This window comes from Streptomyces caeruleatus, from assembly GCF_001514235.1.
Taxonomy (GTDB): Bacteria; Actinomycetota; Actinomycetes; order Streptomycetales; family Streptomycetaceae; genus Streptomyces; species Streptomyces caeruleatus.
This window is the reverse complement of record NZ_KQ948937.1, coordinates 131,733-187,607: the sequence shown is the minus strand read 5'-3', so window position 1 is coordinate 187,607 and position 55,875 is coordinate 131,733. Positions and strand designations below refer to the sequence as shown.

Sequence of the window (55,875 nt, the reverse complement as noted above, 5' to 3'; positions counted from 1 at the left end):
AGCAGGTCGAGGCCGCCAACACCGCCTTCTACGAGGCACTGGAGCGCGGCGACTTCGAAGAGCTCTCCTCGCTCTGGCTCACCCCGGCCGACCTGGGCATCGACGAGACGTACCACGACCCGGCCGACGCCGGCGTGATCTCCTGTGTGCACCCCGGCTGGCCGGTGCTCACCGGCCGCGGCGAGGTCCTCAGGTCGTACGCGCTGATCATGGCGAACACCGACTACATCCAGTTCTTCCTCACCGACGTACACGTCTCCGTCACCGGCGACACCGCCCTGGTGAACTGCACCGAGAACATCCTCAGCGGCGGCCCCGCACCCGACGGCGACGGGGAGCTCGGACCGCTCGTCGGCCAGCTCGTGGTCGCCACGAACGTGTTCCGGCGCACGCCCGACGGCTGGAAGCTCTGGTCGCACCACGCCTCACCGGTTCTGGCCGAAAACGACGAGGCCGAGGACGACGACACCCCGTCCTGAATGGGTAGGCGACGGACAGGGACGACGCGGGGGCCGACGCGCGGGAGCCACCCGCAAGGGCCCCCGCGGGACCCCGCCGGGACCAAGGAGTGGTTGGAATCACGCCTTCGCGGGTAGGCGCGGCTACCAACCCATGAGGGCGCCGGGTTCCCCAGGGGAAACACGCGATGAATCCTCCGGCCCGGCCCGGACCCACGCCCCCGTGGCCCGGCCCTGTCAGTGCCCGCAGGTAGATTCGTTCGAGGCCGGTGTGCCGCCCGCACACGGCATCGACCGGCCGTCACCGACGATTGCAGGAGTGATTCGCGTGGATCGTGTCGCGCTGAGCGGCCTGAAGGCCCGCGGGTACCACGGCGTGTTCCCCGAGGAGCGCGAGGAGGGCCAGACCTTCGTCGTGGACCTCGTCCTGGGCCTGGACACCCGACCGGCCGCCGCCGACGACGACCTGACGAAGACCGTGCACTACGGCGTCGTGGCGGAGGAGGTCGTGGCCGTCGTCGAGGGCGAACCGGTCAACCTCATCGAGACGCTCGCCGAGCGCATCGCCCAGGCCTGTCTGAAGCACGAAGGGGTCCAGGAGGTCGAGGTCCGCGTCCACAAGCCGAACGCGCCGATCACGGTCCCCTTCGACGACGTGACCGTCACCATCACCCGGAGCCGAGTATGACTGCACCCTTCATCAAGGGCCCCAGCGACCCGACCGTACAGCCGGTACCCGTCTCCGTCGTCGAGCAGGTCGACGCCGCCGACACCACCCTCCACAACCCGAAACGGGCCGTGATCTCCCTCGGCGCCAACCTCGGCAACCGCCTGGAGACCCTGCAGGGCGCCATCGACGCCCTGGAGGACACCCCCGGCGTGCGCGTCAAAGGCGTCTCCCCCGTGTACGAGACGGAGCCCTGGGGCGTGGAGCCTGGCACCCAGCCCGCCTACTTCAACGCGATCGTGGTCCTCAAGACCACCCTCCCCCCGTCCTCGCTCCTGGAGCGGGCGCACGCGGTCGAGGAGGCCTTCCACCGCGTACGGGACGAGCGCTGGGGCGCGCGCACCCTCGACGTCGACATCGTCGCGTACGCCGACGTCGTCTCCGACGACCCCACCCTGACGCTCCCCCACCCCCGCGCCCACGAACGGGCCTTCGTCCTCGCCCCCTGGCACGACCTGGAGCCCGAGGCCCAGCTGCCCGGCGTCGGCACGGTCGCCGACCTGCTCGCCGGCGTCACCCGGGACGGCGTCACCCCGCGCAAGGACCTGGAACTCCAGCTCCCCGAGTAGTCGTTAAGGTCAGGACGGCCCCACACGCCGTGGGGACCCGGGGGAGCTGAAGGGACACCGTGAGAGAGCTGCGCATCAGGATGCTGGCCGGCGTGTTCGTCGTCGCCGGCGTCCTGTCCTGGGCGGGCGCCCGCCTGTGGAACTCCGTCGGGACCCTGCCCAGCGTCCCCCTGGCCGCCCCCATCGTCCTGGCGGTCATCGCCGTGGTGCTGCTGGCCACGGCCCTGTCGATCCGCGCCCGCCTCAAGGCCCAGCGCGAACGCCGCCCCGAGGCCAAGGGCGTCGACCCCCTGATGGCCGCCCGCGCGGTCGTCTTCGGCCACGCCAGCGCCCTGGTCGCCGCCCTCGTCGCCGGCATGTACGGCGGCACCGGCGTCTTCCTCCTGGAGTCCCTCGACATCCCGGCCCGCCGCGACCAGGCCATCTACGCCGGCTTCTCCGTCCTGGCGGGCATCGGCGTGATAGCGGCGGCGGTCTTCCTGGAGCGCGTGTGCAAGCTCCCGGAGGACGATGAGCACAATGGGGCGGGGGCGGCGCCGACGGTCTGAAGCGGCTGAAGGGCCTGGGAACCGGCCCGGGGCGAGGGCGGTTCACCGCCCCGCGCCCGCCGTGATCAGCGGGCCATGATCAGGCTCATCGCCTCGTTGCGCGTCGCCGCGTCCCGCAGCTGGCCGCGCACCGCCGACGTTATGGTCTTCGCGCCCGGCTTGCGGATGCCCCGCATCGACATGCACATGTGCTCGCACTCCACGACCACGATCACGCCACGCGGCTCCAGGATCTCCATCAGGGAGTCCGCGATCTGCGTGGTGAGACGCTCCTGCACCTGCGGCCGACGGGCATAGACATCCACCAGCCGGGCCAGCTTGGACAGCCCGGTGATCTTGCCGGACGTGGCCGGAATGTATCCGACGTGAGCGACGCCCCGGAACGGCACCAGATGATGCTCACAGGTCGAGTACACCTCGATATCCTTCACGAGCACCATCTCGTCGTGCCCGATGTCGAACGTCGTGGTCAGCACGTCCTCCGGCTTCTGCCACAGCCCCGCGAAGATCTCCTTGTACGCCCGCGCCACCCGCCCCGGCGTCTCCCGCAGCCCCTCGCGATCCGGGTCCTCTCCGACCGCGATCAACAGCTCACGCACAGCGTTCTCGGCGCGCTTCTCGTCGAACTCGCCGATGCGGCCCTCGCCGTCCAGCGTCACGGGGTCGGTCATGTGGTGCCTCGTTCCTCTGCGGGTCGCGCGCGTGTGGGCCACGTGCGCGTCTGAACTGCGGGCATACGAAAATGCCGCGCCCCCCAGGCTAAAACCTGGGGGGCGCGGCATCCATTCCGGGCCTGGTAGGGGCACCAGGGCCTGGGTGTCAGCTCTCGGGACGGTCCTCGGGGGCCGGCTCGGCCGCCGGGGCGGGGTCCGTGAGCGTCGACTTGGCGGTGGAGATCGCCGGGGTCGCGCCGTTGGCGCCGTTCGTCAGTGCGAGCTCCTTCGGGGAGAGCACCGGCGGACGGGTGGACGGCGTGCGGCGGGAGGAGCCGGTCCAGGCGGGACGCGGCGGACGCTTGACGATCGGGGCGAAGATCTCGGCGATCTCCTCCTTGCCCAGCGTCTCCCTCTCCAGCAGCTGCAGGACGAGGTTGTCGAGGACGTCGCGGTTCTCGACCAGGATCTCCCAGGCCTCGTTGTGCGCGTTCTCGATGAGCTTCTTGACTTCCTCGTCCACCAGCGCGGCGACCTCTTCCGAGTAGTCGCGCTGGTGAGCCATCTCACGTCCGAGGAACGGCTCGGTGTTGTCGCCGCCGAACTTGATAGCACCGAGGCGCTCGGTCATGCCGTACTGCGTGACCATCGCGCGGGCCGTGGTGGTGGCCTTCTCGATGTCGTTCGCAGCGCCCGTGGTGGGGTCGTGGAAGACGAGCTCCTCGGCCGCGCGGCCGCCCAGCATGTAGGCCAGCTGGTCCAGCATCTCGTTGCGGGTCGTGGAGTACTTGTCCTCGTCCGGCAGGACCATCGTGTAGCCGAGGGCTCGGCCTCTGGACAGGATCGTGATCTTGTGGACCGGGTCGGAGTTCGGGGAGGCCGCCGCGACCAGGGCGTGTCCGCCCTCGTGGTACGCGGTGATCTTCTTTTCCTTGTCCGACATGATCCGGGTCCGCTTCTGCGGGCCCGCCACGACGCGGTCGATGGCCTCGTCCAGCATCTGGTTGTCGATGAGCTTCTTGTCGGAGCGGGCCGTGAGCAGCGCGGCCTCGTTGAGGACGTTGCTCAGGTCGGCGCCGGTGAAGCCCGGCGTGCGGCGGGCGACCGCCGACAGGTCGACGTCCGGGGCGACCGGCTTGCCCTTCTGGTGGACCTTGAGGATCTCCAGACGGCCCTGCATGTCCGGGCGGTCGACCGCGATCTGGCGGTCGAAGCGGCCGGGGCGCAGGAGGGCCGGGTCGAGGATGTCGGGGCGGTTCGTGGCGGCGATGAGGATCACGCCGCCCTTCACGTCGAAGCCGTCCATCTCGACGAGCAGCTGGTTCAGGGTCTGCTCGCGCTCGTCGTGACCGCCGCCGAGGCCGGCGCCGCGGTGGCGGCCGACCGCGTCGATCTCGTCGACGAAGACGATCGCCGGGGCGTTCGCCTTGGCCTGCTCGAACAGGTCTCGGACTCGGGAGGCACCGACACCGACGAACATCTCGACGAAGTCGGAACCGGAGATCGAGTAGAAGGGGACGCCGGCCTCGCCGGCGACGGCGCGCGCGAGGAGCGTCTTACCGGTGCCAGGAGGCCCGTAGAGCAGTACGCCCTTGGGGATCTTGGCGCCGACTGCCTGGAACTTCGCCGGTTCCTGGAGGAACTCCTTGATCTCCTGGAGCTCCTCGACGGCCTCGTCCGAGCCTGCGACGTCCGAGAACGTCGTCTTCGGGGTGTCCTTGGTGATGAGCTTCGCCTTGGACTTCCCGAAGTTCATGACCCGGGAGCCGCCGCCCTGCATCTGGTTCATCAGGAACAGGAACACGACCACGATGAGAACGAACGGCAGCAGGGAGAGCAGGATGCCGACGAACGGGTTCTGCTTCGACGGCGAGACCGTGTAGCCGTCGGGGATCTGCTTCTGCTGGTACTTGTTCTGCAGCGTGTTGGCGATGTCGACGCCCTGGTCGCCGATGTAGCTCGCCTGGATCTTAGTGGCGCCCTCGACCTTTTGGCCGTCCTTGAGCTGCGCCTTGACGATCTGTTCGTCGCCGGTGGTCAGCTTGACCGACTCGACCTTGTTCTCATTGATCGCCTGAACGACCTGGCCGGTGTCCACCGTCTTGTAGCCGCCGGACGAGCCGACGACCTGCATCAACACGACCACGGCAAGGACGGCCAGCACGATCCACATGACCGGCCCACGGAAGTATCGCTTCACGTCCATCCATACGGAGCGGTGTCGCCCCGTCCCTCCTGCCATAGTGAGTTTGATAAGACAGTTCTTCTGACGGTACCCCAGCTTCGGCGACCGTAGCCGCACGGGAGGGCTGGCAAGCCCGTCTGCATGCTCCAACGGCGCGAGGCCCGCCGGGGTTCCCGATCTTCGTACGTGCTTGGGCCCTTCGGGTCCGGTTGCCCGGACCGGCGGGCTCAGCCTCCGTAGACGTGGGGCGCGAGCGTACCGACGAACGGGAGGTTGCGGTACTTCTCGGCGTAGTCGAGGCCGTAGCCGACGACGAACTCGTTGGGGATGTCGAAGCCGACCCACTCCACGTCGATGGCGACCTTCGCGGCGTCCGGCTTGCGCAGCAGCGTGCACACCTTCAGCGAGGCGGGCTCGCGGGAGCCGAGGTTGTTGATCAGCCAGGACAGGGTCAGTCCGGAGTCGATGATGTCCTCGACGATCAGGACGTGCCGGCCCTTGATGTCGGTGTCGAGGTCCTTGAGGATCCGCACGACCCCGGAGGACTGGGTGCCGGCGCCGTACGACGACACCGCCATCCAGTCCATGGTGACGGGGGTGGACAGCGCCCGGGCGAGGTCCGCCATGACCATCACCGCGCCCTTGAGGACGCCGACGATGAGCAGGTCCTTGCCCGCGTACTCCGCGTCGATCTTCGCGGCCAGCTCGACCAGCTTGGCGTCGATCTCTTCCTTGGTGATGAGTACCTCCTGGAGGTCGGCACCCATGTCTTTCGCGTCCACCCGCATCACTTTCGGTCGTCCCACCGGCCGGTCCGGCCGCTCACGCGACCCCGCTGGAGGGGGCCGGTGGGAGGTCCGGTTTCAGCCTTGCCGAATCACCAGTCTGCCACCCTGGCGCTGGGCGACGACTTTGCCGGGGAGATTGATGGCTCCCTGGCCGCGCCAGCCGGTGATGAGGCGGTCGACTTCCTCGATGTGGCGGGCGAACAGCGCACCGGCGGGTGCTCCGGCCTCGATGGCGGCGCGGCGCAGGATCCGGCGGCGTACGGCGGGCGGCAGCGCGTAGAGCTTGGCGCACTCCAGCAGGCCGGCCGAGTCGCGTACGGCGGCCTCGGCCTGGCGGGCCCAGGAGTCGAGGGCGTCGGCGTCGTCGCGGGAGAGCTGGGCAGTCCGGGCGAGGGCCTCGACGACGCCCTTGCCGAGTGCCTTCTCCAGGGCGGGCAGGCCCTCCTGGCGCAGTCGCGAGCGGGTGTACGCGGGGTCGGCGTTGTGCGGGTCGTCCCAGACCGGCAGGGACTGGACCATGCAGGCCTTGCGGGCGGTCTGCCGGTCGAGTCCGAGGAAGGGGCGGCGGTAACGGCCGTCGGCCCCCGAGACCGCGGCCATTCCGGACAGGGAGCGGATGCCGGAGCCGCGGGCGAGGCCGAGCAGGACGGTCTCGGCCTGGTCGTCGCGGGTGTGGCCGAGCAGGACGGCGGTGGCGCCGTGGCGGACGGCGGCGTCGTCGAGGGCGGCGTAGCGGGCGTCGCGGGCGGCTGCCTCGGGTCCGCCCGCGCGGCCGACGGTGACGGCGACGGACTCGGCCGGTTCGAGGCCGAGTTCGCGCATGCGCAGGACGACTTCCTCGGCGCGCAGGTCGGAGCCGGGCTGAAGACCGTGGTCGATGGTGATGCCGCCGGCGCGGATGCCGAGTTTGCGGGCCTCGAAGGCGAGGGCGGAGGCGAGGGCCATGGAGTCGGCGCCGCCGGAGCACGCCACGAGCACGAGCGGGGAGGGGGGTCGCTCGTGCGGGGTGGTGTGCGGGGGTTCCTGCGGGGTGGCGCCGGGGAGCTCGTACGGCGGTGCGAGCGCCGTGTCGTGCGCGGCGGGTGCGGCGCCGGTCGATGGCGCGGGCAGCACCGCGGGCGGCGTCGCGTGCGCGAGCTCGTACGAGGTCGCACGCGGGCGGCCGGGCGCGGAGGCGTCGGCGGTGCGGCTGTGTTCGGTGAGGATGTCGTGGAGGACGCGGCGGACCGCCAGGCGTATCGCCGCGACCGCAGGATGGGGACCCATGTCCGGTTCCCTTCATGAAATTGTCGGGGGGCGAGCCCGAGCTCGGTCACTCAGAGTGTGTAGATGGTGACAGAACCGGGCCGTTCCCCGAGCATCGCACGCCTACCCATGGCTCACGGTCCCTCGGACGGGTGATTGGAGGGGCGTTCGCCTGCCGTCGGCCGGATTCGGTTCACGACGTTCGTATGAGATGCACGCCACGGCGCGTGATTCACGACTCCGCCTTGCGGTGCACCCGCGCGATCCAGTCCGCGGGTTTGGCGATCTCCGCCTTGGTCGGGAGGGTGTTGGGGGAGGTCCACACGCGGTTGAAGCCGTCCATGCCGACCTGGTCGTGGACGGCGCGTACGAAGCGTTCGCCGTCGCGGTACTGCCGGAGTTTGGCGTCGAGGCCGAGCAGTTTGCGCAGGGCCATGTCCAGCCTTGAGGCGCCCTTGGCGCGTCGCTGCTGGAACTTCTCGCGGATCTCGGCGACGGTCGGGACGACCTGGGGGCCGACGCCGTCCATCACGAAGTCCGCGTGGCCCTCCAGGAGGGACATCACGGCGGTGAGGCGGCCGAGGATCTCCCGCTGGGCCGGGGTCTGCACCAGTTCGACGAAAGAACGTCCGCCGTCGTCCTCTTCGGCCTCGGGGCGGCCGCCCGAGAGGGACTGCGCGGCCTCGCGGATTCGTTCGAGGACGGTCATGGGGTCGACGTCGGTCTCCCCCAAGAAAGACTGGATTTCGCCCTCCAGGTGGTCCCGCAGCCACGGAACGGCGCTGAACTGCGTGCGGTGCGTCTCCTCGTGCAGGCACACCCAGAGGCGGAAGTCGTGGGGCTGTACGTCGAGTTCGCGCTCCACGTGCACGATGTTCGGGGCGACGAGCAGGAGTCGGCCGCCGCCGTTCTCGCCGGCCGGGAGTTCGCGGGTGGCCGGGGCGAAGGTCTCGTACTGGCCGAGGACGCGGGAGGCCAGGAAGGACAGCAGCATGCCGAGTTCGACGCCGGTGACCTTGCCGCCGACGGCGCCGAGGACCGCGCCGCCGGTGCTGGTGCTGCGGCGCTCCTGCATCTTCTCGAGCAGGGGCTTGAGGATCTGGCGGAACCCGGCGACGTTCGCCCGTACCCAGCCAGGGCGGTCGACGACGAGGACGGGGGTGTCGTGGGTGTCCTCCGTGCCCATACGAGTGAAGCCCCGGACGTGTTCCTCCGAGGCCTTGGCATGTCGGCGCAGCTCGGCGACGACGGCCCGGGCCTCGTCGCGGCTCACCTCGGGGCCCGGCCGCACGAGCCGGGTCGCGGTCGCCACCGCGAGATTCCAGTCGACCATCTCGGCACCACCGATGCTCGTCATGTGTCAACCGTACGTGAGCGTTACCACTTGGGGCAGGCCGTGGGGGTTGGTGGGGCCACGGGGTGTTTGGCGGGGCAGGCGGGACTTTGCGGACACGGCCTAGGCACAGCCGCACGACGCCAGTGCCGTCGCCGTTCGGTCCAGGGCCGCTCGGGCCGCTTCCGTGTTGGCGCCGGTGGACAGGAAGGCGAAGGCGAGGAGGTGGCCGTCCTGGTCGACGACGGTGCCGGCCAGCGAGTTCACGCCGTTCAGGGTGCCGGTCTTCGCTCGGACGACGCCGGCCGCGCCGTCGGTGTAGCGGGTGGTCAGGGTGCCGGTGAAGCCGGCCACGGGGAGGCCGGTCAGGACCGGGCGGAGTTCGGGGTGGGTGGGGTCGGCGGCCTTGGCCAGGAGGGCGGTGAGGAGGTCGGCGGTGATTTTGTCGTCGCGGTCGAGGCCGCTGCCGTCCTTGAAGTCGGCGCCCGTCACGGGCAGCCCGAGCTTCCTCAGCCGGTCCCCGATCGCCTTGCCCGCGCCGTCGAAGTCGGCGCGCGCGCCGCTCGCCACGGCGGTCTGGCGGGCGAGGTGCTCGGCGATGTCGTTGTCGCTGTTGGTGAGCATCCGCTCGACCAGGGAGGACATCGGCGGTGAGGTGACCTCGGCCAGCGGCTCGGCCCGGTTCGTGGCCTTCGACGGGCCCGGGGCCGTGGTCTTGACGCCGCGGTCCGCGAGGAGCGCCGCGAACTGGGTCGCCGCATCCTTCGCCGGATCCTCGACCCGCCTCACCGGCCCGCTGGTGGAGTCGTCCGTGCGGGCCTCGTCGACCGTGAGGGCGCTGACCGGGGCCAGGTTGCCGTTGACGCCGATGGGGTGCAGTTCGGGGCCGGCGTAGAGCGTCTTGTCGTACGAAAGGGTGACCTCGCGTACGTTCCGCTTCTTCAGGGACTTGGCCGTGCGGTCGGCGAGGTCGCGCAGGCTGGCCCAGCCGTCGGCGTCCTTGCGGGCCGTCAGCGTGGGGTCGCCGCCGCCGACCAGGACGAGTTCCCTGGTGTCCGGTTCCAGGACCGCGCGGGTGGTGAGCCGGTGGTCGGGGCCGAGCGCGGTGAGGACGGCCACGGCGGTGGCGATCTTCGTCGTGGAGGCGGGGGTGAGGGGCTCGTCGGCGGCCTCGCCGTAGAGCTGCTTGCCGGTCGCCACGTCGACGACCGCGGCCGTCCTGCGGGCACCGAGCTCCGGGGCGTCCAGGAGGGGGCCCAGGAGGCCGGCGAGGGCCTTGGTGCTCGGGGCGGCGTGCGCGGTGCCGACGCCGCCGCCCAGACCGGGCAGGACGGAGGCCGCGCTGGGCGCGGGACGGGGCATGCCGGCGGCCGTATCGGACGTATCGGAACTACGGCCGTGATCTGCGCCACCCGTGCGCTCCTGGACGGCCGCCCGGTCCCGCTCGGCCGTACGCTGACCGGTGGAGTCCCAGGGGCCGGCGGCGGTCACCACTCCGGCGGCCAGCGCCAGTCCGGCGGTGGCGGCGCCCGCGGTGTACTGCCAGGTCTTCGGCCTCGTCATCCGCGCGGCCTGTGGGGAGACGGCTCGCGCGAGCCGTGCGACCCGCGGCTTAGCGGCGGTCGCGGCGCGTGCGAGACGTGGCCGTACGGCGTCCGCAGCCCGTGCCAGACGGGGTCGTACGGCGCCCGCGACCCGCGTCACATGCGGTTTCGCGGCTCGCCACGGCCTCAGCTCTGGCACGACCACCAGCCCCTTTCGCGATCACACACCTGCGTGAGGGACACTTAACCACCAGAACTATGTGCTGATCATGGAGGAGCCACCGGTGGAGTTCGACGTCACGATCGAGATTCCGAAGGGTTCGCGGAACAAGTACGAGGTGGACCACGAGACCGGTCGGATCCGCCTGGACCGTCGACTCTTCACCTCGACCGCCTACCCGACCGACTACGGCTTCGTCGAGAACACCCTCGGCGAGGACGGCGACCCGCTGGACGCGCTGGTCATCCTGGACGAGCCCACCTTCCCGGGCTGCCTCATCAAGTGCCGTGCGATCGGCATGTTCCGGATGACGGACGAGGCCGGCGGCGACGACAAGCTGCTGTGCGTGCCGGCGACGGACCCGCGCCAGGAGCACCTGCGTGACATCCACCACGTCTCCGAGTTCGACCGCCTGGAGATCCAGCACTTCTTCGAGGTCTACAAGGACCTGGAGCCCGGCAAGTCCGTCGAGGGCGCCAACTGGGTGGGCCGTCAGGACGCCGAGATCGAGATCGAGCGGTCCTACAAGCGCTTCAAGGAGCAGGGCGGCCACTGAGCCGTGCTCTCGGCCACGGTCTGAGTGACCGTCGGCTCTCAGCCATGTGAACAGGCTGCACGCGTGCGCGTGCAGCCTGTTCGCGTGTGTGTGCGCATACTGAGTGCGGCAGGAGGTGTCGTACAGGGAGTGCTACGCACGTGACGGACGCGGAGGACCGCAAACCGCAGTCGGACGAGGCGAGGATGGCGTTCACCCCGCCCGCCGGTGTGGAGGTGGGGGACAGCGAGTCGGAGACCACGTCCGAGTTCGCCCTCCCCCAGGGCCTGGACGTGCCACAGCCGCCGGTCCAGGAGCCCGAGGGGTCGGCGTTCAGCACGCCGAGCGGCTACAGCGTCGAGGACGCCTCGCCGGCGTTCACGCCCGCCGGTGGCATACCTCGGATCAGCCTGACCAAGGACCTGCCCTGGCAGGACCGGATGCGCACCATGCTGCGCATGCCGGTGGCCGAGCGGCCCGCGCCGGAGCGGATGCCGAGGGCGGAGGAGGAGGGTCCGGCCGTCCCGCGCGTACTCGACCTGACCCTGCGTATCGGCGAGCTGCTGCTGGCGGGCGGCGAGGGCGCGGAGGACGTCGAGGCGGCGATGTTCGCGGTCTGCCGGTCCTACGGCCTGGACCGCTGCGAGCCGAACGTCACCTTCACGCTGCTGTCGATCTCGTACCAGCCGTCGCTGGTCGACGACCCGGTGACGGCGTCCCGTACGGTGCGGCGGCGCGGCACCGACTACACGCGTCTGGCCGCCGTGTACCAGCTCGTCGACGACCTCAGCGACCCGGAGAGCCACATCTCCCTGGAGGAGGCCTACGGCCGGCTCGCGGAGATCCGCCGCAACCGGCACCCGTACCCGACCTGGGTGCTGACCTCGGCGAGCGGGCTGCTCGCGGGCGCGGCCTCCGTGCTGGTCGGCGGTGATCTGGTCGTGTTCGTCGCGGCCGCGCTGGGCGCGATGCTCGGCGACCGGCTGGCGTGGCTGTGCGCGGGGCGCGGGCTGCCGGAGTTCTACCAGTTCACGGTGGCCGCGATGCCGCCGGCGGCGATCGGGGTCGCGCTGGCCCTGGCGCACGTCGACGTGAAGGCGTCCGCGGTGATCACCGGTGGGCTGTTCGCGCTGCTGCCCGGGCGGGCGCTGGTGGCGGGTGTGCAGGACGGGCTGACCGGCTTCTACATCACCGCGGCCGCGCGCCTGCTGGAGGTCACGTACTTTTTCGTCGGCATCGTCGTCGGTGTGCTGGTGATCCTGTACTTCAGCGTCAACCTCGGCGCCAAGCTCACCCCGGACGAGGCGCTGGGGGCCTCCGACCGGCCGTACTGGCAGATCGCCGCGTCGATGCTGCTGTCGCTGACCTTCGCGGTGCTGCTCCAGCAGGATCGATCCACCGTGACCGCGGTGACCCTCAACGGAGGTGTCGCGTGGGTGGTGTACGGCGCGATGTACTACGCCGGTGAGTTCTCGCCGGTCGCCTCGACGGCCGTCGCGGCGGGGCTGGTGGGGTTGTTCGGGCAGCTGATGGCCCGGTATCGGTTCGCTTCGGCGTTGCCGTACACCACCGCGGCGATCGGGCCGCTGCTGCCGGGGTCGGCGACGTATTTCGGGCTGTTGGCGATTGCGCAGAACGATGTGAACAAGGGGTTGGTGTCGCTGGCCACGGCGGCTTCGTTGGCCATGGCCATCGCTATCGGGGTGAACCTCGGGGCGGAGATCTCGCGGATGTTCTTGCGGATCGGGTCGCCTGAGAAGCGGCGGGCCGCCAAGAGGACGCGGGGGTTCTGACGCCGGGTGCGGTGTCTTCCAGCGCTGGGTGCCTACGAGCTCGGTGCGTTCCGATCCGTGGCGGCTGCGGGTTCGTTGTGGTTGATCGCGCCCACGCGGCGGAGCCGCATATCGATGCAGCCCCGCGCCCCTATAGGGCGTTTCAGTACCCCTGGTTGGGCGGGTACTGCTGGTTGCCGTACTGCTGTTGCTGGCCGTAGCCCTGGGGGTACTGCTGGGCGTACGGCTGCTGCTGGGGCTGCTGGTCGTAGTACTGCTGGTCGTAGCCGTACTGCTGCTGGCCGCCCTGCTGGCCCTGGTTGCCGTACTGCTGCTGGGGCTGGGGCCGGTCGTCGGAGGGGATGGCGCGGAGCTGGGTCGTCGCGTCGTCCATCATCATGTGCTGCTGGTGGGCCGGGGTCGGGGCGGCCGGGGTCTCGGTCGCCGCGCGCTTCTTCTTGGCGCGCTCGCGGAGGTACTCGATGATGATCGGGACGACGGAGACGAAGACGATCAGGACGAGGATCGCCTCGACGTTCTTGTTGATGAACTTGATCTGGCCGAGCCAGTAGCCCGCGAGGGTGACGCCGGTGCCCCAGGCGATGCCGCCGATGACGTTGTACGTGAGGAACGTGGCGTACCTCATGCGGCCGGCGCCCGCCACGATGGGGGCGAAGGTGCGCACGATCGGCACGAAGCGGGCGAGGACGATCGCCTTCGGGCCGTACTTCTCCATGAACTCGTGGGCCTTGTCCAGGTTCTCCTGTTTGAAGAGCTTGGAGTTCGGGCGGTTGAAGAGCTTGGGGCCGAAGAACTTGCCGATCATGTAACCCACCTGGTCGCCGATGACGGCGGCCAGCACGATCAGGGTGCACACCAGCCACAGAGGCTGGCTGATGTACTGCCCCTGGGCCACGAACAGACCCGCCGTGAACAGCAGGGAGTCCCCGGGCAGGAAGGCGAAGAGACCGGACTCGGCGAAGACGATCAGCAGGATGCCAGGGAGGCTGAACGTCTCGATCAGATAGTCCGGGCTGAGCCACTCGGGGCCGAGCGCAAGCGTGGTCACGGGATTGTGGCTCCTGCGGGGAGGGGGCGGGGGCTGAAGCTGGCTGCTCAAATTATCAACGCTGCACCGGCCGCCCAGGTTCCATGGACCCCCTCAGGATGCACTGTGCCTCTGCTGGGTCAAAGCTGTGATTCATGGGCATCGAAGAGTTCGGCGGCGGACAGGGACCGCGACCCGAGGTTCTGGTGGTGACCACGAACGACGTTCCCGGGCACCGCGTCACAGAGGTCATCGGCGAGGTGTTCGGGCTGACCGTGCGCTCCCGGCACGTCGGCAGTCAGATCGGCGCCGGACTGAAGTCGCTGGTCGGCGGTGAGCTCAAGGGGCTCACCAAGACCCTCGTGGAGACCCGCAACGAGGCCATGGACCGGCTCGTGGAGCAAGCACGCGCGCGGGGCGCGAACGGTGTGCTGGCGTTTCGCTTCGACGTGGCCCAGGCGGCCGACGTGGGCACCGAGGTGTGTGCCTACGGGACGGCGGTGGTCCTGGCCCGGGAGTGACCCGTACGGGGTCCCGGGCCAGGCGCTACGCGGCGTGCCGGGCCGCGTTCGCGAGGATGGCCTCCCTGAGGTGCTCCGCGAGACCCTCGTGCATCGAGTCGTAGTACGCCTTGAAACGCTCGTCGGAGACGTACATCTCGGCGAGACCCTTGTGCATCTCGTACGGGCACTCGAAGTACCACGTGCCGATGTGCGCACGGTGTTCCTCGGCCATGTCCATGGCCCGCTCGCCGGTGGGCGACTCGCCGGCGGCCACCAGCGCCGTGTATCGCTCGCCCCACTCGTTGACCTCTGCCTGGATGCGCTTCCAGTCCTCCTTGGTGTAGCGGGCGGCCCGGCGCTGTGACTCGGCGTACGCCTCGGTCCCGCCCCAGCGCTGCTCCGCCTCCTCGGCGTACTGCTCGGGGTCCTTGTCCCCGAACACCTCGAACTTCTCCTCCGGCGTCAGATTGATCCCCATCTTGCGTGCCTCCATGGCGTGCTCCACGGCCTCCGCCATCTTCTGCAGCTTCTCGATCCGGGCGGTCAGCAGTTCGTGCTGGCGGCGCAGGTGTGCGCGCGGGTCCGCGTCCGGGTCGTCGAGCAGGGCGGCGACCTCCTCGAGCGGGAAGCCGAGCTCGCGGTAGAACAGGATCTGCTGCAGCCGGTCGAGGTCGGCGTCGCTGTAGCGCCGGTGGCCCGCGTGGCTGCGCTCGCTGGGTACGAGCAGGCCGATGTCGTCGTAGTGGTGCAGGGTGCGCACCGTCACCGCGGCGAAACCGGCGACCTGTCCCACGGAGTAGCTCACTTCCGCTCCCTTCTGTCCGACGCGCTCCACAGTGGGTCCTCACGTGGCGTGAGGTGCAAGCCCGGCGGTCCGGACCTACCGTCGTATGCATGCCACTGCATCCTGGGAACAGCGAAGCACCGGACGACAAGGGCGGCGGGCGCAGGCTCGCGGTCAACCCGTTCTACGGCGAGACGAACCCGGTCAGCGGCATGACCGAGGCCCCGCCCACGCATCGGCTGCCGGACGCGCCCCTGTCACCGTCGACGGCATACCAGCTGGTCCACGACGAGCTGATGCTGGACGGCAACTCCCGGCTCAATCTGGCCACTTTCGTCACCACATGGATGGAGCCGCAGGCCGGGGTGCTGATGGCGGAGTGCCGGGACAAGAACATGATCGACAAGGACGAGTACCCGCGCACCGCCGAGCTGGAACGGCGCTGTGTGGCGATGCTCGCCGACCTGTGGAACGCGCCGGACCCGGCGGCGGCCGTGGGCTGTTCGACGACCGGGTCGAGCGAGGCGTGCATGCTCGCCGGGATGGCGCTGAAGCGGCGCTGGGCCACGCGCAACGCCGACCGGTACCCGGGTGCCCGCCCGAACCTGGTGATGGGGGTCAACGTCCAGGTCTGCTGGGAGAAGTTCTGCAACTTCTGGGAGGTCGAGCCCCGCCTGGTCCCGATGGAGGGCGAGCGGTTCCATCTCGATCCGGGGGCGGCGGCCGAGCTGTGCGACGAGAACACCATCGGGGTCGTCGGGATCCTGGGCTCGACCTTCGACGGTTCGTACGAGCCGGTGGCGGACCTGTGCGCGGCTCTGGACGCCCTCCAGGAGCGCACCGGGCTGGACGTCCCGGTGCATGTCGACGGCGCGTCCGGCGCGATGGTGGCGCCCTTCCTCGACGAGGACCTGGTGTGGGACTTCCGGCTGCCGAGGGTCGCCTCGATCAACACCTCGGGGCACAAGTACGGGCTGGTCTACCCGGGGGTCGGCTGGGCGCTGTGGCGGGACCGGGCGGCGCTGCCGGAGGAGCTCGTCTTCCGCGTCAACTACCTGGGCGGCGACATGCCGACCTTCGCGCTGAACTTCTCCCGGCCGGGTGCCCAGGTCGTGGCGCAGTACTACTCGTTCCTGCGGCTGGGCCAGGAGGGGTACCGGGCGGTGCAGCAGGCCTCGCGGGACGTGGCGCGAAGGGTCGCCGACGCCGTGGCGAAGCTGGGTGACTTCCGCCTGCTGACCAGGGGTGACGAGCTGCCGGTGTTCGCCTTCACGACGGCCCCGGACGTGCGGGCGTACGACGTCTTCGACGTCTCGCGGCGGCTGCGGGAGAAGGGCTGGCTGGTCCCGGCGTACACCTTCCCGCCGAACCGGGAGGATCTGTCGGTGCTGCGGGTCGTCTGCCGCAACGGCTTCTCCGAGGACCTCGGCGAGCTGTTCCTGGAGGACCTGGGCCGGGTGCTGCCGGAGCTGCGCCGGCAGCCGCGCCCCTTCACCGAGGACAAGGGGGCGGCCACCGGCTTCCATCACTAGGCGGCGGCCGGGCGGTGGCTAGCGGCTGAGGCGGGCGAACCGCCGTACCGCGAGCGGGAAGAACACCGCGAGCAGTACCAGCGGCCAGATGATCGCCGCCCCGACGGTGTCGGCGGCCGTGCCGCCGAACAGGTCCCGTAGGGCCGTCGCCGTCTGGGACATCGGGTTCGACTCGACGACCGTGCCCAGCCAGCCGGGCATGGAGCCGGGCAGGGCCAGGGCGTTGGAGAGGAAGCCGACCGGCCAGACCAGGATCTGCACCGCCTGGACCATCTCCGGCTTCCCGGCCACCAGCGCCAGGTAGATGCCGACCCTCAGCATGGCGAAGCGGAAGAGCAGGAGCAGTCCCACGGCGCCCAGGAAGGCCCCCGGGCCGCCGTCGGGGCGCCAGCCCAGTGCGTACCCGACGCCCATGAGGACGAAAACGGCCAGCGCCGACTGGAGCATGTCGACCGCCGAACGGCCCACCAGCACCGCCCCGTTGGCCATCGGCATGGACCGGAAGCGGTCCACGACGCCCTTGTTGAGGTCCTGGGTGCCGCGATCATCGTGCCCTCCAGGCCGAAGGCCATGGTGAGCGCGAGCATGCCGGGCAGGAGGTAGTCGATGTAGGAGCCCTCGAACCCCGGCCGCCGCCGACGAGGTAGCCGAACATCAGCAGCAGCATCACGGGGAAGACCAGGTTGACCACGACCTGCACGGGCTGCCGTGCCCAGTGGGCGAGTTCGCGGCGGGTCATGGTCCAGGAGTCGGTCAGGGCGTGGGCGCTCATGCTCATGCGGGCTCCTTCACTCGGTGCTCGTCCCCCGTGAGGTGCAGGAACACCTCGTCGAGCGTCGGCCGGCGCAGCGCGACGTCCTCCGCCTCGATTCCGGCGGCCTCCAGGGCCCGTACGACGCCGGAGAGCGCCGCCATCCGGTCGGTGACCGAGGCGCTGAGCAGGCGCCGGTCGGGGTCGACGGAGATGACGTCCTTCGGTACGGGCAGCAGGGCGACGGCCGCGCCGAGCTGTCCGGCGTCCCGCAGGACGACGTCGATGCGGGAGCCGCCGGTCAGCGCCTTGAGCTGGTCCGCCGTGCCGTCGGCGATCACGCGGCCGGCGTCGACGACCGAGATGCGGTCGGCGAGCTGGTCGGCCTCCTCCAGGTACTGGGTGGTGAGCAGGACCGTGGTGCCGCCGCCGACCAGGAGCGGACCGCGGACCAGACCTCGGTGCGGCCTGGGGGTCCCCCCGCTCGAGCGGAGTTCGAGAGTGGGGGAGGGTCGAGGCGGTGGTGGGTTCGTCCAGGAAGAGCACCTCCGGGTCGGTGATGAGGGACGCCGCCAGATCCAGCCGACGGCGCATGCCGCCGCTGTACTGCCTGACCGGCTTGCGGCCGGTGTCGGCGAGCCCGAAGCGCTCCAGCAGTTCGTCGGCGCGCACGCGCGCGTGGCGGGCGCCGAGGTGGTGGAGGCGGCCGAACATCTCCAGGTTCTGCCGGCCGCCCAACTCCTCGTCCACGGCCGCGTGCTGGCCGAGCAGACCGATGCGCAGGCGCACCTCGTACGCCTGGCGCACCACGTCGTGTCCGGCCACCTCGACCCGGCCGCTGTCCGGCCGCAGCAGGGTGGACAGGATCCGGACCAGGGTTGTCTTGCCCGCGCCGCTCGGGCCGAGCACTGCGTGCACGGTGCCGCGCGCGACCGTGAGGTCGAGCCCGTCCAGTGCGTTCTTTCCGGCCTTGCCGCCGTACTTCTTGCGTGCCCTTTCGACGGTGATCGCCGCGTCGGCCACTGAGACCCCCTCGCTAGTCAAACTTGACTACAAACTCAAAGTAGACCAGCGCCTGGGATTGGTCAAAGTTGATTAGAGGGCATCCCCGGGATGGGACTCCCCCGTCGCGTACGGGTTCTCCTCGTCCTCGGCCAGCACGCCGACGAACGGATCCCCCTCGTCGGCGAAGGTGTAGGCGCCCCCTTGGAGCCGCTCGATCAGCCCGCTGGTCCAGTCCCGCTCGGAGTCCGCCGTGTGGACCCACATGTTCATGATCTCGCCGATGTGACCGAGCTGCCCGGGCCCGTCCTCGGGCACGTAGTGGGCCACGACGGAGGCCCGCCACTCCTCGATCCGCCGGGTCCGCTCCTTCAGCAGCGTCACGGCCTCGGCCCTCGGCAGGTCGACCATGAAGCCGAGGGCGGCCGTCTTCACGTCTCCGCGCTGGTCGTAGGTGACCAGCGCGTCACGCAGCAGCGTGAAGTACTCCTCGGTGCCCGCGTCCGTGAGTTCGTACTCCGTGCGCGGGGGGCCGCCGGCCGTGGACGGCGCGATCTCGTGCGCGTGCAGCAGGCCCTGCTTCGCCATCTGCTTGAGCGCGTGGTAGATCGAGCCGGGCTTGGCGTTGGACCAGTCGTGCGCACCCCAGTACTCCAGGTCGTTGCGCACCTGGTAGCCGTGGGCGCGGCCGTGCATACGGACCGCGCCGAGCACGAGGAGACGGATCGCTGACATGCGGTCCAGGTTATGACCTGGGTCCGCGGCGGGAGCGGCCAGGAAGCCTCAGAACGGGAACCCGCTCCGGCCGTGCTGCACCGAGATCCACTTGATCGTCGTGAACGAGTCCAGCATCGTCTCGCCGTTCAGGCGGCCGAGGCCGGAGTGCTTCTCGCCGCCGAAGGGGACGATCGGCTCGTCGTGGACCGTGCCGTCGTTCACATGGAACATGCCGGTGTCGATCTGCTTGGCGAAGTTCACGCCGCGCTCGACGTTCGCCGTGTGGACGGCGCCGCTCAGGCCGTACGGGGTGTCGTTGACGAGGCGTACGGCCTCCTCCTCGCCGTCGAACGAGATGAGGAAGGCGACCGGGCCGAAGACCTCCTGCCGCAGCAGGGGGGAGCCGGCGGGCACTCCGGTGAGGACCGAGGGCTCGACGAGGTTGTCCGTCGTCGTGCCGTGCACCAGGGCCGTCGCGCCCTCGGCGATGGCCTGCTCCACCGTGGCCGAAAGGGCGTCCGCCTGCGAGGAGTTGATCACCGGGCCGATGACGGTCTCGGGGTCGCGCGGGTCGCCCGCCTTGAGGGTCCGCACCTTGGCGACGAACTTCTCGGTGAACTCGTCCGCCACCGAGCGGTCCACCAGGACCCGGTTGGCGGCCATGCAGACCTGGCCCTGGTGGACGTAGCGGCTGAAGACCGCCGCGTCGACCGCGTAGTCGATGTCGGCGTCGTCGAGGACCACGAGCGCGCTGTTGCCGCCGAGTTCGAGGACCGAGCGCTTGAAGAGGGAGGCGCAGACGGTGGCGACATGGCGGCCGACCTTGTCGGAGCCGGTGAAGGAGATGACCTTCGGGACCGGGTGCTCGATGAAGGCGTCGCCGATCTCCGCGATGTCCGTGACGACGACGTTCAGCAGGCCGGCCGGGAGGCCCGCGTCCTCGAAGATCTTCGCGACCAGGGTGCCGCCGCAGACCGGGGTGTTCTGGTGCGGCTTGAGGACCACGGCGTTGCCGAGCGCGAGGGCCGGGGCGACCGACTTGATCGAGAGGAGGAAGGGGAAGTTGAAGGGGCTGATCACGCCCACGACGCCGACCGGGACCCGGTAGACGCGGTTCTCCTTGCCGTCCGTCGGGGACGGGATGATCTTGCCCTCGGGGCGCAGCGCCAGGTGGACCGCCTCGCGCAGGAACTCCTTGGCGAGGTGGAGCTCGAAGGCCGCCTTCAGCCGGGTGCCGCCGAGCTCGGCGATGATCGCCTCGGTGATCTCCTGCTCGCGGTCCTCTATCAGGCGCAGCGCCTTCTCGAAGACGGCACGGCGGGCGTACGGGTTGGTGGCGCCCCACTGCTTCTGCGCGCGGGCGGCCGCCTGGTAGGCGTCGTCGACCTCGTCGACCGTGGCTATGGTGATCGACGCCAGCTTCTCGCCGTCGTACGGGTTGAAGTCGATGATGTCCCAGGAGCCTGAGCCCGGGCGCCACTCACCGTCGATGTACTGCTGAGCCAGGTCGGTGAAGTAGGACGACATGTGATCCCTCGCTCGGCGTTGATCGTCTTCACGGTCTGATCACACGTCATCGTACTTGTGTTTCAAGAGAGTTGGAGGAGACCCCTGAGAAGATCCCGGCTCTCGTCCGGTCCCGGGCTGTCCTGCTGGAGCTCCTTCAGCGCCGTCTCGTACTGGGTGACGTCCTCGTGCTTGTCGAGATAGAGCGCGCTGGTGAGCTGCTCCAGGTAGACGACGTCGGAGAGGTCTGACTCGGGGAAGCTGAGGATCGTGAAGGCGCCGGACTCACCGGAGTGGCCGCCGAAGCTGAACGGCATGATCTGGAGCCGTACGTTGGGGCGCTGGGAGATCTCGATCAGGTGCTGGAGCTGGCCGCGCATCACCTCGCGGTCGCCGTACGGGCGGCGCAGGGCGGCCTCGTCCAGGACGATGTGGAACTCGGGGGCGCCGCTGTCGTCGAGCAGGTACTTCTGCCGCTCCAGGCGCAGCGCCACGCGCTTTTCGACGTCGGCCGCGCTCGCGCCCCTCATGCCACGTTTGACGACCGCGCGGGCGTACGCCTGCGTCTGCAACAGGCCGTGCACGAACTGCACTTCGTAGGCCCTGATGAGGCTGGCGGCGCCCTCCAGGCCGACGTAGGTGGGGAACCAGCTGGGCAGGACGTCGGAGTAACTGTGCCACCAGCCCGCCACGTTGGCCTCGCGGGCGAGGGAGAGGAGCGAGGCGCGCTCCTGCTCGTCCGTGATGCCGTAGAGCGTCAGCAGGTCCTCGACGTCTCGCGTCTTGAAGCTCACCCGGCCCAGCTCCATCCGGCTGATCTTCGACTCGGAGGCGCGGATGGAGTAACCCGCCGCCTCGCGCGTGATCCCGCGCGCTTCCCGCAGTCGCCTCAGTTGCGAGCCGAGCAGCATGCGCCGCACCACCGATCCGGGCTCTCCCGCGCTCACGTTCGCCAGCCTCCCCAACCGTCTTCAGGGCCCGCAGTCTGCCACTAAATCACTTCGAGCAGTACTCGTCCGATTACAGATATGGAAAGAAGACAAGGGTTACTGACAGGTGGCCGACCTGGAAAGCGGTTGAAGTTGGCGGAAAAAATGGCCAACAAGCGGTACGGGAGCGTCCAATTCGGTCACGTGCACGTGCATCTGCCCTTGCATCTGCTCTGCGCATCGGAAACCATGGTCCCGCGCAACCGCTGCATCGCAACGACCGCGAACTCCCGGGAGTGCCTCGCATGGGGACGAATGGATCGACCATGCTCCAGCCGTTACGGCAGGGCCTTCCGCCGCTGGATCCCGCAGCTGTCTCCAATGCCGCCTCCTGTGCTCTGCCCGCCCGCTATGAAGCGGTGCGTGAGGCGCGGAAGTTCACGCGCCGGACGCTGGAACAGTGGGAACTGGGCGACCGGTTCGACGATGTGTGTCTGGTCGTCTCCGAGTTGGTGACCAATGCCCTGCGCCATGCGTTGCCGGCGGGGGCGCAGCGGGAGTGCGATCAGGTGCCGCCGCCTGTGCGGCTGCATTTGATGCGGTGGACCGAGCGGCTGGTGTGCGCGGTGCGCGATCCCAGTCATGACAGTCCTGTCGCGCGCGATTCCGACGACTTCTCCGCGGAGTCCGGGCGGGGGTTGTTCCTTGTGGACTCCTTCAGTGACAGCTGGGGGTGGCAGCCGTTGGCCGGGGCGCTCAGCGGGAAGGTCGTCTGGGCGTTGTTCATGCTTCCGGCCGGTGGGACCGTGCTGAGGGCCTCGGGAGAGTGACGCGGCAGGGCGGCTGTCGGCGACTTGGGTCTACGCGCGCCACCCGCGCCCGGTGTTCGGATGCGGGTGGGTGGGGCGCTTTGTTCAGCCGACGACCAAGTGGTCGAACTCGCCGTCCTTGATACCCAGGAGCATGGCCTCGATCTCGGCTCGGGTGTAGACGAGCGCCGGGCCGTCGGGGAAGCGTGAATTGCGTACCGCCACGTCTCCGCCGGGCAGGCGGGCGAATTCGACGCAGGAGCCCTGCGAGTTGCTGTGCCTGCTCTTCTGCCAGGCCACGCCGTTCAGATCCGTGGCTGCCATGCCGTTGTACACGTCGTGGTCCACAGATCGCTCCCCGGTGGTGCGGCGGTCAACTGCTTCCGGATCATAGCTCTGTTTCACGTGCACGTGCATGAGCGGATGCACGTGCACGCGGGGTGTTCCTGTGGTTACTCCTGTGACGTATGGGGGCGGGTCTGGGTTCCGGGGGCGTGGGGGAGATGCCTGCGGCGGTCCTCCGTGTAGAGGCCCGCCGCTGCGGGCTTGTCCGGGGGCTCAGCGGGTGGCGTAGGGGAGGAGGGCCATTTCTCTGGCGTTCTTGATGGCCTTGGCCAGGTCGCGCTGCTGTTGGGACGTCACTCGGGTGACTCGGCGGCTGCGGATCTTGCCTCGGTCGGAGAGGAAGCGGCGCAGGAGGTCGGTGTCCTTGTAGTCGATGTAGGTGATGCCTGCCTGGTCCAGGGGGTTGGGGCGGGGCTTGATGGGCTTGCGGCTGGGCTGGCGGGGCATGTCAGACCTCCAGGAGGGTGTCGAAGGCGGGTGGGAGTTGTTTCCAGGCGTCGCGGCCGGCCGCGTACTCGGCGTCGGTGAGGAGGCACGATTCGAGGAGTCGCTCCAGGCCGTCGCGGTCGAGGGCGGGGGACGTGAAGACCAGGTGCTGGCAGCAGTCGCCGTGCTCGGGGTGCCAGTCGAGGGCGGCGGCGGCGCGGCGGATCGGGGGGACCATGTCCCAGGCCGCGTCGGGGAGGGAGGCGAGCCAGGGGCCCGCGCTCTCCACGCACAGGGCGCCGCCCGCCGCGTCCCAGTGGAGCAGGACGTCCGGTTTGTCGGCCAGCCAGAAGCGGCCCCGGCTGCGGGCCGCCGCGCAGGTCAGGTCCTCCAGGGCCGCGTAGAGGCGCTCGGGGTGGAAGGGGCGGCGGCGGTGCCACACGACGGTGCTGACGCCGTGCGCGTCGGCCTCGGCGGGGAGCAGGGCGCAGGCGGGGTGCTGGGCCGCGTCGGCCGACTCGACGTCGAAGCCGGACAGGGCCGCGCGGGCGAGGGGGGACGGGGGGCGGTTGCGGGGTGGCGGCACGGTCAGGTCGTCGGAGGTGACGGGGACCTGGCGGGCCGTCGGGTGGAGTTGGGCCAGGAGCTCGCGGTCCTCGTCGTCGGCCTCCGGGGAGTCGGTGACGGCGAGGACGGGGGCGTACTCGAGTTGGCGGGCGAAGGTGTCGGCGACCGTGCGCTGGTCGGTCGCCGCGGCCGCGAGGCCCCGTTCGGCCAGGTCGTCGCCGTTGCCCAGGTACGGCAGGACCAGTGCCGGGTCGACCGCGGTGATCACACCGGTGAGCGTGAGTCCGCCGGCCGTGACCACCTCGGCCATCGCCTTCGGTTCGACGGAGTCCCAGAGTTCGACGACCGCCATGCGGGTGCCGCCGGCCTCCTGGATCCTGAGCAGTTCCGGCACCAGGTCCTCGCGCAGGGCGCAGCAGGCGCAGTCGTTGACGAGGGGGGCCTCGCCGGTGCTGACGAGGCCGGTGGCGTCGCGGATCGTGCGGACGACCGTGCCCGCGGCGGCCGTCGCGAGGTCGTGGTGGAGTACGACGCTGTCGGGGACGTCGGCGAGCAGCTGGGCGACGGTCGCCCTGCGGGCGTCCGCGTGCAGGCCGGCGACGATCACGACGGAGAGCATCAGCCCTTCTTTCCGTAGCGGCGCTCGAAGCGCTCCACGCGGCCGGCCGTGTCCAGGACGCGGGCCGTGCCGGTGTAGAAGGGGTGGCTCACGTTCGAGATCTCCACGTCGACGACCGGGTAGGTGTGGCCGTCCTCCCACTCGATCGTCTTGGCGGTGGGAACGGCGGCGAGCGTCGAGCGGGTGAGGAAGGCATGGCCTGCGGCTCGGTCGCGGAAGACGACCGGGCCGTATGCGGGGTGGATTCCGTCGCGCATGATCAGCGCTCCTCTCGGAAGTCGACGTGGCGGCCGGCGACCGGGTCGTACTTGCGCAGGGTCATGCGGTCCGGGTCGTTGCGGCGGTTCTTGCGGGTCACGTAGGTGAAGCCGGTGCCGGCGGTGGACCGGAGCTTGATGACCGGGCGGAGTTCGTTGCGTGCCATGCTGCTATCTTACTGAAAATGAATTCCATTAACAGAAGCTAGCGAGGAGAGGTTCGTCACCTGTGTCCGCCCACTGCATGCTGACCGGCGCCCAGCCCGGGTTCGGCAACTCCATTTCCCACTCGCATCGGCGGACCTCCCGCCGGTTCGACCCGAACATCCAGACCAAGCGGTACTGGCTGCCCAGTGAGGGCCGTTATGTGCGGCTGCGGCTGAGCGCCAGGGGGATCAAGACCGTCGACGTCATCGGCGTCGAGGCGGCCGTCGCCCGGATCCGCGCCCGGGGGGTGAAGGTCTGATGGCCAAGAAGAGCAAGATCGCGAAGAACGAGCGGCGGCAGGAGGTCGTCGCGCGGTACGCCGCCCGGCGGGCCGAGCTGAAGGAGATCATCCGGCGGCCGTCGTCGACGGATGCCGAACGGCTGGCCGCGCGGCGGGAGCTGAGCAGGCAGCCGCGGGACGCGAGCGCCACGCGGGTGCGCAACCGCGACCAGGTGGACGGGCGGCCGCGCGGTTATCTCCGGGCCTTCGGGCTGTCCCGGGTGTCGCTGCGGGAGCAGGCGCACGCCGGGTATCTGCCGGGGGTGCGCAAGGCGTCCTGGTGAAGTGCTCTCCCCACTGAAGCCGGGAGATTCCCTCCTACCTTGCGGTGGCGGGCTTGACGCCGCAGGGGCGCCTGACGACTGCCCTTCCGGCAGCCGGGACGAGCGCGTGGCCCGTCCGGTACAGGTGCAGGACGTTCCGTGCGGCGTTGTGGTCGGCGTTGCCGGACCAGCCGCAGCCTTCGTTCTTGCACACGAACAGGGCCTGGGACTCCCGGCTGCCCGGTGTGATGAAGCCGCATATCGAGCAGCGCCGGGAGGTGCCGGGGGCTGGAACCTTGTGGAGGATGCCACCGTGGCGGGCGGCCTTGTACGTCAGCATCGTCACGGTGCGTCCCCATGCTTCTTGGCTGATGGAGCGGTTGAGGCCGGACTTCTGGGCGACGTTCTTCCCCGGGTTCTCGATGGTGCCCCTGGCGGACTTGACCATGTTCGGGATGTCCAGTCTTTCCACCACGATCACGCCGTAGGTGCGGGCGAGGTGGGTGGTGGTCTGGTGCTGCCAGTCACTCGCCCTGCGCTTGGCTGTCGCGCGGAGGCTTGCGATCTGGTCGTAGGTCCGCTTCAGCCGGTTGGAGGTCTTTTCGCCCGGCTTGCGGAAACTCTTGCGGTGCGCGGCCCGCTGCTCCAGCCGGAGCAGCTTGGCCTTCTCGTCGGGGTTGAGCCATTTGTCCCGGTCGGCCGTTCCGCCCGGGAGGCGGGCGGGGCGACCGTGGTCCTGGTGATGGCCGTCGGACAGGGCGAGCGGGATGGTGACTCCCGCGTCGATGCCGACCTCGGGACCAGCGTGCGGCTCGGGCACGGTGGCGAGGCTCTGGACGCGAAAGGCGATGTGCCAGCCGAGCGCCTCCTTGACCAGCCGGGCGCCGGTGATCTTGTTGTCGGCGTCCGCGTCCTTGCCGATGGGGAGGTCTTTGGTCCAGCGGAAGCGGACGCGGCCGATCTTGGGGATGCTGACCATGCCCCAGCGGCGGTGCACGCGCTTGATCTGCAGGTCACGCCCCTGCGGGACGTCCACGGACATCACCGTACGGAAACGGGCCTTGAAGTTCGGCGCTTCGGCCCGGCCGTTCCAGCAGTTCTTCCACGCCTGGAAGTACGTCTTCAACACCGCCTGGGCGGCCTGGGCGGGAAGGACCGCGAGCCAGTCGATGTCCCTGCGGGCCTGGCGGATCGCGGCGTCCGCCGCGGCAAGCGTGCGCCTGCCCTTCGGCAGCATCGTCCACCAGTCGTGCAGGAGGTTCCACGTCGTACGGGCGGCGTGCGCCTGGGCGTCCATGAGCCGGATCTGTGCAGGGGTCATTGCCAGCCGGGTGCGGTGCCCGAACTGCCGCTTCTCCTGTGCACGTTCCGTGACCACACGATCACTGTCGCATTCGGTCTATGTCACCGCGCTGGAACCCAAATCCTGATGTACGCACCGGTCGTCAGGTCGTCTACAACCTTCATGTCCACTTGGTGTTCGTCACCAAGTACCGGCGCCGGGCCATGACAGACGTGACAGACGAGGTGCTGACGCGCTGCGAAGAGATCATGCGCGAGGTCTGCGAGGGCTTCGAGGCTGAACTGAGGCAGTTCAACGGCGAAGAGGACCACGGTCACCTGCTCGTGCACTACCCGCCCAAAGTCCAGCTCTCCAAGCTGGTCAACTCCCTCAAGGGCGTCTCCTCCCGCTACCTGCGCAAGGAGTACGCCACTCACGTCCGCCGCTTCCTGTGGGGCGGCCACTTCTGGTCCGGCTCCTACTTCGCCGGAAGCTGTGGCGGGGCGCCATTGACCGTCGTTCGCCAGTACATCGAGAACCAGCGGCGCCCCGTGTGACGGCCCTCGTGGGCGCCTTGAAGGGTGGACCACTGCGCAAGATCAAAGGTAGAGGTGGCGGGCGGGTGTGCCGGTGAGTCCTGCCGTGGAAGGGACTGCCTGGTAACTTGCTGCGGTCGTTTCGGCCAACGTGGCCGACTCGGCCGTATGCCGACCGCTACAGCTTGGGAGCTTCCAGTGACCTCGGCGACTTTCTCGCGTACGCGCACGATGTCGGGCCGGCGACTGCGGGTCGTGGCGGTGGCCGCGTCCCTGGCCGGCGCGCTCGTCCTGACCGCGTGCAGCGGCGACGGCGGCTCCGACGCCAAGCCCACGGACGGCTCCTCGGGCGGTTCCTCCGCGTCCGCCAGTGCCAACACGGGCGGCGGTACGGGCGGGTCTGCCTCGCCCTCCGGCGAACTGGAGGGCAGCTGGCTGGCCACGACCGACGGCAAGGCGGTCGTGCTGGTCGTCACCGGCGCCAAGGCCGCGCTCTTCACGACCGGCGGGACCGTGTGCAGCGGGACCGCCGGTGAGCAGGACGGGATGCGGATGATCCGCCTCAAGTGCCCGGACGCCCGCAAGGACCGGGCCGTCGGGATGGTCGACTCCGTCGGCGAGGAGCAGCTGAAGGTCACCTGGGAGGGCGGTCTCGGCGCGGAGACGTACACCAAGGCGGAGGGCGGGAAGCTGCCGACGGGGCTGCCCACGGGCGGTCTGGGTTCGTGATGTTTGATCGGTGACTGTCCGCCCCACCTGTGCGGTGACCGCCACCCGGTCGCCGACGTCTCCCCCAGAGGACCCATGCGCGCCACTTCCCTCACCGTCGCCGCCTTCGCCGCGGCCCTCCTCCTGACCGCCTGCGACGACGGGAACCAGGGCCAGGACAGCAAGGCCGACTCCGCCTGCGCCGAGTTGAGCGTGCGGTTCGGGCCCGGCAACGCCGCGCCCGCCGCCGGGGACACGGGCAACGTGCCCGTCACGATCACCAACGGCGGCGACGCCGAGTGCGTCCTGGAGGGGTTGCCCGGTGTCGAGTTGGACTCGGGCGACGCCATGACCGGCGTCCCGGTCGACGAGGCCGCCAAGGCCGCCGGGGCGAAGAAGACGACCCTCACGAAGGAGGCCTCCACCTCCTTCACCCTCACCTACGTCCGGGGTGAGGGCGGCGGCACCAAGAGCCTCGGCGTGCGGCGGGTGAAGATCCAGCTGCCCGGGGTCGACGGGACGCGCGACTTCAAGTGGTCGTACGGCGATGTCGCGCTGAAGAGCGACGGGAAGACGCCGGACGCCTCGGTGAGCGGGTTCCAGCAGTCCGGCGACTGAGTCCCCCCGGGGGTCAGCGCAGGGGGCGGCGCGGGGCTACTTGTGCCCTGTCGGCCGCCTCCGAGCCCTCGACCCAGCCCGCCTCGTCGCTGACGCCGCGCAGACGGGTCGTGGTCGTCTCCGGGAACATGCGGTCCAGTCGGTCGGTGACGGCCACCTCGCGGGAGGCGAGGACCGGGAGCAGGTCCTGGGTGACCTGGGTCTGCGCCGCCTCGGCCAGGCGGGTGCCTATGCGGTGCGCGTAGGCCGCGAGGAACGACTGCCGGAAGGTCTTCGTACGCTTGCGTCCGCCCGCCCGCTGGGCCGCCTCCGCCCTGGTCATCGCGGTCTGCGCCTGCACGAGGAGCGAGGTGTGCAGGAGTTCGACCACCTCCAGGTCGGCCTCGAAGCCGACGACCGTGGAGAAGGCGAACGGCTCGTTCCACACGGCACGGCAGTGGTTGGCGGTCGCCACCGCGTCCAGCAGGACGGCCTTCGCCTGTTCGTACGGCGGTTCGACACCGATCCGGCAGGCGCCGGGCACGTCCTTCGAGGCGTCCGGGGCGTGCGTACGGCTCGCGAGGAGGGCGTCGTCGATGCTGTGCCGGGCCATCAGTTCCTGTGCCTTGGCGCTGAGCGCCTCCGCCTCCTCGGGAAAGCCCGTCGCCTCCGCCTTCGCCAGCAGCGCCCGGATGCGGCCGAGCATGCGGGACTCGGGCCGGGGCCGCCCGGCGGCCGACGTGACCGGCTCGTCCAAGGGCTCCAGCGCGGGCAGGCGCAGCAGCAGGCGGTACAGCTCCAGGACGGCGGTCGCGTGCGAGAAGCGGTCCGGGCGGGGCGGCGCCTCGGTGGGCAGGTCGTCGAGCTGAGCGGTCCAGCGGGGGCCGCGGGGCCGGTCGTCCGGCCGCTGCGCCCGGATCAGCGCCGCGAGCAGCCGTACGTGCGCCTCGTCCAGCTCCCGCCGCACCAGCCGTACGACATCGGCGGGCTGCCAGCCGCGCCGCCAGGCCGCCGCCACGAACTCCCGCCCACGCCGGTCGAGCTCCGCGTCCGCCCCGGGGGCGGCGGCGAGGAGAGAGGCACCGGTGTCGAGGGCGTCGTCGGAGTCGGCGTAGAGGGCGTGCTGGAAGGCCCGGTCGACGGGGTTCGGGGTGTCGCTCTGACTGTTCGTGCTGCTCACTCGGTGATGGTGCCATGGGGTGGGAGGGGGGCGGCTCGGCGCCTGTGGCGTTGGGGGGTGCCTGGTTTCCGGGGGCATGGATGGGATTCGGGCCGTGCGTTTTGCTCATCCCGGTGCCGTGACCTGGCGGTATTCCGACAGCCGTTTGCTTCGCCAAGGCACCGTGACGGCGAGTGTCAACTGAAGGTTGACAGTCAGGGGGTGTCAACTTACGGTTGACACATGTCGACGAACCCGAGCATCACGTCATCCGTACGTCTCGACGAGCTCATCGCGGCCATCAAGAAGGTCCACGACGAGCCCCTCGACCAGCTGCAGGACGCGGTGATCGCCGCCGATCACCTCGGTGAGGTGGCCGACCACCTGATCGGTCACTTCGTGGACCAGGCCAGGCGGTCCGGTGCCTCCTGGACCGACATCGGCAAGAGCATGGGCGTCACCCGACAGGCCGCGCAGAAGCGGTTCGTGCCCAAGGAGTCGACCGACCTCGACCCGCAGCAGGGCTTCGGCCGCTACACGCCGCGTGCCCGCAACACGGTGATGGCCGCCCACAACGAGGCCGTCGCCGCGCGCAACGCCGAGGGCCGCCCCGAGCACCTCGTCCTCGGTCTGCTGGCCGAGCCGGACGGGCTGGCCGCGAAGGCGATCACGGCCCAGGGCGTCCTGCTGGACTCGGTCCGCCAGGCCGCCACCGCCGCCCTGCCGCCGGCCGCCGACGACGTCCCCGAGCTGGTCCCCTACGGCTCCGACGCCAAGAAGGTGCTGGAGCTGACCTTCCGCGAGGCCCTGCGCCTCGGCCACAACTACATCGGCACCGAGCACATCCTGCTCGCCCTGCTGGAGTTCGAGAACGGCAGCGGTGTGCTGTACGGGCTCGGGCTCACCAAGGACACCGTGGAGGCGTACCTCGTCGAGATGCTCTCCCAGTTCCTGAACAGCGGGGTGCAGACGGTCAAGGAGGCCGGTGAGGGGGCCGGGGAGGAGGGTGCGGCGCAGGGCTGAGGGCGTTGTCAGACCCGGGTGCCACACTCGCTGCATGACCGACCGGTGGGCGCTCGCTCCGGCCGAGGAAGGTGGCGTCGAGATCGCCCCCCTCGGCCCGGACGGGCTGCCGTCGGGGCCGGTGCGCCGGGAGGCGGACCTGGGTGCGGCCGTGCGGGGGCGGCCGGAGGTCACGCGGTGGGTGTGGCGGTCCACCCCGGAGGTCTATCCGCGCCTGCTCGCCACGGGGGTGCGGGTGGAGCGGTGCTACGACATCGAGGACGCCGAGACGCTCCTGCTCGGCCACGAGGGGCGGCACGGGGAACCGAGGTCGGCAGCCGCCGCTCTCGCCCGGCTGCGCCGCCTCCCGGTGCCACCCGACCCGCCCCAGCGGGCGGCCGAACCGGGCTCGCAGTCCCCGCTCTTCGAACCGCAGGCGGTCCATGTGCCGCTGGCCGACCTCGTCGAGGTCTACGCCGACCAGCAGCGCCGGCACGACGCCACCGCCCACCCGGAGCGGATGCGGCTGCTCACCGCGGCCGAGTCGGCGGGGATGCTCGTCGCCGCCGAGATGAACCGGGCGGGGCTGCCGTGGAGCGCCGAGGCGCACCGCCGGGTGCTGCACGAACTGCTCGGCGAGCGGTACGCCGGGGGCGGGGAGCCGCGGCGGCTGGCCGAGCTGGCGGACGAGGTGTCGGCGGCCTTCGGGCGCCGGGTGCGGCCCGATCTGCCGGCCGATGTGATCAAGGCCTTCGCGCAGGCCGGGATCAAGGTCAGATCGACCCGGCGCTGGGAGATCGAGTCCCTCGACCACCCGGCCGTGAAGCCGCTGGTCGAGTACAAGAAGCTGTATCGGATCTGGGTGGCGCACGGCTGGTCCTGGCTCCAGGACTGGGTGCGGGACGGGCGGTTCCGGCCGGAGTTCCTCGCGGGCGGGACGGTCACCGGACGGTGGGTGACCAACGGCGGAGGCGGGCTGCAGATCCCGAAGGTCATCCGGCGTGCCGTGGTCGCCGACCCCGGCTGGCGGCTCGTCGTGGCCGACGCCGACCAGATGGAACCCCGGGTGCTGGCGGCGATCTCCCGTGACCCCGGGCTGATGGAGGTGGCCGGCCGGGAGAGCGACCTCTACCAGTCCGTCTCCGACCGCGCCTTCTCCGGCGACCGCGCCCAGGCCAAGCTCGCCGTGCTCGGCGCCGTGTACGGGCAGACGTCCGGCGACGGGCTCAAGAACCTCGCCGCGCTCAGACGCCGGTTCCCCAGGGCGGTGGCGTACGTCGACGAGGCGGCGCGGGCCGGTGAGGAGGGGCGGCTCGTACGGACCTGGCTGGGGCGGACGTGTCCACCGGCGGCCGGGGCGACGGAGGACGCCGCCGAGGAGGCGGGCATTCCCGTGCCGGACGCCGAGGACGAGCCCGGCGGCGGCTCCGGTCCCCAGGAGTGGGTGCCGGGTTACGCCTCGACCAACGCCCGCGCCCGGGGCCGCTTCGCCCGGAACTTCGTGGTCCAGGGCAGCGCCGCCGACTGGGCGCTGCTGCTGCTCGCCGCGCTGCGGCGCACCTGTGCGGACATGGCGGCGGAACTGGTCTTCTTCCAGCACGACGAGGTGATCGTGCACTGTCCCGAGGAGGAGGCCGAAGCGGTCGTGACGGCGATCCGGGAGGCGGCGGAGCTGGCGGGGCGGCTGACGTTCGGGGAGACGCCGGTGCGGTTTCCGTTCACCACGGCGGTGGTGGAGAGCTATGCCGACGCGAAGTGATCAGCGCCGGACGGCGTCGGTGGCCGGGTCGGGCAGCAGCTGCCTCAGCTCCTCGACGACCGCCTTCTCGTCGGTGCCGTCCAGGAGATCGAGAGCCGTGCGCCATTCCGCGTGCGCCTCCTGGACACGGCCGCGCTCGTGCAGCAGAAGCCCCTTCTGGTGGCGGGCCAGACCGCCCGTGTAGCGGTCGGCCCGGGCGTCGGCGCGGGTCAGGAGTTCGGCCAGGGCGTGGGTGGCGGGCTCGGTGCGGCCCAGGAGGCGCAGGGCGCGGACCAGGCCGAGGCGGGTCTGGGACTCGCCGTGCCAGTCGCCGTGGCCGCCGAGGATGCGCAGGCTCTCCTCGAAGTGCGTGGCGGCAGCCGCCGGTTCGCCGAGGGTGAGGTGGGCGTAGCCGATGTTGCAGTGGGCGGAGTGCTGCACGATGACGTTGCCGATCTCGTCGCCGATCGCGAGTGAGCGGCGGTGCTGCTCGATGGCGGCGCGCGGGTCGGTGTGCTCGTACAGGTTGCCGAGGTGGCTGTAGGTCACGGCCTCGCCGTGCGGGTCGTTCAACTGCCGCGAGTACTCCAGGCTCTGGCGCAGGGCTTCGCCCGACTCGGCGTAGCGGCCCAGCCCTTCGAGCAGCAGGCCCCGGTTGTTGAGGCAGCGGCGCGTCCAGGAGACCACTTCGAGCCGCCGCCAGATCGCCAGGGCACGGTCGTTGAGGTGGAGCGCCTCGGACTGACGGCCGGTCAGGAAGTGCAGACCGGCGAGGTCGCCCAGCGCGTAGGCCTCGGCGGCCTCGTCCCCGAGCCGCCGCGCGACGCGGAGCCCGGCGCCGCCCAGCAGTTCCATCTCGGCGACTCGGCCGCTGCGCTGGAGGTAGGGGAAGAGGAGACGGATGAGGGTGGAGAGGAGGGGGGCGGCCGGGTTGTGGGGGGTGGTGGTGTGCGGGGTGGTGGTGTGCGGGGTGGTGGTGTGCGGGACGGTGGTGTGCGTGGTGATGGCGTGCGGGACGGTGGCGTGCGGGACGGTGGGGCTGTCCTGTTCGTCGTGGTCGGCGCCGCCGTGGCGCTCCGCCAGCGCGACGATGTTCTCCAGTTCCAGGTCGGCCCAGGCGAAGGCGGCTTCGGGGCTGTCGAAGGCCGCCACGGTGTCGACGGTCGTCGCGTGGTCCTGCGGTTGGGTCGGGGTCGGGCGGCGACGGTCGTCCCGGTCGAGGCCCGGTTCGACGATGGCGGTGAGGGTGCGTTCGGCTGCGGCGGCGTACCAGCGCAGGGCGGTCTCGGCGGTCCCGGTGAAGTCGCCGTCGCTCTCGGCGAGTTCGCGGGCGAAGTCGCGCACCAGGTCGTGGGGGGTGTAGCGGCCGTACGCCGTCTCCTCCAGTAGGGCCACGTCGACGAGGCGGTCGAGGGCGGCCTCGGCGCGGCGCTCGTCGGTGCCGGTGAGGCGGGCCAGCAGGGGGGCGCCGTACGCGGGCAGGTCCAGGGCACCGATGCGACGCAGGGCGAGGGCGGCGTCCCGGTCGGCCTCGCGGTCGGAGGCGGCGAGGGCGTCGTGGGCGACGGCGAGGGAGCGGCGGACGCTCAGGTCGTCGTACTCCAGGTGGTGCAACCTGCTCTCGGTGGCGGCGAGTTGGCGGGCCAGCACCTCAGGGGTGAGGGCGCTGCGGGCGGCGAGTCGGGCGGCGACGACGCGGAGGGCGAGCGGGAGGCCGCCGGTGAGGGCAACGAGGGGGTGGACGGCGTCGATGGGGGCGGTGGTGCCGTCGGGGGCTCGCTCGGCGGTGTCGTGGCCGTCGCGGGCGCCTCGGCCCGAGGCCGCGCGCAGCAGCGCCGCGCTGTCCTCGGCCGGCAGCGGGGTGAGCGGGAAGCGGTGGACGCCGTCGAGGGCCGTCAGCGGGGAGCGGCTGGTGACGATCACCGCGCAGCCGGGGGCGGCCGGGAGCAGCGGGCGTACCTGCGCGGCGTTCGCGGCGTCGTCCAGGACGACGAGCGTGCGGGTCGGTGCGAGCAGGGAGCGCAGCAGCGCGGCGGCCGCGTCGGGGTGTTCGGGGATGGCGCGGGGGTCGGTGCCGAGGTCGCGGAGGAGTGCGGTGAGGGCCTGGCCGGAGGTGAGCGGGGGCATGCCGGGAGTGGCGCCGTGCAGGTTGACGTGGAGCTGACCGTCGGGAAACCGATTCGCCAGCCCATGGGCGGCCTCCAGCGCGAGCGCGCTCTTGCCGACGCCGGCCATGCCGCTGATGACGGCCACGGCCGTGTGGGGGCGCTGCCGCGCGGGCGCGGGGGTCGGCGCCGAGGTCGGGGATGGGGTTGAGGTCGGGGTCGGGGTCGAGGTCGGGGTCGGGGTCGGGGTCGGGGTGAGGGTGCGGCGCAGGTCGTGCAGTACGGCGGTGCGGCCGGTGAAGTGGGCTGGGGGTGGCGGGAGTTGGGCGGGGCGGGGAGGGTCGGTGGGGGTGACCCGGGGTGGGGTGGGCGGGGTGGTGGTGGAGGCGTCCGGGTCCCTGGGGGCGGGGGCAGCCGACATATGCGTCTCGCGGACGGACGGGGCGGGGTGCGGGCGGTGGAGGGGGTCGTCATCGCGCGTAGCGTCGAGGTTCGCGGGGGCGTCGGGCAGGTCGGCCTCGGGGCCGGCGGCAGCGTCGGAGGCGCCGGGGACCAGGGCGCCGCCGTGTTCGGCCGGGCCCTGTGTCGCCGTCCTCAGGTCATGGTGGACCCCGGCCCGCGCGGGACCGTCCGCCGGGCCCGCCGGGCCCGCCGCGCCCCCGCCCCACCCACGGCCGGCTCCCTCTCCCCCGCGCAGCACCTCCACATGCGCCTCCCGCACCCCCGCCCCCGGTTCCACGCCGAGCTCCTCGATCAGGCGGGTGCGCAGGACGCGGTGGACGGTCAGGGCCTCGGCCCGCCGGCCGGTGTGGTGGAGGGCGAGCATCAGGTGGCGGTGGAAGGACTCGCGCAGGGGGTGCTCGGCGGCCAGGGCGGTCAGCTCGGGTACGAGGGCGTCCAGGCCCGGGCCCGCGATGTTCAGCTCGGCGTCGTAGCGCCACTCCAGAAGCAGCAGCCGCGCCTCCGCCAGACGCTGCACGAGGGCGTAGCCGCCGACCTCGGCGGGCAGGCCGGCCAGCGGCGTGCCCCGCCACAGCGCGAGCGCCCGGGTGCACTCGCGCACCGTACGCTCCCAGTCCCGTCCGGCGTGGGCGACGCGGGCCGCGGCGACGCGGCTGACGAAGACGTCGACGTCCAGTTCGCCCTCGTCGACGCGCAGGACGTAGCCGGGCGGCACCGCGCGCAGCCGTTCGGGGCGGTCGAGCAGGCGGCGCAGCCGGGCCACGTGGTTGTGCAGCGAGGCCTGTGCGGAGGCGGGCGGCGCGCCGCCCCACAGCACGTCCTTCAGCGACTCCACGGAGACGACCCGGCCACCCTCCAGCAGCAGCGCCGCGAACAGAGCCCGCACCTTGGGGCTGCTGATCATCCGGACGGGGAGGTCCTGGGCGTCGTAGGAGGAGGCCTCCTCAGGGGCGTCCTCGAACACCACCGGTGGTCCCAGCAGTCCGAACCGCAGCTCGTACCGCTTCACGCCGCCACTGCCTTCCCGCGCGGCGGGCCGTACCCGTGCCCGCGATCCGCCTCTTGTACGGCGGACGGCGGGCCGTACCCGTGCCCGCGATCCGCCTCTTGTACGGCGGTTTTCCGCCACCCTCTTATCGACGGCTCTCGGCCGGACAGCGTTCCATCCAGGCCGTTTCCTTCTGCCGTCCATCGACTTCACGCCAGCGGAAGCGCGTCGGAACGGGCAACCGTTGGCCACATGTTAGCGATCCGTTGGCGCGACCTGATGTGATCACTACATCGGATCCGGCCGACGGTGCGCGCGTACGACGCGCAACTCGGGGGAGTGTCGCCGCCGCGCCGGATCCTGGGACGCATGTGGGTCCCGGTCGGCGGAGGTGAACGACCGGGGCCCGCGTCCCCTCCCCCGGCCCCCTCTCAGATGACCGGCGGCCGGCCGAGGCGGCACAGTCCCCACACGGTGCGCCAGCGCATGGGACGCCGCTCCCCCGCCGGTTCCCGCAGCCCCTCCAGGAAGCCGCCGAACCAGGCGCGCAGGCCGGCCGGCGAGTTCCTGTTGCGCACGAGGGTGAGGAGCACCCACACCCCGAGGTGCACCGGGATCAGCGCGAGCGGCAGTCGGCGGCGGGTCAGCCAGACGCGGTTGCGGGCGTTCACCCGGAAGTAGATGGCGTGCCGGGCGGGCGAGGTCTTCGGGTGCTGGAGGAGCAGTTCGGGCGCGTAGAGGATGCGCCAGCCCGCGTCGGCGGCCCGCCAGGCGAGGTCGGTCTCCTCGTGGGCGAAGAAGAACTCGGCGGGCCAGTCCCCGGTCTCCGCCAGCATCGTCATACGCAGCGCGTGCCCGCCGCCGAGGAAGCCGGTGACGTAGCCGCCGCGCATCGGGTCCGCCCCGCCGATCCTCGGCACGTGCCGCTGCTGGGTCTCGCCCCGCTCGTCGGCGATGCGGAAGCCGACGATGCCGAGCCGGTCGTCGGCCGCGTACAGGTCCCGTACGCGGCGCAGGACGTCGGCGTCGACGAGGAGCCCGTCGTCGTCCAGCTCGACCACGACGTCGACGTCGCCGAAGGCGCGCAGCCGCGCGAGGGCCACGTTCCGGCCACCCGGACAGCCCAGGTTCTCGTCGAGCTCGATCGGCGTGACCTCGCCGGGCAGCCCCAGCCGCTCGGCGAACTCGGGGAGCGGGCAGCCGTTGCCGACGACGACGATCCGGACGGGGGCGAGATCCTGCTTGGCCACGGACCCGAGCAGCGCGTCGACCTCGGCGGGGCGGTTCCCCATGGTCACCACGGCGACAGCGATCCTCGGTTCCGTCATACCCCGCCCTGCCCTCACCTCGTACCGGCTGCGATTACCGCCGCGATGCTAGTGGTTCACAGTAAGGACTTCTCAAGTTCGCCGGTTGCCGCGGTTCTCCCTGCGCCTCACGAACTTCAGTCCCGACCAGTCCGTGCCCAGTGCCGCGACCTTCACGTCGACGACCCCGAGCGGGAGGAAGAGGTCCCGCAGTCCGTTCTCGGTGATGTCGCTGACGTGGCCGGCCGCTCGTCTGGGCCAGGCGATCCAGAGCATGGCGTCATCAGCGAGGTCGTCGACCAGGCCGGGGGCTTCGGCGACGAGTTCGACGTACGACCGGTGGAACGCGACGGCGACGTCCGCGCCCCGCGGGCCTCCCTCGGCCATGTCGCAGCCCGCCGGCAGCCCGGGGATGGCCCAGCCCGCGGGCGCGTGCCGGAGCCGGATCCGGTGGCCCGGCCGCACACCGATCTTCCGCGCGAGCGGGGTACCGGTGGCGCCCGCGCCTGCGGCACCCGTACCGGAATCGGACACGGTGACCTCCTCTCGTTCACGCACAGGAATCCGATGATGCATGCATAGGAATCCGACTTGTCCGATTCTCCCGTGACGCGCACGCTGGAACCGTGTGGTCACCAGATGCCGCGACAGCCACCATCAGCCTTCAGGGCGTCGTCACGGGGTGGAGCGAGGGTGCCCGGCGGCTGCTGGGATACGTCGCGGCCGAGGTCGTGGGGCGGGCCGCGGCCGATCTGCTCGTGGACCGGGAGGCGACCGGCTTCTCCCCGGTGGGCTCCGAGGAGTGGAGCGGTACGGCGGTCCTGAGACACCGCGACGGACGGCGCGTCGAACTGACCCTGCACGCGCATCCCTCGCTGGACGGCGGCGGCGCGACCCAGGCGTTCGTGGTCACCGCCACCACCGGAACGGCCGCCTCCGACCGCGACCGGCGGATGGTGGAGTGGGCCTTCGCCCAGTCCTCGATCGCCCTGTCCACCTACAGCGCCGCCTCGGGTTCGTGGCGGCTGAACGCGGGCGCGGAGACCGACCCGCTGGGCGAGGCCCGGTCCGACGAGGGTTTCCTCAGGTGTGTGCGGCGGGTCGCCGAGGAGGCCATGCCGATGCGGTACGAGGGGTTCGCCCCGGCGCCGCCCGCCGCCGCGACCCGGCACCGCTCCTGGATCGTCGAGCTGTGGCCCGTCAAGGACCCGGTGTCCGGCGAGGTGGCCGGGGTCGGCACCGCCGCCTTCGACAGCAGCGAGCAGTACGCCGCCCGGCAGCGGCTGGCCCTGCTGAACGAGGCGGGCTCCCGGATCGGCACCACCCTGGACGTCGCCCGCACCGCCCAGGAACTCGCCGATCTGGCCGTACCCCGGCTGGCCGACTTCATCAGCGTGGACCTGCTCGACTCGGTGGTGCGCGGGGAGGAGCCGGTGCCGGGGACGGTCGACGTCGCCGTGATGCTGCGCCGGGTCGCCCACCAGTCGGCGGCCGAGGGCGGGGGCGTGCCCGAGGCGGCCGTCGCCCTCGGCGGGATCGACACCTATCCGTCGTTCTCGCCGCCGGCCCGCTCCCTGACCAGTGGGCGGCCGGTGCTCAGCGGGGTGGACGACCCCGACTTCGCCCGCTGGGTCGGCGAGCACGAGGCACGGGCCGCCGTGGTGCGGGAGCACGGCTTCCACTCGGTCATGGCGACCCCGCTGCGGGCCCGCGGCATCACCCTCGGCGTCGCGGTCTTCGTCCGCGGCAAGGGCTCGCCGCCCTTCCAGCAGGACGACCTGATCCTCGCCGAGGAACTCGCGGGCCGGGCCGCCGTCGGTGTGGACAACGCCCGCCGCTACACCCGCGAGCGCACCAACGCGCTCACGCTCCAGCGCAGCCTGCTCCCCCGCGACACGCCGAAACAGGCGGCCGTCGAGGTGGCGTACCGCTATCTGCCGGCCGGTACGGGCGCGGGCGTCGGCGGCGACTGGTTCGATGTCGTCCCGCTGTCCGGCACCCGGGTCGCCCTGGTCGTCGGCGATGTCGTCGGGCACGGCATCCACGCCTCGGCGACCATGGGGCGGCTGCGGACCGCCGTGCGCACCCTGGCCGACGTGGACCTGCCCCCGGACGAGCTGCTCACCCACCTCGACGACCTGGTCACCCATCTCACCTCGGACGACGACAGCACCGTCCGCGACCTGCCGTACACCGGCGGGATCGGCGCGACGTGTCTGTACGCCGTGTACGACCCGGTCTCGCGGATCTGCACCCTCGCCAGCGCCGGCCATGTCCCACCGGTGCTGCTGCTGCCCGACGGCACCGTCAGCGTCGTCCGGCTCACGCCCGGTCCGCTGCTCGGCGTCGGCGGCCTCCCCTTCGAGGCGACCGAGCTGGAGCTGCCGGAGGGCAGTCTGCTCGCCTTCTACACGGACGGCCTGATCGCCCGGGACCGCGACATGGGCCTGGGCCTCGAACGGCTCTGCGAGGCGATGTCCTCCCCGGTGCCCTCGCTGGAGATCACCTGCGACGCCGTGCTGCGGGCCATGCTCCCCGAGAGCCCCGCCGACGACGTGGCCCTCCTGCTGGCCCGCACCCGCGCCCTGCACGCCGACCAGGTCGCCGCCTGGGCCCTGCCGTCGGACCCGGCGATCGTGGCCGACGCCCGCGCGCAGGCCACCCGGCAGCTCGCGGCGTGGGGCCTTCAGGAGGCGGCGTTCGTGACCGAGCTGGTGGTGAGCGAGCTGGTCACCAACGCCATCCGCTACGGCGACGTACCGATCGGGCTGCGGCTGATCCGGGACCGCACCCTGATCTGCGAGGTGTCCGACGCCAGCAGCACCGCCCCGCATCTGCGCCGGGCCCGTACCTACGACGAGGGCGGCCGCGGGCTGCACATGGTCGCGCAGCTCACCCAGGGCTGGGGCACCCGCCAGACGCCCACCGGCAAGACGATCTGGGCCGAGCAACCCCTCCCGGTCGGCTGACCATGACCGAGCACCCGCGCGCCCCCACGAGGCCATCGGCCGGGGGAGACCGCGCCACGCACACCCTCGGGCTGCTCTACCCCCCGTCCGGCCGCAAGGGGGACTACACCACGATGCAGCTCGCCTTCATCGGCGGCGTCGCCGAGGCCGCCGCGTCGCACGGCTACGACATGCTGCTCTCCCCCGCCGAGACGGCCGACGACGACTCGTTCCGGCGGATGGTCGGGCCGCGGCCGGAGCACGTCGAGGGGCCCGGAGGCGCAGGTGCGCCGCGGGTGGACAGTGCGACGCGGAGCGGCGATGCGCCATGGTTCGACGGGGTACCTCGGAGCGGCGATGCGCCACGGGCCGACGGGGCACCTCGGAGCGGCGATGCGCCACGGGCCGACGGGGCACCTCGGGGCGGCGATGCCCCGCGGGTGGACGGTGTGATCGTGATGGAGATCCGCCGCGAGGACAGCCGGGTCGAGCTGCTCGCGGCGGCGGGCTTCCCATTCGTGGCCATCGGCCGCAACCACCGCTGCGACGGGGCGGGCTGGGTCGATCTGGACTTCGCCGGGCTGGCGAGCGGCTGTGTACGGCACCTCACCGACCTGGGCCACCGACGGATCGCCTTCGTCAACCGCTCCGAGCAGCTGTTCAACGTCGGCTACGGCTTCGCCCGGCTCGGCCACGAGGGCTACACCACCGCGATGACGGACGCCGGCCACGAGCCGCGCGCCTACCTGTGCGGCGACGACCTCGCCTCGGGCGAGGAGGTCGTGACGCGGATCCTCGCCGACGATCCGGCGACCACCTCGCTGGTCACCATGAACGAGGCGGCGCTGGAGGGCGTCTACCGCGGGCTGACCCGGCACGGCCGCAGCGTGCCGCGCGACTTCTCGGTCGTCGGGGTGGCGGCGAGCCCCTGGGCCGAGCAGGTGTCCCCGCCGCTGACCGCCGCCGAGATCCCCGCCAAGGAGATGAGCCGGGTCGCCGTCGAGCTGATGGTGGAACGCCTGCGCTCCCCCGGCTCCACGCCCCGGCACGTCCTGCTGAAGCCGCTGATCACCCTGCGGGGCAGTACGGGACGGTGCCATCCGGTGCCCGGTTCGGAACCCGAGCCGGAATTCCCCGATTTCGACCTGGATTTCTGATACGTCGGGGTATACCGAGCCGGCACTCCGAGCCGAGCCGGCACTCCGAGCACCCCGGGAGGGGAGCATGTCGTACCCGGTCGACCGCCGCCGGTTCCTGCGTACTGTCGGCGCGGGCGCCGCCGCCCTCTCCGGCGGCGCGGCGCTGGCCTCGTGCGGCGGCTCCGACGAGCCGAGCACGACCACCCTCACCTGGTGGGACTACTTCACGCTGGACAACTTCCAGCCCGGCATGACCCGGCTGATCAAGGACATCGAGGCCGGAGTGCCGGACGTACGGATCGAGCGGCGGACCTTTCCGTTCGCGGAGCTGGAGCGGCAGATCACCCTGGGCGCGATCTCCGGTGACCTGCCCGACATCGCGATCGTCGACAACGTCTCCATGAACACCCTCGGCGGCAGCGATCTGCTCGCCGACCTCACCGACCGGGTCGAAGAGTGGGGCCAGGCCGACCAGTACTACAAGGGCCCCTGGGACGGCTGCCAGGTCGACGGCAGGACGCTCGGCATCCCCAACCAGAGCAACTGCCTGGCCCTGTACTACAACACCCGGATGCTCCAGGACGCCGGCGTGAAACCGCCCACCACCTGGGCCGAGCTGGCCTCCACCGCCGAGCGGCTGACCCGGGGGGAGCGGTACGGCCTCGCGCTGAGCGCGATCCGGACCGAGGAGGGCGTCTTCCAGTTCCTGCCGTTCCTGTGGCAGGCGGGCGGTGACCTGGACACCTTCGCCACGTACGGCGCCACCGCCCTGTCGTTCCTGGACGACCTGGTCGCCAAGGGCTCCCTGTCCGAGCAGTGCGTGGGCTGGACCCAGCAGGACGTCAACACCCGGTTCCTCAACCAGCGTGCGGCGATGCAGATCAACGGCCCCTGGCAGATCCCCACGCTGAAGGAGGCCGACTTCGACTGGGCGGTCGTCGCCCTGCCCCGCGACAAGGAGGCGGCCACCTGTCTGGGCGGGGAGAACTGGGTGCTGACGGCGAGCAGCAAGCATCTGGACAAGGCGTGGGAGGTGCTGGAGTACACCCAGCGCCCGTCGGTGCTGACGCCGTACCTCGTCTCCTTCGGCAACCTGCCCGCCCGCAAGGACCTCGCCGACCGGGGCGCCTGGGCCTCGGACCCGGCGCTGCGGCTCTTCCTGAGCCAGCTGCCCCTGGCCCGGCCACGCCAGTACGGCCCGCACTACGCCGACGCCTCGCAGGCCGTCGCGGAGGCGGAGCAGGCCGTACTGACCGGGACGGCGGCGGCTTCGGCCGCGGCACGGACGGCGGCCGGGAAGATCGACAAGGCGCTGGGCGAGCGGTGAGAGGGCGCCAGGCCCTCGCGCTGGAGCTCCGCCGCAGAAGGGGCGGCCGCACGCCGGCCGACCCCGGTCCGGTGCGCGGCCCCTCCGCACACCGCCGACGCGCCGGCTACCTCTTCTGCCTCCCGGGCCTGGCCTTCCTCGCCCTGTTCCTGGCCTACCCGCTGTTCTACAACGTCTGGACCTCCGTGCACGACGTCCGGCTGAGCGGCCTGCTCGGCGGGGCCGCACGCTTCAACGGCCTCGACAACTACCGGGTGGTCCTCGACGATGCGGCGTTCTGGCACTCCGTGCGCCTGTCGCTGCTGTTCACCCTGGGCTCGCTGGTCTGCCAGTTCACCCTCGGCTTCGCCCTGGCCCTGCTCTTCGCCCGTCCGTTCCCGCTGAACGGCCTTCTGCGCGCCCTGCTCCTGGTGGCCTGGCTGCTGCCGCCCATCGTCAGCGGCACCCTCTTTCGCTGGCTGCTGGACGCGGAGTCCGGCGCGTACAACGCGCTGCTGCGGGCCGTCGGCCTGGACGCCCTCGACCACGACTGGCTGACCGACCCGTCCACCTCGCTGGCCGGTGTGATCCTCGCCAACATCTGGGTCGGCGTGCCCTTCAACATGCTGCTGCTCCTGGTCGGCCTGCACACCATCGACCCCGAGCTCCACGAGGCCGCGGCCCTCGACGGAGCGAACGCCTGGCAGCGGCTGCGCCGCATCACCCTGCCCCTGATGCGCCCGGTCTGCGTGACGGTCCTCCTCCTCGGCCTGCTCTACACCTTCAAGGTCTTCGACCTGATCTTCGTGATGACGGGCGGCGGCCCGGTCGACGCCACGCGCGTGCTGTCCCTCTACGTCTACGAGGTCTTCTTCCGCTTCTTCCGGTTCGGCGAGGGCGCGGCCGCCGGGCTGCTGCTGCTCGTCGTCCCGCTGCTCACGGGTGTCTTCTACGTACGCCGACTGCGGCGCGAGGACGCGGTGGGAGGTTCCACGTGAAACCTCCCCGCCACCCGTGGCTGCTCACGGCGGTCGCCACGGTGATCACCGCGGCCTTCCTGCTGCCGGTGTACTGGATGGCCAAGACCAGCCTGACCCGCCCGGACCGCATCCTCGCCCCGACCCCGCAGTGGCTGCCCGCCCCGCTGACCGCCGAGAACTACCGGACGGCCCTGGACTACGCGGGCCTGACCCGGGCCCTGCTCAACAGCCTGGTGATCTCCAGCGGCGTGGTGGCCCTCACCCTGGTCCTCGGCGTCCCGCTCGCGTACGCGCTCGCCCGCGTCCGGCTGCGCGGCTCGGGCGCGATGGTGCTGGCCCTGCTGGTCGCCCAACTGCCGCCCGCCATCGTGCTGGCGGCACCCCTGTTCATCCTGGAGCGCCGGGCCGGTCTCGACGACAGCTACCTCGGCCTGATCGCCGCGGACACGACCCTCACCCTGCCCTTCGCCGTGATCGTGCTGCGCCCGGTGCTGCGGTCCTTCCCGCCGGAGCTGGAGGAGGCCGCACTGGTCGACGGCTGCGGGCTGCCCGGCGTGCTGCTGCGGGTCGTCCTGCCCGTCATGGCGCCGAGCCTGGTCGCCACGGCCGGGCTGTGCTTCCTGATCGGCTGGGGTGAGTTCCTGTTCGGCCTCACGCTGGCCGAGGGCCCGGACGTCCAGCCGGTCACCGTGCTGCTGAACGCGTTCGTCGGGCAGCACGGCACGGCGTGGGGCGCCCTGATGGCCACCGCCACGCTCATCAGCGTCCCGGTGGTCTGTGTGTTCGCCCTCTTCCAGCGGTTCATCGTGGGCGGACTGACGGCGGGCAGCGGGCGCGGGTGAGGCGCCGTCGCCGGCCGGTGCCTCAGCCCCGCAGCGGGTTGGCGCGCACGGCCGCCATCAGGTACCAGGCGGTCGCCCCTAGGTGCCGGTAGGGGTAATAGCCGAACCCGAACCCGAACCCGGTGTCGAGCGGGCTGCTGGCCGACACGACCCCGGACCGCTCGGGCAGCGCCCGTCCGCCGACGGTCTGACCGCCCCCGAGCAGATCCTGGGCCCGCTCGACGGAGCCGAGGAGCCGCCCCGCCAGCGCCTCGTCCCCGCGCCCGTGCCGCTCCCGCAGGGCGAGCGCGAGATGAGCCGTCCCCTCGAACCAGACGCCGTTGCGGTCGGGCTTGGGCTGCGACTCGGCGATCGGGGCGTCCTCGTTCGCGACGAGTCCGGCCGAGCTGAAGGTGACACCCTCGTACGACTGCCCCGCGGGGACCGTGCTGTTGCGCCGCTCGGCGTGGTCGAGGACGGCCAGCTCGCGCGCGGCCCAGTCCAGCGAGCGGGCGTGGTCGCGGGAGCCGAGGGCCAGGTAGGTCCAGGTCTGGGTGTCGGCGGGGATCGGCGACCTGTTGACGCTCACCCCGTCGTTGGTCCCGGTGTAGAAGAAGCCGCCGTCCGCCTCCCACACCTTCTCCAGGAACGCCCGGGCCCGCGCACGCCGCTCCAGCCAGACCCGGTCCCCCGTCAGCCGGGCCAGCCGCCCGAACAGGCAGACGAGGTCGGTGTTGTGCTCGGTGGAGGTGAAGGGCAGCTTCTGATCGGCCCCGTCGACCCCGAACTTGTATCCGCCGAGCGGTTCGTCGGTACGCCCGTTGCGCTCGATCCACTCCCCGATCCGCACGGCCCCGGCGAGGAACCGCCGCTCCCCGGTCCGCCCGGCGAGCGCGCTCAGCGCGATCCCGGCCCAGGCCATGTCCCCCACGGCCGTCCCCGTGAACCCGAACTGCGTCCCCACGTTGGCGGTGCCGTCCGCCCGTACGAACCCGTCCGGCTGGAGCGAGCCGTCGTAGAAGGTGTACGGCCCGACGTTGTACGCCTGCCGCAGCCGGCCGTCGTCATGCGCCGGGTCGTGCTCCTGCGCGTACAGCAGCGCGTCCCCGAGCGCCACGGCCCGAGCCCGCCCGTCGGAGGTGCGGGCGGCGAGGTGGGCGAGGATCGCGAGGGCGTTGTCGTAGGTGAAGGCGGTGCTGAACAGGCCGGCCTGGTCGGCGTAGCTCTGCGCGAGGCGGACGGGGCCGTGGTCGGGGTAGGCGTCCATGGCGGCGGCGAGGAAGGCGTGGCCGCGGCGCTGGGCGGAGGCCGCGCGCGGGTGACCGGCACCCGCCCCGGCCGTTCCGGCGTGCGCCGACCCCACCCCGGCCGCGGCGAGCACCGCGGCACCGAGCCCGGCACCGAGCCCGGCCCCGAGAAGCCCACGGCGACTGACCGCCGGGCCTCGTCCTCGACCCGGTCCGTCGGTCACACGGTTCACGCGATTCACGTGATTCACGCCGGTCATGCCGTTCATGGGTCTCCCTCGCCGGGCCTTGAGAGCGCTCTCACAAATGCGGAGTCATTCTGCTGGGCGGGGCGGGGTGGGTCAACGTCCGTGCGGTGTCGTGCGGTTGACCCGCGTCAGAACGTCGTTCCGCAGAACGCGGCCCTGTCCGTGCCGAAGACGCGGTCCGCGTTCGGCAGGGCCTTGGTGTCGGTCACCCTCAGCAGGCCGATGGAGGCCAGGGTCGTGAAGCTCGTGCCGCCGAGGTAGGCCATCGCCAACGCGTCGACGTTCAGGGAGAGCTGGGGCCGGTCCGACGTACGTTCCACGCCGTCGGGCCCGATCCGCAGGCTTCCGGAGTTGGCGGGCAGGAGGTCGTCGGTGATCTCCAGGACGAAGGGGTCGCCGTCGCGGTAGGAGCGTGCGCCGAGTGCCTTGGGCACGTCGACCAGGCGTAGCCACAGGTCGTCGTTGACGGAATGGGTGCGGCAGGCCCTCCAGTCCACCAGCATTCCCTCCACCAGTTCGTCGGCCGGCCGGCGCCGTGCGCACACCTCCTCGACGAGGTCCACGCCCAGCAGGAAGCGCCACAGGCCCGCGACGGCCTCCGGGTTCGCCGCGTGGAAGTCCGTGACCATCAGGGTGACCCGGGCACCGGAGTCCCCGCCGCGCATCGCCTGGTACACGGCGAAGCCGTCGTCACCGTCCGGCCCGGAGTGCACCGCGACCACGGCGCCCTTGCCCGAGTGCACCAGCGGCTCCCACTTGGCCTTCCACCAGCCGGCGGAACGCTCGATCACGCCGGGCCGGTAGGGGCCGAGCCGCTCGTACAGCCGGGGCAGCAGGCCGACGGACGTCTCGCCGTCGACCAGCCGCACCTCGCCGCCGGCGGGCACCTCGGGCCGCAGCCGGGCCTCGTGCGGGTACAGCCGTACCGCGCGGGTGGTGCTGCCGACCCCGTGGCCGAAGCGGCCGTAGATCGTCGCCTCGCTCACCCGGCTGCCGACCACGGGGAAGCCCTGCGCCACGGCCAGGTCCAGGCTCTCGCGCTCCAGCCGGGTGAAGATCCCGCGCCGGGTGCGGTCGGCGCGCACGGCGATTCCGGTCGCGGCGGCCATGGGCACGGTCGATCCGCCGGGCAGCGCGAGTCGTGAGCGCAGGAGAAAGGTCGTGCCGACCAGGTCACCGCCGAGGAACGCGCCCAGTGCCAGTCCGGGCTCGTGGAGGTCCTGCGCGTACGCCCATTCGCGGTCGGAGATGGGGGAGGTGTGGTGGGCCGCTCTCGCCAGGTCCTGCCCGGCTCGATGGTCCGACTGCGCGAGAACCCGGACTTCGGCGTCGGCCATGAGCCGCCTCCCTGGTGTGTGACCCTGCTCCGTATGTGTCGCCGCGCCGCCTGGGATGGCGGTCCGCGGAACTCTCCGGCCGCCCGCTATACGGCCTCTATACGCGCAGCCCTCCCCTCTCGCCCGCGCCCCGTCCCCGGCCGTATAGCCCGGGTATAGCCGCGCCGCGCAGAGTGAAGGACGCCGTTACCGCGGGGCGTCGCGGCATGGACGGGACGGTCGCCGCGGACACTGGTTTCCACTCCCCTCTCTTCCTGGAGTCGGCCGTGCACCTCCGTCGAGCAAAGTGACCGGACTATGAATGACACCCGCGGCCGTCTCGCCGTGACCGGCGCGGTCCACATCTGGCACGGCCGGGTACGGGACGAACTCGCCCCGGGCGACCTCGCCCTTCTCGACGACGAGGAACTCCGCCTCGCGCGCGGCAGACGCCCTCCGCACCAGGCCCACTACGCGGGCGTGCACGCCCTGCTGCGGCGCCTGCTCGCGGACCACTACCTCGGCGGGCCGCCCGGCGCGATCCGGTTCGGCCGGCACATCTGCCCGGCCTGCGGGGACCGGAGCCATGGCCGGCCCCGGATCGCCCGGCCCGCCACCGGTCTTGAGTTCAGCCTCTCGCGGTCGGGCCCGCACTGGGCCCTGGCCGTCACCGCCGCGGGAAGCGTGGGCATCGACCTCGAGAGCAGGCGGGACTTCGCCGCGGAGGGCGTGTCCGAGCTGGCGTTGTCCGACCCCGAGCTCGCCCGGATGCGGGCGTTGGAGCGCGAGGACGACCGACGGGAGTTCTTCCTGCGCTCCTGGACGCGGAAGGAAGCCGTACTGAAGGCCGTCGGCATCGGCATCGTCACCGACCTGCGCGGGCTGGACGTCCTGCCCGACGACACGGGTTCGGCGCTCGTCGAGCATGCCGGGCCCGGCTCTCGCGACCGATGGCTGGTCGAGGAGGTGGACCTGGGCCCGGACCTGGTCGCCGCGCTGGCCCGGGGGGCGGGGCGCGGCGCCGGCCCCGTCCTCCTGCGCGCCGTCGGCGAGGTGCGGGAGGGGACGGTCACCGCATGACCCTCGGCCCACCCGTCGCGGCAGCGGCCCGCACCGGCCCCGTCGGCCATCGCAAGGAGCACCGCGCCGAGCCGCGCGCGCATCTCCCGGACCGGGGCGCACCGTTGGCGGCGCGCGGGGTGGCGCCCAGGGAATGCCGGAGGCCCGGCACCCGTACGGCCGCCTCGGCGACGGCACCGCGGCCGGCAGCAGCGATCACCTCCTCGGTCCCGGCACCCCGCAGACCACCACCGCCGGGCCGCGACGCCGGCACGATCCAGACGACGGTGCGCAGGGCTGGGGGGTGTCGTCTGGATCAGGTCGGCTGCAGGAAACAGGGCGGCCCGGCGGGCCCGAGAGGGTGGCGTGCCACGCCCCGCGACGCCGACATGATCCAACCGACGGGCCCTCGGGGCCACGCCCGGCGCTGCGGCGGGGCGGCCGTCGAGCGGCATGGTGTGGCGGAGCTGCCGGGCAGGCCCACGGCACCCGCACCGCGCGACGGGCAGAACCCGGCACCGCCGGCCCCGGTCCGCGGGCCCGCCAGTCCGTCGGCCCGCCGGAGGTGCACGGCCTGCCGGTCGCGCGGGCGGAAGAACAGGTCGTACGGCGCGAGGGCCGTACTCGAGTGGGGCAGGAGCGCACGATGACGACGGTGTCCCCGTTCCGGCGATTCCAGCCGCGTCCCCGGGCGCGGACGCGGCTGTACTGCTTCCCGCACGCGGGGGGAGCGGCGAGCACCTTTCACGGCTGGCCGGGGCTGCTCCCGGAGACGGTCGAGCTGGTCGCCGTCCAGTACCCGGGGCGGCAGGACCGCTACCAGGACCCCATGCCCGACTCGATACCGGAGTTGGCCGAGGAGATCGTCCGGCGCATCGAGGCGCCCTTCGACCGTCCCACGGCGTTCTTCGGGCACAGCATGGGGGCGATGGTGGCCTTCGAGACGGCCCGCCGGCTCCAGCCGCGCTTCCCTTCCCCGCTGGCAGCGTTGTTCGTCTCCGCGTGCAAGGCGCCGGCCGAACGCGAGCCCAGAGGGCTGTCGTTCGAGGAGGACGAGCTGCGGGCCTATCTCCGTGAGCTCGGCGGGGAGGGCGCGCGGGCGTTGGAGGAGGACGAGGAGCTGTGGCAGCTCGCGTATCCGGTGCTGTCCGGGGATCTGCGGGTGATCGACAAGTACGAGTACGCCGCCGGCGCTCCGCTGACGTGCCCGCTGATCGCCCTGGGCGGTGACAGGGACCCGTCGGTCACGCCCGCCGACCTGGAGCTGTGGCGGGACTACGCCATCGGCGGCGCCGAGGTGCACGTACTGGACGGGGGCCACTTCTACTTCGACGGTTCGCTGCCCGGGCTCACCGACATCCTGGCCCGGCGGATGGGTCAACTTCCGTGTTGACGGGTCAAGTTGGGACATGGTGGCGGGTTCCGGACGGCTCCCCTGGACACCCCTGAGACGATCCGCCCGCAACCCCTAGGGGTTGACTCTCAGATTCCCCTGGTCCCACCCGGCAGCGGTTGATACGCGGCTTGGCACCTGCCAAAGTTTCTATGCAGGTGCCAGCAGGTACCGCACAGACCAAGGGAGTTGGCGGCCATGGACGGCACGCACTGGATGTACGTGCTTCTCATCCTCGTCACCATGCCGCCCATGGTGCCGAACTCCGCGTTACTGACGGGTGCGGGCACCCTGGCCGCGACGGGCGGCCTCAGCCTCGCACCCCTGGCGATCATCCTGCTGGCCAGCGCGGTCCTCGGAGATCTCGGGGTCTTCCTGATGGGCCGCAGGTCACGCGGTCGCGCGCTGCCCTGGCTGGCGCGGGACGCCCGGCGCCGCTCGACGCTGGACTGGGCGTCGCGACGGATCCAGCGGTACGGAGTGCCCTCGGTGATCGCGATGCGCTTCGTGCCCACCGGGCGGGGGATGGGCGGCCTGGCCGCCGGGATCGTGGGTTACCCGGTCCGCAAGTACCTGATCGGCGCGGGCATCGCCGAGGCCGTGTTCCTCTCCTACACCATCGGGCTCGGCTACGTGGGCGGCCGGGCCCTGCCGGAGAGCATCCCTCCGTTTCTCATCGGACCTGCGATCTCGTTACTCGTCGCGGGCAGCGTCATCGTCGCGCAGCGGGGGCTCTCGGCGCGCTCCAACAGGCCTGTCTCATGAGGGAGTTGGCGGTAGATGTGCTTGATCGGCATGACTGGAAACCCCCTCATGCACCTGCTAACGTCTCTTGGCATGTCCGGTGTGTCACTGTGAGAACCTCCTTCCACGACGGAGACGACATGGTGCACGTGTTGGCCACCCTGGCCAATCCGCACCGCCTTCGCGTCGTGGCCGCCCTGTCGCGTCGACGCAACTACGTGAGCCAGCTGGCCCGCGAGTTGGGGATCAGCCGTGCCCTGCTCCAGGCCCACCTGAGGAAGCTGGAAGCCGCCGGCCTCGTCTCGGCCCATCTCGAGATATCGAGCGACGGGAAGGCCATGAAGTTCTACGAGGTGGCTCCTTTCACCTTCGACCTCACACCGGAATCGATCGCGGCCGCAGTGCTGACGCTCAGCCCACAAGACGCCGTCCAGCCGGACAGTGAGAAAGGATCCCCGTCATGAACTCCCGAGGCTGGCAGGAAGTCATCGGAGCAGTCGGCATTTTCGGCATGGTCATCGTGATCGTCACGATCGTCGTCTGGAACATGGCGGCTACCTGGCGCGCCAGAGCCATCCTGGCCCGGGATTACGAATACCGGACGCTCGCCGAGAAGGCGAACCAGAACCAGGACGCCATCGAGCGGAAGCTGACCGACATCAACGAGCATCTCGCCGACCTTCGGACCCGCGTGCATTCGGTCGAACGCGTACTGAAGGAGATCGAGTGACGGGATGAGGGAACCGGGCCGTCAAGCGGCAACTTGACGACCCGGCAGAGAAAGAAGTGACACCTCGCCGACGGCGAGTCTTCAGCGCACCACCCCTTTCGGGAAGGACCTTAGTTCATGTCGCGCAAGCGCAAACCACCCACTACGCAGAGTGACTCAATGGTCACCGGGTCGTCGGACCGCGAGACGTCGCGGACCCGCGCGGGCGGGGACTTATCCGCGGGCAAGGGTCAGGGCGCGTTCATCGAGCGGATCGCCGGCTGGTCGATACGGCATCGCGCGCTGGCGATCGGCGGTTGGCTGGGCCTGGTCGTCGTGGCGCTGCTCGCCAGCGCCGTACTCTCCGGATCCAGTGCCAGCACGGACGATCCGGGTGAGTCCGGGGCCGTCAAGCGGGTGCTGCGCGAGCAGAAGAACTACGAGCCGATCCTGGAGAACGTCCTCATCCAGCCCCGCGAGGACGGCGGCGGGAAGTTCATGGACGACCCGGCGCTCGTCAAGGCCACCGAGGACCTGGTGGCCGAGTTCGACAAGCTGCCGGGAGCCGTCGCCGACCTGCGCACCCCGCTGAAGCCGGGCTCGGAACAGCAGATCTCCAAGGACGGCCGCTCCGGTCTGGTCACCTTCTTCGTCGCGGGCCCGAACGACAAGATGACCGCGCACTTCGACTCGGTCGTCGCGGCGGTCGACAAGGTCGCCGACCAGAACAAGGACGTACGGGTCGTCCAGGCCGGTGACGTGAGCCTGTCCCGTGCCGTCGACGACGCCGTCAAGAAGGACTTCGCCAGCGCGGAACGCACCTCGCTGCCGATCACCCTGGTGATCCTGCTCGTCGTCTTCGGCGCCCTGGTCGCGGCGGCGATCCCGCTGCTGCTGGCGGCGACCACCGTCGTGGCCACCTTCAGCCTCATCGCCGTGGTGGAGCGGTGGGTCGCGGTCAACAGCGCCGTCACCTCGATGATCCTGCTCATCGGCATCGCGGTCAGCGTCGACTACTCCCTGTTCTATCTGCGGCGCGAACGCGAGGAACGGGCCGCCGGACGCAGTGTGGCCGAGTCGCTGCACATCGCCTCCCGCACCTCGGGCCATGTCGTCATCGTCTCCGGCGTGACCGTGATCCTCTGCCTGAGCGGCCTGCTCCTCAGCGGCCTCGACGTGTTCCGCGGCCTGACGCTCGGCACCGCTCTCGTGGTGGGCCTGGCGATGATCGCCTCCGTGACCGTGCTGCCGGCCCTGCTCGCCGCCCTCGGCCATCGCGTCGACAAGGGCCGTGTCCCGTGGCTCGGCAAGCGCCGGACGACCGTGGCCGAGTCCCGCGGCTGGCAGAAGCTGGCCCGTGCCGTCGTCAACCGGCCCAAGGTGTGGGGCGGCGCCGCCGTGCTCGCGCTGCTCGTGATGGCGGCACCGGCGCTCGACATGCGCCTGCAGGACGCCGCCGTCGTCAACAGCCTGCCGCGCAGCGCGCCCACGGTCGACGCCGCGATCCGCATGCAGGAGGCCTTCCCCGGCTCCCCCACCCCCGCGAAGGTCGCGGTCTGGGGTGTCGACGGCGGGAGTTCGGACACCCCTGAGGTGAAGGCGGCCGTCGACCGGCTCCATCAGCAGATCGCCGACAGTGACGGACGGCTGGCGGGCCCGATCTCGACGGTGCGGGTCGACGACGTGCTCATGGTGCGCGTCCCGCTGGCGGGCAGCGGCACCGACGAGGTCTCCAACGAGGCGCTGGCGACCCTGCGCGACGTCGCCCTCCCGGCGACCCTCGGCAAGGTCGAGGGCATCGACTACGCCGTCGCCGGACGGACCGCGTTCGCCGAGGACTTCAAGGACCAGCTCACCTCGCGGGCGGCGCTCGTCGTCGGGTTCGTCCTCGTCCTGGCCTTCGCGCTGCTGCTGATCGTGTTTCGCTCTCTGGCCATCCCGCTGGTCTCGATCGCGCTGAACCTGCTGTCCATGGGGGCCGCGTACGGCGTGCTGACCTGGGTGTTCCAGGACGGCGCCTTCAGCTCGGTGCTCGGCTTCACCCCGTACGGAGGCGTGGCCGGCTGGCTGCCGCTGTTCATGTTCGTCGTGCTGTTCGGGCTGAGCATGGACTACCACATCTTCATCCTCAGCCGGATCCGCGAGCGGCGGCTGGCCGGAGCCACCACTCGGGAGGCCGTCGTCGGCGGTATCGCCGCCAGTGCGGGCGTCGTCACCAGCGCGGCCGTCATCATGACGGCGGTGTTCACCGTCTTCATCACCCTGTCCGCCATCGAGAACAAGATGATGGGCGTGGGCATGGCCGTGGCCATCCTCATCGACGCGACCATCGTGCGCGGTGTCCTGCTCCCCGCCGCCGTGGCCATGCTCGGCGAACGGGCCTGGACCCTGCCGGGCCGGCTGAACCGGCTGAACCGGCTGCCCGGCACGAGCGAGCCGTCGCGGCCGGCCCCCGTGGCCGCCGCCACCGGCGCGCGCACCGACTAGACCCCGGCTCCGCACCCCCGCCCGAAGCCCTCCGGCCCGGGACCCGACTTCACTCGGGTCCCGGGCCGGAGGGCTTCTTGGCCGGATAGCTCCGATATAGACGGAGTATCGGGTCGCCGAGAAAACTGATCGATCAGATATGGAATGCCCGAATGCCGTTTCATCGACGGCTTCTTGAAAGGGTCTGACATGGCTGACGAGCAGGATGACGGCCAGATCTACCGCGTCGTGATCAACGACGAGGAGCAGTATTCCATCTGGTGGGCGGACCGCGACCTGCCCTCCGGCTGGCGCGCGGAGGGAACCGAGGGAAAGCGCTCGGAATGCCTCACGCATATCGGCGAGGTGTGGACGGACATGCGCCCGCTGAGCCTGCGTCGCCGTATGGAGCAGACGGCGCAGAAATGACGCTCTCGCTGTTCCGGCACATCTAGAAAATCCCGACGGGCTATCGGAAAACCCATCGGCCACTCAATAGCGGCGGCAGCGGAAGGACTGGAACAGATGAGCGTCGGGAAGAAGAAGCCGGCAGACGTCGACGCCCTTCAGGAGAAGCTCCTCCGCAGGCGACTCGGCGGTGGGCGTCCCCGCGGCCGCCGCTCGGCCATCACCCCCGTCGACCGGGCCGGGACACTGCGGCTGTCGTTCGGACAGCAGCAGATGTGGTTCCTCAACCGGCTGGAGCCGGACAGCGCCGAGTACCTGGTGCCGCTCGCCTTCCGGGTGCGGGGCGCACTCGACACCGCGGCGCTGGAGCAGGCGTGGAGCGCGCTGACCGCACGGCACGAAGTGCTGCGCACCCGGTACGCGCTGGCCGACGGGGAACCGGCCCAGATCATCGACCCGCCCGCGGCCGTGGAGCTTCCCCTGGAGCCGGCGCGCGAGGGATCGGCCGACGAACGTGAGCGGCACGCCACGGAGTTCGTCGCCCGGATGTCGGTGATCCCCTTCGACCTGGAACACGAGTGGCCCGCACGGGCACGCCTGTTGCGGCTCGCGGACGACGACCACGTGCTGAGCGTCGTCATCCACCACATCGCGTTCGACGCCTGGTCCACCCGCGTCCTCATGACCGAACTGGGCGCCCTGTACGAGGAGTTCACGCACGGGCGGGAGCCGTCCCTGCCGGCCCTCCCCGTGCAGTACGCGGACTACGCCGCATGGCAGCGCGCGGAGGAGAGCTCCGGGGCCTACGCCCGGCACCTGGACCACTGGCGGGAGCGGCTGGCCGGGATCACCCCGCTCGACCTGCCCACCGACCTGCCCCGTCCCAGCCACCGCCGCCACGAGGGCGCGGACGTACCCTTCGCGCTGCCCGAAGGGCTCTGCGAGAAGGTCCACAAACTGGCGCAGGCGCACAACGCGACCCCGTTCGCCGTGCTGCTCCCCGCCTTCCAGGCCCTCCTCGCCCGCTACACCGGCCGGCGTGACATCCCGGTCGGCACGGTCGCCTCCGGCCGCACCCGCCCCGAGCTCCAGGGCCTCATCGGCTACGGCATCAACAACCTGGTCATGCGCGCCCGCTGGGACGGCGACCCCTCCTTCGCCGAACTGGTCGACCAGGCCCGCGAGACCCTGATCGAGGCCTACGACCACCAAGCCGTCCCCTTCGCCCGCCTCGTCGACGAGCTCCAGCCGGAACGGGACATGTCCCGCACCCCGCTGTACGACGTGGCCTTCACCCTCCATGAGCGCGGCAGCGAGGGCGCGCACCTGCCCGGCCTCGCCATCGAGCCGGTCACGGCGACTGGCGGCGTGGCCAAGTGCGACCTGGAGTTGCAGGTCAACGCCGCGGCCGACGGCACGTTCCAGGGCCAACTGGTCTACGCGACCTCGCTGTTCGAGCGGGACACCGTGCAGCGGATGATCGGGCACTTCGTCCGCTTCCTGGAGCAGGTCGCCGAGGACGAGACCCTCCGGCTGTCCCAGGTCGACATACTCGACGAGGCCGAGTACGCCCTGGCCGCCGGGGCGCCCCACGCCGTACAGCCGGTGACGCGGACGGTGCACGAGCTGTTCGAGGAACAGGCGGCCAGGACCCCGGACGCGGTCGCGGTCATCGCCGACGGCCAGTCCCTCACCTACGCCCAGCTCGACGCCCGCGCCAACCAACTCGCCCACCGGCTCCGGGAACTGGGCGCCGGCCCCGAGCGACTGGTGGGCATCTGCCTGCCCCGCGGCACCGACCTGCTCCCCACCCTGCTCGGCGTCCTCAAATCCGGCGCCGCCTACCTGCCGCTGGACCCGGCCAACCCCGCCGACCGACTCGCCTACATCCTCAACGACGCCGGCGCATCCGTCGTCGTCACCGAAACCCCACTGCTGCCGCTCGTCCAGGACGTCCACGACGGCCCACTCGTCGTCCTCGACCAGGAGAACCTCGACACCCAGCCGACCACCCCGCCGACTGCCCTGTCCGGGCCGGACAACAGCATCTACGTCATCTACACCTCAGGCTCCACCGGCCGCCCC

At 71.2% G+C, this 55,875-nt stretch carries 52 protein-coding genes and 2 pseudogenes (1 of these 54 cut by a window edge); 29 read left to right on the top strand and 25 right to left on the bottom strand.

Annotation, left to right across the window (positions count from 1 at the left end):
- From AQJ67_RS35050 to AQJ67_RS35035, 4 genes are all read left to right on the top strand, one after another.
- On the top strand, positions 1-479 hold the 3' portion of the coding sequence (locus AQJ67_RS35050) for a nuclear transport factor 2 family protein (protein ID WP_062723373.1). 25 nt of this gene lie to the left of the window's left edge; only the last 479 of its 504 coding nucleotides appear in the window; its start codon lies off the left edge, out of view; it ends in the stop codon at positions 477-479.
- A 307-nt stretch (positions 480-786) separates the two neighbouring features.
- Complete coding sequence (folB, locus tag AQJ67_RS35045) at positions 787-1,146, top strand: dihydroneopterin aldolase (protein ID WP_062723372.1); 360 nt, start codon at positions 787-789, stop codon at positions 1,144-1,146.
- A complete protein-coding gene (folK, locus tag AQJ67_RS35040; RefSeq protein WP_062723371.1) occupies positions 1,143-1,754 on the top strand; it encodes a 2-amino-4-hydroxy-6-hydroxymethyldihydropteridine diphosphokinase in 612 nt (203 codons plus the stop codon). Before folB ends, folK begins: the two co-directional genes overlap by 4 nt.
- Before the next feature lie 59 nt (positions 1,755-1,813).
- The gene (locus tag AQJ67_RS35035) at positions 1,814-2,302 is read left to right on the top strand and encodes a DUF3180 domain-containing protein (protein ID WP_062723370.1); all 489 of its coding nucleotides are present in this window, start codon (positions 1,814-1,816) and stop codon (positions 2,300-2,302) included.
- 65 nt (positions 2,303-2,367) lie between these two features.
- Here the strand turns inward: AQJ67_RS35035 and folE are convergent, their stop codons facing one another.
- The 6 genes from folE to dacB all read right to left on the bottom strand — a co-directional run bounded on the left by folE (position 2,368) and on the right by dacB (position 10,210).
- Positions 2,368-2,973, bottom strand: a complete 606-nt coding sequence (folE, locus tag AQJ67_RS35030) for a GTP cyclohydrolase I FolE (protein WP_062723369.1) — start codon at positions 2,971-2,973, stop codon at positions 2,368-2,370.
- Between the two features lie 148 nt (positions 2,974-3,121).
- Positions 3,122-5,161, bottom strand: coding sequence for an ATP-dependent zinc metalloprotease FtsH (gene ftsH, locus AQJ67_RS35025; protein WP_062723368.1), 2,040 nt, complete (start codon positions 5,159-5,161; stop codon positions 3,122-3,124).
- Positions 5,162-5,367: 206 nt separating this feature from the next.
- Positions 5,368-5,928: a hypoxanthine phosphoribosyltransferase gene (gene hpt / locus AQJ67_RS35020; protein WP_062723367.1), complete on the bottom strand. Its 561-nt coding sequence runs from the start codon at positions 5,926-5,928 to the stop codon at positions 5,368-5,370.
- A 75-nt stretch (positions 5,929-6,003) separates the two neighbouring features.
- A complete protein-coding gene (gene tilS / locus AQJ67_RS35015; RefSeq protein WP_062723366.1) occupies positions 6,004-7,194 on the bottom strand; it encodes a tRNA lysidine(34) synthetase TilS in 1,191 nt (396 codons plus the stop codon).
- A gap of 211 nt (positions 7,195-7,405) precedes the next feature.
- Positions 7,406-8,530 (bottom strand): zinc-dependent metalloprotease, encoded by a 1,125-nt coding sequence (locus tag AQJ67_RS35010; protein WP_062723365.1) that lies wholly within the window; start codon positions 8,528-8,530, stop codon positions 7,406-7,408.
- Positions 8,531-8,629: 99 nt separating this feature from the next.
- A complete protein-coding gene (gene dacB / locus AQJ67_RS35005) occupies positions 8,630-10,210 on the bottom strand; it encodes a D-alanyl-D-alanine carboxypeptidase/D-alanyl-D-alanine endopeptidase (protein WP_062723364.1) in 1,581 nt (526 codons plus the stop codon).
- A 124-nt stretch (positions 10,211-10,334) separates the two neighbouring features.
- Here dacB and AQJ67_RS35000 point away from each other — a divergent pair, with 124 nt between their 5' ends.
- Both AQJ67_RS35000 and AQJ67_RS34995 read left to right on the top strand, forming a co-directional pair.
- Positions 10,335-10,826, top strand: a complete 492-nt coding sequence (locus tag AQJ67_RS35000; protein WP_062723418.1) for an inorganic diphosphatase — start codon at positions 10,335-10,337, stop codon at positions 10,824-10,826.
- A gap of 140 nt (positions 10,827-10,966) precedes the next feature.
- Complete coding sequence (locus AQJ67_RS34995) at positions 10,967-12,598, top strand: threonine/serine exporter family protein (protein ID WP_062723363.1); 1,632 nt, start codon at positions 10,967-10,969, stop codon at positions 12,596-12,598.
- 142 nt (positions 12,599-12,740) lie between these two features.
- Here AQJ67_RS34995 and AQJ67_RS34990 read toward each other — a convergent pair whose 3' ends face one another.
- A complete protein-coding gene (locus AQJ67_RS34990) occupies positions 12,741-13,646 on the bottom strand; it encodes a DedA family protein (RefSeq protein WP_062723362.1) in 906 nt (301 codons plus the stop codon).
- Positions 13,647-13,780: 134 nt separating this feature from the next.
- On the opposite strand from AQJ67_RS34990, the gene AQJ67_RS34985 reads away from it, so the two are divergent.
- Positions 13,781-14,146, top strand: coding sequence for a YbjQ family protein (locus AQJ67_RS34985; protein WP_062723361.1), 366 nt, complete (start codon positions 13,781-13,783; stop codon positions 14,144-14,146).
- Positions 14,147-14,171: 25 nt separating this feature from the next.
- Here AQJ67_RS34985 and AQJ67_RS34980 read toward each other — a convergent pair whose 3' ends face one another.
- Complete coding sequence (locus AQJ67_RS34980; protein ID WP_062723416.1) at positions 14,172-14,933, bottom strand: MerR family transcriptional regulator; 762 nt, start codon at positions 14,931-14,933, stop codon at positions 14,172-14,174.
- 89 nt (positions 14,934-15,022) lie between these two features.
- Here AQJ67_RS34980 and gad point away from each other — a divergent pair, with 89 nt between their 5' ends.
- Entirely contained in the window at positions 15,023-16,444 is a 1,422-nt protein-coding gene (gene gad / locus AQJ67_RS34975) for a glutamate decarboxylase (protein ID WP_062723360.1), read from the top strand.
- An 18-nt stretch (positions 16,445-16,462) separates the two neighbouring features.
- Here gad and AQJ67_RS34970 read toward each other — a convergent pair.
- The 5 genes and pseudogenes from AQJ67_RS34970 to AQJ67_RS34950 form a co-directional block, all read right to left on the bottom strand.
- A pseudogene (locus AQJ67_RS34970) lies at positions 16,463-17,216 on the bottom strand (ABC transporter permease).
- Between the two features lie 2 nt (positions 17,217-17,218).
- Positions 17,219-18,218: pseudogene (locus AQJ67_RS34965) on the bottom strand (ATP-binding cassette domain-containing protein).
- Positions 18,219-18,290: 72 nt separating this feature from the next.
- Positions 18,291-18,932: a PadR family transcriptional regulator gene (locus AQJ67_RS34960; protein WP_062723359.1), complete on the bottom strand. Its 642-nt coding sequence runs from the start codon at positions 18,930-18,932 to the stop codon at positions 18,291-18,293.
- Between the two features lie 48 nt (positions 18,933-18,980).
- Positions 18,981-20,441, bottom strand: a complete 1,461-nt coding sequence (locus AQJ67_RS34955; protein WP_062723358.1) for an aldehyde dehydrogenase family protein — start codon at positions 20,439-20,441, stop codon at positions 18,981-18,983.
- A 62-nt stretch (positions 20,442-20,503) separates the two neighbouring features.
- Entirely contained in the window at positions 20,504-21,331 is an 828-nt protein-coding gene (locus tag AQJ67_RS34950; RefSeq protein WP_062723357.1) for a helix-turn-helix domain-containing protein, read from the bottom strand.
- Between the two features lie 323 nt (positions 21,332-21,654).
- Here AQJ67_RS34950 and AQJ67_RS34945 point away from each other — a divergent pair, with 323 nt between their 5' ends.
- Entirely contained in the window at positions 21,655-22,179 is a 525-nt protein-coding gene (locus AQJ67_RS34945) for an ATP-binding protein (RefSeq protein ID WP_079056352.1), read from the top strand.
- A gap of 84 nt (positions 22,180-22,263) precedes the next feature.
- On the opposite strand, the gene AQJ67_RS34940 is transcribed toward AQJ67_RS34945, so the two are convergent.
- The 5 genes from AQJ67_RS34940 to rpmG all read right to left on the bottom strand — a co-directional run bounded on the left by AQJ67_RS34940 (position 22,264) and on the right by rpmG (position 24,539).
- Positions 22,264-22,482: a DUF397 domain-containing protein gene (locus tag AQJ67_RS34940; protein WP_062723414.1), complete on the bottom strand. Its 219-nt coding sequence runs from the start codon at positions 22,480-22,482 to the stop codon at positions 22,264-22,266.
- A gap of 234 nt (positions 22,483-22,716) precedes the next feature.
- Positions 22,717-22,950 carry a 30S ribosomal protein S18 gene (rpsR, locus tag AQJ67_RS34935; RefSeq protein WP_062723355.1) on the bottom strand — a complete coding sequence of 78 codons (234 nt, stop codon included), beginning with the start codon at positions 22,948-22,950 and terminating at the stop codon, positions 22,717-22,719.
- A gap of 1 nt (position 22,951) precedes the next feature.
- The gene (locus AQJ67_RS34930; RefSeq protein WP_062723354.1) at positions 22,952-24,115 is read right to left on the bottom strand and encodes a CobW family GTP-binding protein; all 1,164 of its coding nucleotides are present in this window, start codon (positions 24,113-24,115) and stop codon (positions 22,952-22,954) included.
- Positions 24,115-24,372, bottom strand: a complete 258-nt coding sequence (locus AQJ67_RS34925) for a type B 50S ribosomal protein L31 (protein ID WP_062723353.1) — start codon at positions 24,370-24,372, stop codon at positions 24,115-24,117. The genes AQJ67_RS34930 and AQJ67_RS34925 overlap by 1 nt, the downstream gene beginning before the upstream one ends.
- Before the next feature lie 2 nt (positions 24,373-24,374).
- Positions 24,375-24,539: a 50S ribosomal protein L33 gene (rpmG, locus tag AQJ67_RS34920; RefSeq protein WP_015658813.1), complete on the bottom strand. Its 165-nt coding sequence runs from the start codon at positions 24,537-24,539 to the stop codon at positions 24,375-24,377.
- A gap of 62 nt (positions 24,540-24,601) precedes the next feature.
- Between rpmG and rpmB the strand changes: the two genes are divergently transcribed.
- Both rpmB and rpsN read left to right on the top strand, forming a co-directional pair.
- Complete coding sequence (gene rpmB, locus AQJ67_RS34915; RefSeq protein WP_062723352.1) at positions 24,602-24,838, top strand: 50S ribosomal protein L28; 237 nt, start codon at positions 24,602-24,604, stop codon at positions 24,836-24,838.
- Complete coding sequence (gene rpsN, locus AQJ67_RS34910) at positions 24,838-25,143, top strand: 30S ribosomal protein S14 (protein ID WP_062723351.1); 306 nt, start codon at positions 24,838-24,840, stop codon at positions 25,141-25,143. Before rpmB ends, rpsN begins: the two co-directional genes overlap by 1 nt.
- A gap of 34 nt (positions 25,144-25,177) precedes the next feature.
- Here rpsN and AQJ67_RS34905 read toward each other — a convergent pair whose 3' ends face one another.
- Positions 25,178-26,500, bottom strand: a complete 1,323-nt coding sequence (locus AQJ67_RS34905; protein ID WP_279616913.1) for an RNA-guided endonuclease InsQ/TnpB family protein — start codon at positions 26,498-26,500, stop codon at positions 25,178-25,180.
- 23 nt (positions 26,501-26,523) lie between these two features.
- On the opposite strand from AQJ67_RS34905, the gene tnpA reads away from it, so the two are divergent.
- From tnpA to AQJ67_RS34890, 3 genes are all read left to right on the top strand, one after another.
- Complete coding sequence (gene tnpA / locus AQJ67_RS34900; protein ID WP_079056351.1) at positions 26,524-26,961, top strand: IS200/IS605 family transposase; 438 nt, start codon at positions 26,524-26,526, stop codon at positions 26,959-26,961.
- A 177-nt stretch (positions 26,962-27,138) separates the two neighbouring features.
- A complete protein-coding gene (locus AQJ67_RS34895; RefSeq protein ID WP_425264200.1) occupies positions 27,139-27,669 on the top strand; it encodes a hypothetical protein in 531 nt (176 codons plus the stop codon).
- A 75-nt stretch (positions 27,670-27,744) separates the two neighbouring features.
- Positions 27,745-28,266 carry a DUF4232 domain-containing protein gene (locus AQJ67_RS34890; protein ID WP_062723349.1) on the top strand — a complete coding sequence of 174 codons (522 nt, stop codon included), beginning with the start codon at positions 27,745-27,747 and terminating at the stop codon, positions 28,264-28,266.
- Positions 28,267-28,279: 13 nt separating this feature from the next.
- On the opposite strand, the gene AQJ67_RS34885 is transcribed toward AQJ67_RS34890, so the two are convergent.
- Complete coding sequence (locus AQJ67_RS34885; RefSeq protein ID WP_062723348.1) at positions 28,280-29,425, bottom strand: DUF2786 domain-containing protein; 1,146 nt, start codon at positions 29,423-29,425, stop codon at positions 28,280-28,282.
- Positions 29,426-29,647: 222 nt separating this feature from the next.
- On the opposite strand from AQJ67_RS34885, the gene AQJ67_RS34880 reads away from it, so the two are divergent.
- Both AQJ67_RS34880 and AQJ67_RS34875 read left to right on the top strand, forming a co-directional pair.
- A complete protein-coding gene (locus AQJ67_RS34880) occupies positions 29,648-30,427 on the top strand; it encodes a Clp protease N-terminal domain-containing protein (RefSeq protein WP_062723347.1) in 780 nt (259 codons plus the stop codon).
- Between the two features lie 34 nt (positions 30,428-30,461).
- Positions 30,462-32,165, top strand: coding sequence for a bifunctional 3'-5' exonuclease/DNA polymerase (locus AQJ67_RS34875; RefSeq protein WP_062723346.1), 1,704 nt, complete (start codon positions 30,462-30,464; stop codon positions 32,163-32,165).
- On the opposite strand, the gene AQJ67_RS45990 is transcribed toward AQJ67_RS34875, so the two are convergent.
- From AQJ67_RS45990 to AQJ67_RS34860, 3 genes are all read right to left on the bottom strand, one after another.
- Positions 32,166-35,720: an AfsR/SARP family transcriptional regulator gene (locus AQJ67_RS45990; protein WP_079056349.1), complete on the bottom strand. Its 3,555-nt coding sequence runs from the start codon at positions 35,718-35,720 to the stop codon at positions 32,166-32,168.
- A 410-nt stretch (positions 35,721-36,130) separates the two neighbouring features.
- Positions 36,131-37,027 carry a glycosyltransferase family 2 protein gene (locus tag AQJ67_RS34865; RefSeq protein WP_062723345.1) on the bottom strand — a complete coding sequence of 299 codons (897 nt, stop codon included), beginning with the start codon at positions 37,025-37,027 and terminating at the stop codon, positions 36,131-36,133.
- A gap of 72 nt (positions 37,028-37,099) precedes the next feature.
- Positions 37,100-37,540 (bottom strand): DUF3052 domain-containing protein, encoded by a 441-nt coding sequence (locus tag AQJ67_RS34860; protein ID WP_244190676.1) that lies wholly within the window; start codon positions 37,538-37,540, stop codon positions 37,100-37,102.
- A 92-nt stretch (positions 37,541-37,632) separates the two neighbouring features.
- On the opposite strand from AQJ67_RS34860, the gene AQJ67_RS34855 reads away from it, so the two are divergent.
- The 5 genes from AQJ67_RS34855 to AQJ67_RS34835 all read left to right on the top strand — a co-directional run bounded on the left by AQJ67_RS34855 (position 37,633) and on the right by AQJ67_RS34835 (position 44,221).
- Complete coding sequence (locus AQJ67_RS34855) at positions 37,633-39,975, top strand: ATP-binding SpoIIE family protein phosphatase (RefSeq protein WP_062723343.1); 2,343 nt, start codon at positions 37,633-37,635, stop codon at positions 39,973-39,975.
- 2 nt (positions 39,976-39,977) lie between these two features.
- Positions 39,978-41,111: a LacI family DNA-binding transcriptional regulator gene (locus AQJ67_RS34850; protein WP_062723342.1), complete on the top strand. Its 1,134-nt coding sequence runs from the start codon at positions 39,978-39,980 to the stop codon at positions 41,109-41,111.
- Between the two features lie 67 nt (positions 41,112-41,178).
- Complete coding sequence (locus tag AQJ67_RS34845; protein WP_062723341.1) at positions 41,179-42,420, top strand: ABC transporter substrate-binding protein; 1,242 nt, start codon at positions 41,179-41,181, stop codon at positions 42,418-42,420.
- Positions 42,417-43,397, top strand: a complete 981-nt coding sequence (locus tag AQJ67_RS34840; protein WP_244190675.1) for a carbohydrate ABC transporter permease — start codon at positions 42,417-42,419, stop codon at positions 43,395-43,397. Before AQJ67_RS34845 ends, AQJ67_RS34840 begins: the two co-directional genes overlap by 4 nt.
- A complete protein-coding gene (locus AQJ67_RS34835; RefSeq protein ID WP_062723340.1) occupies positions 43,394-44,221 on the top strand; it encodes a carbohydrate ABC transporter permease in 828 nt (275 codons plus the stop codon). Before AQJ67_RS34840 ends, AQJ67_RS34835 begins: the two co-directional genes overlap by 4 nt.
- A gap of 22 nt (positions 44,222-44,243) precedes the next feature.
- Here AQJ67_RS34835 and AQJ67_RS34830 read toward each other — a convergent pair whose 3' ends face one another.
- Both AQJ67_RS34830 and AQJ67_RS34825 read right to left on the bottom strand, forming a co-directional pair.
- Positions 44,244-45,716, bottom strand: a complete 1,473-nt coding sequence (locus AQJ67_RS34830) for a Tat pathway signal sequence domain protein (protein ID WP_425264199.1) — start codon at positions 45,714-45,716, stop codon at positions 44,244-44,246.
- 107 nt (positions 45,717-45,823) lie between these two features.
- The gene (locus AQJ67_RS34825; RefSeq protein WP_062723339.1) at positions 45,824-47,032 is read right to left on the bottom strand and encodes a GNAT family N-acetyltransferase; all 1,209 of its coding nucleotides are present in this window, start codon (positions 47,030-47,032) and stop codon (positions 45,824-45,826) included.
- Between the two features lie 297 nt (positions 47,033-47,329).
- Here AQJ67_RS34825 and AQJ67_RS34820 point away from each other — a divergent pair, with 297 nt between their 5' ends.
- The 8 genes from AQJ67_RS34820 to AQJ67_RS34785 form a co-directional block, all read left to right on the top strand.
- Positions 47,330-48,091, top strand: a complete 762-nt coding sequence (locus AQJ67_RS34820; RefSeq protein WP_062723338.1) for a 4'-phosphopantetheinyl transferase family protein — start codon at positions 47,330-47,332, stop codon at positions 48,089-48,091.
- 625 nt (positions 48,092-48,716) lie between these two features.
- The gene (locus tag AQJ67_RS47160; protein WP_062723337.1) at positions 48,717-49,463 is read left to right on the top strand and encodes a thioesterase II family protein; all 747 of its coding nucleotides are present in this window, start codon (positions 48,717-48,719) and stop codon (positions 49,461-49,463) included.
- Positions 49,464-49,661: 198 nt separating this feature from the next.
- Entirely contained in the window at positions 49,662-50,228 is a 567-nt protein-coding gene (locus AQJ67_RS34810; protein WP_062723336.1) for a DedA family protein, read from the top strand.
- A 119-nt stretch (positions 50,229-50,347) separates the two neighbouring features.
- Positions 50,348-50,671: an ArsR/SmtB family transcription factor gene (locus AQJ67_RS34805; RefSeq protein ID WP_062723335.1), complete on the top strand. Its 324-nt coding sequence runs from the start codon at positions 50,348-50,350 to the stop codon at positions 50,669-50,671.
- Positions 50,668-50,937 (top strand): hypothetical protein, encoded by a 270-nt coding sequence (locus AQJ67_RS34800; protein WP_062723334.1) that lies wholly within the window; start codon positions 50,668-50,670, stop codon positions 50,935-50,937. The genes AQJ67_RS34805 and AQJ67_RS34800 overlap by 4 nt, the downstream gene beginning before the upstream one ends.
- A 159-nt stretch (positions 50,938-51,096) precedes the next feature.
- A complete protein-coding gene (locus AQJ67_RS34795) occupies positions 51,097-53,403 on the top strand; it encodes an MMPL family transporter (protein WP_079056345.1) in 2,307 nt (768 codons plus the stop codon).
- A 189-nt stretch (positions 53,404-53,592) separates the two neighbouring features.
- On the top strand, positions 53,593-53,811 hold the full coding sequence (locus AQJ67_RS34790; RefSeq protein ID WP_062723403.1) for an MbtH family protein: 219 nt from the start codon (positions 53,593-53,595) through the stop codon (positions 53,809-53,811).
- A 96-nt stretch (positions 53,812-53,907) separates the two neighbouring features.
- Positions 53,908-55,875, top strand: a 1,968-nt coding sequence (locus AQJ67_RS34785) for a condensation domain-containing protein (protein ID WP_159058886.1), incomplete at its 3' end; no start/stop codon positions are given.

Excerpts from the sequence above, each read along its gene's own strand:
- folK (WP_062723371.1), top strand. The coding sequence starts at position 1,143 with ATGACTGCACCCTTCATCAAGGGCCCCAGCGACCCGACCGTACAGCCG.
- folE (WP_062723369.1), bottom strand. The coding sequence starts at position 2,973 with ATGACCGACCCCGTGACGCTGGACGGCGAGGGCCGCATCGGCGAGTTC.
- ftsH (WP_062723368.1), bottom strand. The coding sequence starts at position 5,161 with ATGGACGTGAAGCGATACTTCCGTGGGCCGGTCATGTGGATCGTGCTG.
- hpt (WP_062723367.1), bottom strand. The coding sequence starts at position 5,928 with ATGCGGGTGGACGCGAAAGACATGGGTGCCGACCTCCAGGAGGTACTC.
- tilS (WP_062723366.1), bottom strand. The coding sequence starts at position 7,194 with ATGGGTCCCCATCCTGCGGTCGCGGCGATACGCCTGGCGGTCCGCCGC.
- AQJ67_RS35010 (WP_062723365.1), bottom strand. The coding sequence starts at position 8,530 with ATGACGAGCATCGGTGGTGCCGAGATGGTCGACTGGAATCTCGCGGTG.
- AQJ67_RS34985 (WP_062723361.1), top strand. The coding sequence starts at position 13,781 with ATGGGCATCGAAGAGTTCGGCGGCGGACAGGGACCGCGACCCGAGGTT.
- gad (WP_062723360.1), top strand. The coding sequence starts at position 15,023 with ATGCCACTGCATCCTGGGAACAGCGAAGCACCGGACGACAAGGGCGGC.
- AQJ67_RS34960 (WP_062723359.1), bottom strand. The coding sequence starts at position 18,932 with ATGTCAGCGATCCGTCTCCTCGTGCTCGGCGCGGTCCGTATGCACGGC.
- AQJ67_RS34955 (WP_062723358.1), bottom strand. The coding sequence starts at position 20,441 with ATGTCGTCCTACTTCACCGACCTGGCTCAGCAGTACATCGACGGTGAG.
- AQJ67_RS34950 (WP_062723357.1), bottom strand. The coding sequence starts at position 21,331 with ATGCTGCTCGGCTCGCAACTGAGGCGACTGCGGGAAGCGCGCGGGATC.
- AQJ67_RS34945 (WP_079056352.1), top strand. The coding sequence starts at position 21,655 with ATGGGGACGAATGGATCGACCATGCTCCAGCCGTTACGGCAGGGCCTT.
- AQJ67_RS34940 (WP_062723414.1), bottom strand. The coding sequence starts at position 22,482 with ATGGCAGCCACGGATCTGAACGGCGTGGCCTGGCAGAAGAGCAGGCAC.
- rpsR (WP_062723355.1), bottom strand. The coding sequence starts at position 22,950 with ATGCCCCGCCAGCCCAGCCGCAAGCCCATCAAGCCCCGCCCCAACCCC.
- AQJ67_RS34930 (WP_062723354.1), bottom strand. The coding sequence starts at position 24,115 with ATGCTCTCCGTCGTGATCGTCGCCGGCCTGCACGCGGACGCCCGCAGG.
- AQJ67_RS34925 (WP_062723353.1), bottom strand. The coding sequence starts at position 24,372 with ATGCGCGACGGAATCCACCCCGCATACGGCCCGGTCGTCTTCCGCGAC.
- rpmG (WP_015658813.1), bottom strand. The coding sequence starts at position 24,539 with ATGGCACGCAACGAACTCCGCCCGGTCATCAAGCTCCGGTCCACCGCC.
- rpsN (WP_062723351.1), top strand. The coding sequence starts at position 24,838 with ATGGCCAAGAAGAGCAAGATCGCGAAGAACGAGCGGCGGCAGGAGGTC.
- tnpA (WP_079056351.1), top strand. The coding sequence starts at position 26,524 with ATGTCACCGCGCTGGAACCCAAATCCTGATGTACGCACCGGTCGTCAG.
- AQJ67_RS34890 (WP_062723349.1), top strand. The coding sequence starts at position 27,745 with ATGCGCGCCACTTCCCTCACCGTCGCCGCCTTCGCCGCGGCCCTCCTC.
- AQJ67_RS34880 (WP_062723347.1), top strand. The coding sequence starts at position 29,648 with ATGTCGACGAACCCGAGCATCACGTCATCCGTACGTCTCGACGAGCTC.
- AQJ67_RS34875 (WP_062723346.1), top strand. The coding sequence starts at position 30,462 with ATGACCGACCGGTGGGCGCTCGCTCCGGCCGAGGAAGGTGGCGTCGAG.
- AQJ67_RS34865 (WP_062723345.1), bottom strand. The coding sequence starts at position 37,027 with ATGACGGAACCGAGGATCGCTGTCGCCGTGGTGACCATGGGGAACCGC.
- AQJ67_RS34850 (WP_062723342.1), top strand. The coding sequence starts at position 39,978 with ATGACCGAGCACCCGCGCGCCCCCACGAGGCCATCGGCCGGGGGAGAC.
- AQJ67_RS34845 (WP_062723341.1), top strand. The coding sequence starts at position 41,179 with ATGTCGTACCCGGTCGACCGCCGCCGGTTCCTGCGTACTGTCGGCGCG.
- AQJ67_RS34830 (WP_425264199.1), bottom strand. The coding sequence starts at position 45,716 with ATGAACGGCATGACCGGCGTGAATCACGTGAATCGCGTGAACCGTGTG.
- AQJ67_RS34825 (WP_062723339.1), bottom strand. The coding sequence starts at position 47,032 with ATGGCCGACGCCGAAGTCCGGGTTCTCGCGCAGTCGGACCATCGAGCC.
- AQJ67_RS34820 (WP_062723338.1), top strand. The coding sequence starts at position 47,330 with ATGAATGACACCCGCGGCCGTCTCGCCGTGACCGGCGCGGTCCACATC.
- AQJ67_RS47160 (WP_062723337.1), top strand. The coding sequence starts at position 48,717 with ATGACGACGGTGTCCCCGTTCCGGCGATTCCAGCCGCGTCCCCGGGCG.
- AQJ67_RS34810 (WP_062723336.1), top strand. The coding sequence starts at position 49,662 with ATGGACGGCACGCACTGGATGTACGTGCTTCTCATCCTCGTCACCATG.
- AQJ67_RS34805 (WP_062723335.1), top strand. The coding sequence starts at position 50,348 with ATGGTGCACGTGTTGGCCACCCTGGCCAATCCGCACCGCCTTCGCGTC.
- AQJ67_RS34800 (WP_062723334.1), top strand. The coding sequence starts at position 50,668 with ATGAACTCCCGAGGCTGGCAGGAAGTCATCGGAGCAGTCGGCATTTTC.
- AQJ67_RS34795 (WP_079056345.1), top strand. The coding sequence starts at position 51,097 with ATGGTCACCGGGTCGTCGGACCGCGAGACGTCGCGGACCCGCGCGGGC.
- AQJ67_RS34790 (WP_062723403.1), top strand. The coding sequence starts at position 53,593 with ATGGCTGACGAGCAGGATGACGGCCAGATCTACCGCGTCGTGATCAAC.